The sequence below is a fragment of the uncultured Maricaulis sp. genome (assembly GCF_963975345.1).
Lineage (GTDB): Bacteria > Pseudomonadota > Alphaproteobacteria > Caulobacterales > Maricaulaceae > Maricaulis.
This window is the reverse complement of record NZ_CAXBGE010000008.1, coordinates 115,343-173,013: the sequence shown is the minus strand read 5'-3', so window position 1 is coordinate 173,013 and position 57,671 is coordinate 115,343. Positions and strand designations below refer to the sequence as shown.

General features: G+C 61.6%; 49 protein-coding genes (2 of these 49 running past the window's edge). 22 read left to right on the top strand and 27 right to left on the bottom strand.

Translation table 11 applies throughout. The annotated features are described in order from the left end of the window. The 3 genes from rnr to AAC029_RS10490 all read right to left on the bottom strand — a co-directional run. Positions 1–767, bottom strand: the 5' end (the start) of a protein-coding gene (gene rnr, locus AAC029_RS10500) for a ribonuclease R (RefSeq protein WP_339747275.1). The gene continues 1,492 nt to the left of window position 1, outside the view; the window shows 767 of its 2,259 coding nt (coding positions 1–767); it begins with the start codon at positions 765–767; its stop codon lies beyond the left edge, outside the window. Between the two features lie 5 nt (positions 768–772). After that, the gene (gene topA, locus AAC029_RS10495; protein WP_339747273.1) at positions 773–3,469 is read right to left on the bottom strand and encodes a type I DNA topoisomerase; all 2,697 of its coding nucleotides are present in this window, start codon (positions 3,467–3,469) and stop codon (positions 773–775) included. Between the two features lie 119 nt (positions 3,470–3,588). Beyond that, on the bottom strand, positions 3,589–4,881 hold the full coding sequence (locus tag AAC029_RS10490) for a D-alanyl-D-alanine carboxypeptidase (protein WP_339747271.1): 1,293 nt from the start codon (positions 4,879–4,881) through the stop codon (positions 3,589–3,591). A gap of 163 nt (positions 4,882–5,044) precedes the next feature. Here AAC029_RS10490 and phaP point away from each other — a divergent pair, with 163 nt between their 5' ends. From phaP to clpA, 3 genes are all read left to right on the top strand, one after another. Next, entirely contained in the window at positions 5,045–5,788 is a 744-nt protein-coding gene (gene phaP / locus AAC029_RS10485) for a TIGR01841 family phasin (RefSeq protein ID WP_339747269.1), read from the top strand. Between the two features lie 217 nt (positions 5,789–6,005). Further along, positions 6,006–6,335 (top strand): ATP-dependent Clp protease adapter ClpS, encoded by a 330-nt coding sequence (clpS, locus tag AAC029_RS10480; RefSeq protein WP_339747267.1) that lies wholly within the window; start codon positions 6,006–6,008, stop codon positions 6,333–6,335. 4 nt (positions 6,336–6,339) lie between these two features. Further along, positions 6,340–8,655: an ATP-dependent Clp protease ATP-binding subunit ClpA gene (clpA, locus tag AAC029_RS10475; protein ID WP_339747265.1), complete on the top strand. Its 2,316-nt coding sequence runs from the start codon at positions 6,340–6,342 to the stop codon at positions 8,653–8,655. Between the two features lie 82 nt (positions 8,656–8,737). Here the strand turns inward: clpA and AAC029_RS10470 are convergent, their stop codons facing one another. Then, positions 8,738–9,841: an AraC family transcriptional regulator gene (locus AAC029_RS10470; RefSeq protein WP_339747263.1), complete on the bottom strand. Its 1,104-nt coding sequence runs from the start codon at positions 9,839–9,841 to the stop codon at positions 8,738–8,740. A gap of 210 nt (positions 9,842–10,051) precedes the next feature. Here AAC029_RS10470 and AAC029_RS10465 point away from each other — a divergent pair, with 210 nt between their 5' ends. The 3 genes from AAC029_RS10465 (at position 10,052) to recQ (ending at position 13,395) form a co-directional block, all read left to right on the top strand. Further along, positions 10,052–10,873: a DUF2306 domain-containing protein gene (locus tag AAC029_RS10465; protein ID WP_339747261.1), complete on the top strand. Its 822-nt coding sequence runs from the start codon at positions 10,052–10,054 to the stop codon at positions 10,871–10,873. Between the two features lie 104 nt (positions 10,874–10,977). Further along, positions 10,978–11,499, top strand: a complete 522-nt coding sequence (locus AAC029_RS10460) for a transposase (protein ID WP_339747259.1) — start codon at positions 10,978–10,980, stop codon at positions 11,497–11,499. A 72-nt stretch (positions 11,500–11,571) separates the two neighbouring features. Next, positions 11,572–13,395 carry a DNA helicase RecQ gene (gene recQ / locus AAC029_RS10455; RefSeq protein ID WP_339747257.1) on the top strand — a complete coding sequence of 608 codons (1,824 nt, stop codon included), beginning with the start codon at positions 11,572–11,574 and terminating at the stop codon, positions 13,393–13,395. Positions 13,396–13,416: 21 nt separating this feature from the next. On the opposite strand, the gene AAC029_RS10450 is transcribed toward recQ, so the two are convergent. From AAC029_RS10450 to AAC029_RS10415, 8 genes are all read right to left on the bottom strand, one after another. Further along, entirely contained in the window at positions 13,417–13,641 is a 225-nt protein-coding gene (locus tag AAC029_RS10450; RefSeq protein WP_339747255.1) for a hypothetical protein, read from the bottom strand. Between the two features lie 84 nt (positions 13,642–13,725). Beyond that, on the bottom strand, positions 13,726–14,157 hold the full coding sequence (locus tag AAC029_RS10445) for an HIT family protein (protein ID WP_339747253.1): 432 nt from the start codon (positions 14,155–14,157) through the stop codon (positions 13,726–13,728). A gap of 55 nt (positions 14,158–14,212) precedes the next feature. Beyond that, a complete protein-coding gene (locus tag AAC029_RS10440; protein ID WP_339747251.1) occupies positions 14,213–14,638 on the bottom strand; it encodes a type II toxin-antitoxin system VapC family toxin in 426 nt (141 codons plus the stop codon). Further along, complete coding sequence (locus AAC029_RS10435; RefSeq protein ID WP_339747249.1) at positions 14,631–15,029, bottom strand: hypothetical protein; 399 nt, start codon at positions 15,027–15,029, stop codon at positions 14,631–14,633. Before AAC029_RS10435 ends, AAC029_RS10440 begins: the two co-directional genes overlap by 8 nt. Before the next feature lie 253 nt (positions 15,030–15,282). Next, on the bottom strand, positions 15,283–15,711 hold the full coding sequence (locus AAC029_RS10430; RefSeq protein ID WP_339747247.1) for a hypothetical protein: 429 nt from the start codon (positions 15,709–15,711) through the stop codon (positions 15,283–15,285). Continuing rightward, positions 15,711–16,892: a GNAT family N-acetyltransferase gene (locus tag AAC029_RS10425; RefSeq protein ID WP_339747245.1), complete on the bottom strand. Its 1,182-nt coding sequence runs from the start codon at positions 16,890–16,892 to the stop codon at positions 15,711–15,713. The genes AAC029_RS10430 and AAC029_RS10425 overlap by 1 nt, the downstream gene beginning before the upstream one ends. Before the next feature lie 3 nt (positions 16,893–16,895). Next, positions 16,896–18,257 (bottom strand): M48 family metalloprotease, encoded by a 1,362-nt coding sequence (locus AAC029_RS10420; RefSeq protein ID WP_339747243.1) that lies wholly within the window; start codon positions 18,255–18,257, stop codon positions 16,896–16,898. A 114-nt stretch (positions 18,258–18,371) separates the two neighbouring features. Further along, positions 18,372–21,128, bottom strand: a complete 2,757-nt coding sequence (locus AAC029_RS10415) for a ribonuclease E/G (protein WP_339747241.1) — start codon at positions 21,126–21,128, stop codon at positions 18,372–18,374. Positions 21,129–21,614: 486 nt separating this feature from the next. On the opposite strand from AAC029_RS10415, the gene AAC029_RS10410 reads away from it, so the two are divergent. From AAC029_RS10410 to prfB, 3 genes are all read left to right on the top strand, one after another. Further along, positions 21,615–22,826 carry an N-acetylmuramoyl-L-alanine amidase gene (locus tag AAC029_RS10410; RefSeq protein WP_339747239.1) on the top strand — a complete coding sequence of 404 codons (1,212 nt, stop codon included), beginning with the start codon at positions 21,615–21,617 and terminating at the stop codon, positions 22,824–22,826. Between the two features lie 92 nt (positions 22,827–22,918). Further along, positions 22,919–25,411 carry a penicillin-binding protein 1A gene (locus AAC029_RS10405; protein ID WP_339747237.1) on the top strand — a complete coding sequence of 831 codons (2,493 nt, stop codon included), beginning with the start codon at positions 22,919–22,921 and terminating at the stop codon, positions 25,409–25,411. A 100-nt stretch (positions 25,412–25,511) separates the two neighbouring features. After that, a protein-coding gene (gene prfB, locus AAC029_RS10400) for a peptide chain release factor 2 (protein WP_339747235.1) occupies positions 25,512–26,640 on the top strand; the annotation gives its coding sequence in 2 pieces (ribosomal slippage) (positions 25,512–25,580 and positions 25,582–26,640; 1,128 coding nt in all). Between the two features lie 101 nt (positions 26,641–26,741). On the opposite strand, the gene AAC029_RS10395 is transcribed toward prfB, so the two are convergent. The 4 genes from AAC029_RS10395 to AAC029_RS10380 all read right to left on the bottom strand — a co-directional run bounded on the left by AAC029_RS10395 (position 26,742) and on the right by AAC029_RS10380 (position 29,902). After that, positions 26,742–27,206 (bottom strand): polymer-forming cytoskeletal protein, encoded by a 465-nt coding sequence (locus tag AAC029_RS10395; protein WP_339747233.1) that lies wholly within the window; start codon positions 27,204–27,206, stop codon positions 26,742–26,744. Between the two features lie 61 nt (positions 27,207–27,267). Continuing rightward, positions 27,268–28,503, bottom strand: a complete 1,236-nt coding sequence (locus AAC029_RS10390) for a peptidoglycan DD-metalloendopeptidase family protein (RefSeq protein WP_339747230.1) — start codon at positions 28,501–28,503, stop codon at positions 27,268–27,270. A gap of 83 nt (positions 28,504–28,586) precedes the next feature. After that, on the bottom strand, positions 28,587–29,402 hold the full coding sequence (locus AAC029_RS10385) for a ferritin-like domain-containing protein (protein ID WP_339747227.1): 816 nt from the start codon (positions 29,400–29,402) through the stop codon (positions 28,587–28,589). A 26-nt stretch (positions 29,403–29,428) separates the two neighbouring features. Continuing rightward, complete coding sequence (locus AAC029_RS10380) at positions 29,429–29,902, bottom strand: peroxiredoxin (RefSeq protein WP_339747225.1); 474 nt, start codon at positions 29,900–29,902, stop codon at positions 29,429–29,431. 102 nt (positions 29,903–30,004) lie between these two features. Between AAC029_RS10380 and AAC029_RS10375 the strand changes: the two genes are divergently transcribed. Then, entirely contained in the window at positions 30,005–33,556 is a 3,552-nt protein-coding gene (locus tag AAC029_RS10375) for an AsmA-like C-terminal region-containing protein (RefSeq protein ID WP_339747222.1), read from the top strand. Here the strand turns inward: AAC029_RS10375 and tyrS are convergent. Next, entirely contained in the window at positions 33,553–34,806 is a 1,254-nt protein-coding gene (gene tyrS, locus AAC029_RS10370) for a tyrosine--tRNA ligase (RefSeq protein WP_339747219.1), read from the bottom strand. The two genes, AAC029_RS10375 and tyrS, sit on opposite strands and share 4 nt — an antisense overlap. A 63-nt stretch (positions 34,807–34,869) precedes the next feature. Between tyrS and AAC029_RS10365 the strand changes: the two genes are divergently transcribed. Next, a complete protein-coding gene (locus AAC029_RS10365; RefSeq protein WP_339747216.1) occupies positions 34,870–35,979 on the top strand; it encodes an anhydro-N-acetylmuramic acid kinase in 1,110 nt (369 codons plus the stop codon). 77 nt (positions 35,980–36,056) lie between these two features. On the opposite strand, the gene AAC029_RS10360 is transcribed toward AAC029_RS10365, so the two are convergent. Beyond that, complete coding sequence (locus tag AAC029_RS10360; protein WP_339747213.1) at positions 36,057–36,740, bottom strand: alpha/beta hydrolase; 684 nt, start codon at positions 36,738–36,740, stop codon at positions 36,057–36,059. A gap of 208 nt (positions 36,741–36,948) precedes the next feature. Between AAC029_RS10360 and AAC029_RS10355 the strand changes: the two genes are divergently transcribed. The 10 genes from AAC029_RS10355 (at position 36,949) to AAC029_RS10310 (ending at position 45,277) form a co-directional block, all read left to right on the top strand. Continuing rightward, positions 36,949–37,431 (top strand): Rrf2 family transcriptional regulator, encoded by a 483-nt coding sequence (locus tag AAC029_RS10355; RefSeq protein WP_339747210.1) that lies wholly within the window; start codon positions 36,949–36,951, stop codon positions 37,429–37,431. Between the two features lie 4 nt (positions 37,432–37,435). Continuing rightward, on the top strand, positions 37,436–38,587 hold the full coding sequence (locus tag AAC029_RS10350) for a cysteine desulfurase family protein (protein WP_339747207.1): 1,152 nt from the start codon (positions 37,436–37,438) through the stop codon (positions 38,585–38,587). Between the two features lie 14 nt (positions 38,588–38,601). Continuing rightward, positions 38,602–40,077 (top strand): Fe-S cluster assembly protein SufB, encoded by a 1,476-nt coding sequence (sufB, locus tag AAC029_RS10345; RefSeq protein ID WP_339747204.1) that lies wholly within the window; start codon positions 38,602–38,604, stop codon positions 40,075–40,077. Then, entirely contained in the window at positions 40,074–40,751 is a 678-nt protein-coding gene (locus AAC029_RS10340; protein ID WP_339747201.1) for a hypothetical protein, read from the top strand. Before sufB ends, AAC029_RS10340 begins: the two co-directional genes overlap by 4 nt. 64 nt (positions 40,752–40,815) lie before the next feature. After that, positions 40,816–41,580 (top strand): Fe-S cluster assembly ATPase SufC, encoded by a 765-nt coding sequence (sufC, locus tag AAC029_RS10335; protein WP_339747198.1) that lies wholly within the window; start codon positions 40,816–40,818, stop codon positions 41,578–41,580. 2 nt (positions 41,581–41,582) lie between these two features. After that, complete coding sequence (locus tag AAC029_RS10330; protein WP_339747195.1) at positions 41,583–42,611, top strand: SufD family Fe-S cluster assembly protein; 1,029 nt, start codon at positions 41,583–41,585, stop codon at positions 42,609–42,611. Continuing rightward, the gene (locus AAC029_RS10325) at positions 42,608–43,867 is read left to right on the top strand and encodes a cysteine desulfurase (protein WP_339747192.1); all 1,260 of its coding nucleotides are present in this window, start codon (positions 42,608–42,610) and stop codon (positions 43,865–43,867) included. Before AAC029_RS10330 ends, AAC029_RS10325 begins: the two co-directional genes overlap by 4 nt. Before the next feature lie 8 nt (positions 43,868–43,875). Then, complete coding sequence (locus tag AAC029_RS10320; protein WP_339747189.1) at positions 43,876–44,307, top strand: SUF system Fe-S cluster assembly protein; 432 nt, start codon at positions 43,876–43,878, stop codon at positions 44,305–44,307. A gap of 17 nt (positions 44,308–44,324) precedes the next feature. Beyond that, a complete protein-coding gene (locus AAC029_RS10315; protein ID WP_339747187.1) occupies positions 44,325–44,684 on the top strand; it encodes an iron-sulfur cluster assembly accessory protein in 360 nt (119 codons plus the stop codon). Positions 44,685–44,689: 5 nt separating this feature from the next. Further along, the gene (locus AAC029_RS10310) at positions 44,690–45,277 is read left to right on the top strand and encodes a glutathione S-transferase N-terminal domain-containing protein (RefSeq protein WP_339747184.1); all 588 of its coding nucleotides are present in this window, start codon (positions 44,690–44,692) and stop codon (positions 45,275–45,277) included. 58 nt (positions 45,278–45,335) lie between these two features. Here the strand turns inward: AAC029_RS10310 and AAC029_RS10305 are convergent, their stop codons facing one another. The 4 genes from AAC029_RS10305 to AAC029_RS10290 form a co-directional block, all read right to left on the bottom strand. Then, positions 45,336–46,331 (bottom strand): GGDEF domain-containing protein, encoded by a 996-nt coding sequence (locus tag AAC029_RS10305; protein ID WP_339747182.1) that lies wholly within the window; start codon positions 46,329–46,331, stop codon positions 45,336–45,338. 228 nt (positions 46,332–46,559) lie between these two features. Then, positions 46,560–48,128 (bottom strand): DEAD/DEAH box helicase, encoded by a 1,569-nt coding sequence (locus tag AAC029_RS10300; protein WP_339747180.1) that lies wholly within the window; start codon positions 48,126–48,128, stop codon positions 46,560–46,562. Between the two features lie 131 nt (positions 48,129–48,259). Then, complete coding sequence (locus AAC029_RS10295; RefSeq protein WP_339747177.1) at positions 48,260–49,531, bottom strand: amidohydrolase family protein; 1,272 nt, start codon at positions 49,529–49,531, stop codon at positions 48,260–48,262. After that, on the bottom strand, positions 49,531–50,964 hold the full coding sequence (locus tag AAC029_RS10290) for an amidohydrolase (protein ID WP_339747174.1): 1,434 nt from the start codon (positions 50,962–50,964) through the stop codon (positions 49,531–49,533). Before AAC029_RS10290 ends, AAC029_RS10295 begins: the two co-directional genes overlap by 1 nt. A 167-nt stretch (positions 50,965–51,131) precedes the next feature. Here AAC029_RS10290 and AAC029_RS10285 point away from each other — a divergent pair, with 167 nt between their 5' ends. Beyond that, complete coding sequence (locus AAC029_RS10285; protein WP_339747171.1) at positions 51,132–52,247, top strand: class I SAM-dependent RNA methyltransferase; 1,116 nt, start codon at positions 51,132–51,134, stop codon at positions 52,245–52,247. Between the two features lie 3 nt (positions 52,248–52,250). On the opposite strand, the gene AAC029_RS10280 is transcribed toward AAC029_RS10285, so the two are convergent. The 5 genes from AAC029_RS10280 to AAC029_RS10260 all read right to left on the bottom strand — a co-directional run. Beyond that, on the bottom strand, positions 52,251–53,888 hold the full coding sequence (locus AAC029_RS10280) for an ABC transporter ATP-binding protein (RefSeq protein WP_339747168.1): 1,638 nt from the start codon (positions 53,886–53,888) through the stop codon (positions 52,251–52,253). Between the two features lie 71 nt (positions 53,889–53,959). Beyond that, entirely contained in the window at positions 53,960–55,132 is a 1,173-nt protein-coding gene (locus AAC029_RS10275) for a porin (protein WP_339747165.1), read from the bottom strand. Positions 55,133–55,150: 18 nt separating this feature from the next. Further along, positions 55,151–56,035 (bottom strand): hypothetical protein, encoded by an 885-nt coding sequence (locus AAC029_RS10270; protein WP_339747163.1) that lies wholly within the window; start codon positions 56,033–56,035, stop codon positions 55,151–55,153. Continuing rightward, positions 56,032–57,117, bottom strand: a complete 1,086-nt coding sequence (locus AAC029_RS10265; RefSeq protein ID WP_339747160.1) for a DUF1611 domain-containing protein — start codon at positions 57,115–57,117, stop codon at positions 56,032–56,034. Before AAC029_RS10265 ends, AAC029_RS10270 begins: the two co-directional genes overlap by 4 nt. Before the next feature lie 454 nt (positions 57,118–57,571). Then, positions 57,572–57,671: the 3' end of an NAD(P)/FAD-dependent oxidoreductase gene (locus AAC029_RS10260; RefSeq protein ID WP_339747157.1), read on the bottom strand. 1,250 nt of this gene lie beyond the right edge of the window; the window shows 100 of its 1,350 coding nt (coding positions 1,251–1,350); the start codon falls outside the window, past its right edge; the stop codon is at positions 57,572–57,574.

The following is a 57,671-nucleotide window of genomic DNA, read 5'->3' as shown; positions in this document are numbered from 1 at the left end:
TGCAGCTTTGCCGACTTCATGGTCTCGGCTTCGCGCATTTCCTTGTCGGTGAAACCCATCGGCACGCCATGGGAATGCAGCGCAATGACGCTGCCGGCACCGGGCGAGTCGACATCGCCGAGGACTTCGAGAATCGTGGCGGTCTTCAACCCGTTTCGGCGTTCCTTGGCGAGCTCGCACACGACCAGGTCGCCATCATTGGCCTTGTCGGATTCGCCCTTGGCCGGCACGAGTTCATGACGTGAGCGGCGATCCACCGGGATCAGGCGGTAGGGGCCCTTGGCCGGCTTGCGCAGGACGCAGAGAATCTTCTGGACCGAATGTCCCAGCTTGCGGATCAGGCGCGCTTCGTAGCCGCCCTCACCATCGGCAGTCAGTCGTACCAGAGCCTTCTCGCCAACGCCGAGCGCGGCCTCACCGCGGCCGCCAGCGCCTTGGCCGGGCGCAAGCCGGATCAGCGGTACCTTGCCCTCGGTGCGGGCCGGTTGGGCCAGTAATTCACCGTCAATATCGCGGCCGGTGATCTCGACCACGCACACAGCCGGCAATTCGCCGGCCAGGGCGTAATTGCGCTGATCGTCGCGCCGGATCACGCCTTCGGCTTCGAGGGCTCCGAGCGCCTGTCTGAGCTGGTTTTTCTGCTCGCCGGTCTTGAGGCCGAGGGCGCGGGCAATGCCGCGCTTGTCGAAACTTCCGGCGCCAAGCTTGATGGCCTCAATCAGGGTTTCTCGGCTGAAGCCGGAAGGGGTCTCTTCGTTGTCGCTCACCGCGATTAATCCGCCTTTCCGGCAGCTGGTTTCTTCGCCGCCGGCTTTTTCGCGGCGGGCTTTTTGGCAGCAGGCTTCTTGGCCGCAGCTTTCTTTGCCGGCGCCTTCTTCGCGGTGCCATCAGCATCGGCCGCAGCGGCCTTGGTCGGCGCTTTCTTCTTGGCCGGAGCCTTCTTTTTCGCGGCCGTTTTTTTGGCTGCCGGCTTCTTCTTCGGCTTGCCGCCCTTGGCGGCGCGGGCCTCGACCCATTCCATGGCCTGCTCGACCGTCACCGTTTCCGGATCGGTGCCCTTGGGCAGGGTCGCATTGATCTTCTCATACTTCACATAGGGACCGAAACGTCCGCTCATGATGCGCAAGGGCTTGCCGTCATGCTCGCCGAGATCTTTCAGCGTCGTGGCGGAATTCTGACGTCCGCCGCCGGCCTTCTTGTCGGCCAAAACGGCGACAGCCCGGTTGAGCCCGATATCGAACACGTCCTCGACATTGGGGATGTTGGCGTAGGTCTTGCCATGGTGAACATAGGGACCATAGCGGCCGATATTTGAGGTGATCAGCTCGCCATCTTCCGGGTGAGCGCCAATCGTGCGCGGCAGGGCGATCAGCTTGATCGCCTGTTCGTCGGTCAATGTCTGTGGATCCCAGCCCTTGGGGATGGAGGCGCGCTTTGGTTTGGCGTCTTCGTCCTCGCCGGGAATTTCGAGATACCAGCCAAAACGGCCATTCTTCAACATGATGATCGAGCCGGTGACCGGATCGGTGGTAATTTCGCGATCACTATCGCCGGCGCCTTCATCGTTCGGGCTCATTTGGCGCGTGAATTTGCAATCGGGATGGTTCGAACAACCCAAGAAGGCGCCGAATTTGCCAAGCCTCAGGCTCAGCGTGCCCTCCTTGCAGGACGGGCAGAGGCGCGGATCGCTGCCGTCTTCCTTTTCCGGGAATATATGCGGTGCCAGCGCGTCGTTCAGCGCGTCGAGTACCGCAGTGATGCGCAATTCGCCGATCTCGTCGATGGCGGCGCGAAAATCTGTCCAGAAATCGCGTAGCAATTGCTTCCAGTCGAGTTCGCCGGCGGAAACCTTGTCGAGCTGGGTTTCCAGCGCGGCGGTGAAATCATACTCGACATAGCGCGCGAAGAAGTTCTCGAGGAAGGCGGTGACGACCCGGCCCTTGTCCTCGGGATAGAAACGGTTCTTCTCAAGGCGGACATATTCGCGCGCCGACAGGACCTGCAGTGTCGAGGCATAGGTCGATGGACGGCCAATGCCGAGCTCTTCCATGCGCTTGACCAGGGAAGCCTCGGTGAAGCGCGGTGGTGGCTGGGTGAAATGCTGGTCGGCATGGGTCTTGGCGATGCCGACATCGCGGCCGGCGACGACTTTGGGCAGACGCGCTTCAGTCTCGTCTTCCTCGTCATCCGTGCCTTCCTGGTAAAGGGCCAGGAAACCGTCAAACAACAGCACCGAACCGACAGCGCGCAGGGCGGTCTTGCGGTCAGTGCTCGAGATATCAACTGTTGTCCGCTCAAAACGGGCGCTTTCCATCTGGCTTGCCATGGCACGGCGCCAGATCAGCTGGTAGAGGCGCGCCATATCGCCGTCGAGATGAAGCGATTCCGGCAGGCGCGAGAAACTGGTCGGCCGGATGGCTTCGTGAGCCTCTTGGGCATTCTTGGCCTTGGTGACGTAGACGCGCGGCGCTGACGGCACATAGAGCGCGCCATGTTCGCGTGAGATTACATCGCGGGCCTGATTGATGGCGCTGCCATCGATCGAGACGCCGTCGGTCCGCATATAGGTAATGAGACCGGTGGTCTCTCCGCCCAGATTGACACCTTCATACAGTTTCTGCGCCGTCTGCATCGTGCGGGTCGCGGAAAAGCCCAGCTTGCGTGCGGCTTCCTGCTGCAGTGTCGAGGTGGTGAAAGGCGGTGGCGGATTGCGCCGCGTCGGCTTGGCTTCGACGGCACTGATGGTGAAGCTGGCGGCGTCAATCGCTGCAACGGCCGCATTGGCCATGGCGCGGTCCTTGAGCGACATTTTCTGCAGCTTCTTGCCGTCATGGGTGACGAGGCGGGCGCGGAAGGTGTCGCTGCCCGAAGCGATATCGGCATCGACCGACCAGTATTCCTCGGAGCGGAATTTCTCGATTTCCAGTTCGCGGTCGCAGATCAGACGCAAGGAGACGGACTGGACACGGCCGGCGGAACGCGAGCCCGGCAATTTGCGCCACAGCACCGGCGAAAGGGTGAAGCCGACCAGATAATCCAGCGCCCGGCGGGCCAAATAGGCGTTGACCAATTCCATATCGACGGCGCGCGGATGCTTCATCGCGTCGAGCACGGCCTGTTTGGTGATCGCGTTGAACGCGACACGCTCGATCTTCACATCCTTGAGAACCTTGCGCTTGGTCAGCGCTTCGAGCAAATGCCAGGAAATCGCCTCGCCTTCGCGATCCGGGTCAGTCGCGAGGATCAGACGGTCGGAGTCCTTGAGCGCGTCGGCAATGGCCTTGACGCGCTTGGCGGAGGCAGGATCGATTTCCCACATCATCGCGAAATCTTCGTCCGGTTTGACCGATCCATCCTTGGCCGGCAGATCGCGCACATGGCCGAAACTGGCCAGCACGATAAAGTCCGAGCCGAGATACTTATTGATGGTCTTGGCTTTGGCAGGGGATTCTACGACGACAACATTCATCGGGTTCATTTCCGGGGCGGGATGAGGGTGACCAGGCTGAGGTCAAGGCGCCGGAAAGTGTGCGAGCGGGCAGGCTAAGTCAACCGACAGGCGGCTTTTGGCCTGTAATGGCGATGAAGTTAGCGGCCGGGTGCGACTGTATAACAAGGCTCGTTGCGGGCTCCGAGCTCGGCGCAGGCATTGGCGGCCTCGTCGGCCGTTAGCGATTCGAAGCGGGCGCGCCACAGGCGATTGCCATTGATATCAACCGACCGGGCGGCCGGCTGGGCCAGTCTTAATATAGAAGAGGCCGGTGTAACGCGGTCGAGGCGGTCGCGCGCTGCCGCCGCCGAATTATAGGCGCCGACCTGAACCGACCAGGCACCACGCAGCAGCGTCGTCCCGGTGGGGTTCGTGGGCTCGGCAGCCGGCTGTGCGGTCAGTTCCGAGCTCTCATCGGCCAGAATGATGCGCAGGGGCGGTGCGGCTTGCGCTGATCCCATCTCAATCGGCGAATCGAGATTGAGGGCGGCGACGTCTTGGGCGATCAGCTCTTGCTGCCGGATAGGATTGATGCGCGGCGAGGAGAGGGCAGCGAACAGGCGCCGGTCGTCGCGTTGTTCCAGCGAGGAAAACGCAGCATCGAGCAATTCTTCGGCATGGGCGTCGCGGGAGGCAGCGGTCGGGCCGCCCATGATTACAGCGACCAGACGGTGTTCGCCGCGTGTCGCCGAGACCACGACATTGAAGCCGGACGCGCGGATATAGCCGGTCTTGAGCCCATCAACGCCATCGACTCGGCCAACCAGCGTGTTGTGATTGCGGTAGGTGCGGCCATCCCAGACAAAGCGTGTCTCATCGAAATAATGGAAAAAGCTCGGAAAATCCCGTTGCAGCGCGATGGCGAGCCGCGCCATGTCTCGCGCCGTCGTTGTCTGGCGGGAGTCCGGCAGGCCTGAGGCATTGCGGAATGTCGTGCCCGGCATGCCCAGCTCGCGCGCCTTGGTCGTCATGATGGTCGCGAAGGCGGTTTCTGTGCCGCCGAGCCGTTCGCCGACCGCGACGGCCACATCATTGGCGCTGCGGATCACCAGGGCACGGATCGCATCCTCAACCGAAATTGTCGAGCCGATGGGCAGGTCGAGCCGCGAGGGCGCGGCATTGGCGGCATGGGCCGAGACGCGGATCTGGTCGTTAAGCTCAAGCTCGCCTGTCTCGATCGCATTGAACAGCAGATAGAGCGTCATCATCTTGGTCAGCGAGGCGGGATAGCGCGTTGCTTCCGACTGGCGCGAATGCAGGACGACGCCGGTATTCTGGTCGACGACGAAGGCGGCATAGCGCGACGTGTCCGCCCGCGCCGGCGAGAGCGGAGCCAGCCAGCTGAGTACGAGCAGGAGGACGGCGGCGAAATGGAGAGGGCGCGTGATCATGCCCCCAGTCTCCCTCGCACGGAGTTTCCACTCGGTTAAGCCTGGTTTGTGGTTCGGAAAATAAAATGCTGCACTGCACAAAATACCGCTTGACCCTGCAAGGGTAGGGGATTAGATATGTTGCGACTGCGAAGAGCCAATGCAGCAATTCAAGAAGCGAGCCATGACCGACACTCATAATAAATCCGCTGAAACCCCTGTAATCGCTGCCGAAGCGAAAGCACCGGTGGTTGAAGCAGCCGCGCCGAAAGCCGCCAAGCCGGCTGTTGTCGCGAAACCTGCTTCTCCTGCGAAGCCCCTGCCCACCAAGCCAGCGGCACGCACCAAGCCTGCTGCCAAGACGCAGGCCGCAAAAACCAAAACCGTTGCCAGCAAGCCTGTTGCAGCGAAAACGCCAAAACTGGCCGTCAGCAAGCCCGCTGCACCGGCCAAACCGAAACCGGCCCTCAGCAAATCCGCCAAGACGGCCCAGACAAAAACGAGCAAGATCATGAACAACACCATCGAAACAATGACCGCCGCCACCAATGACAGCTTCAAAGACGGCATGGAAAAGACCCTGTCCGCCGTCAACGAAGCGACCGCGTTTCACAAGGATACGGTCGAAGCTGTGATCGCTTCCGCCACCGTGACCGGCAAAGGCCTTGAGACGGCCGGCACCAATGCCGCCGCCTACGCCAAGTCGGCGATGGAAGAGGGCGTTGCCGCTACGAAGGCCCTGTCTTCGGCCAAATCGATGCAGGAAATCTTCGAGATCCAGTCCAACTACGCCAAATCGGCGATGGGCAGCTATCTTGCTGAACTGAACAAGACGACTGAATTGTTTTCCGGCCTGGTCAAGGACGGCGCGAAGCCACTGAACACCCGCTTCGCCGCTGTTGCCGAGCTGGCCCAGTCGCAGCGCTAAACGCCGCAGACTGACAAGTTTCTCCCTGCCTGGGCCCGGTGTTTCACACCGGGCCCTTTCTTTTTGGGCTCAGGCTACCCAGATCCGTTGGGTCGAAAAGAGAATCGCAGACACACTCAAATGCCGGTTTGCTGAGGGCAAACTCTTCCCTCTGGCCACGACAAGGCCTATCCTTGGCCCGAAATAACCCTAATTGTCTTTCAAATATGATTTTAATATGACCGAACGAAAACAAGATGATGCAGGGAATGAGGAGGAGCATGGGCTCGCTCTCAAGACGCGACCGGCAACCAAGAAACCTTCGCTTTACCGTGTTCTGCTACTCAATGATGACTATACGCCAATGGAGTTTGTCGTAGAGGTCCTAGTTCGGATCTTTCGCAAATCCCCCGAGGATGCAGCGACGATCATGCTGCATGTCCACCAAACCGGTGTCGGAATGTGCGGCGTGTACACGTATGAGGTTGCCGAAACAAAGGTAGCCCAGGTCATGGACGCCGCACGACGGGCTCAACATCCGCTCCAGTGCACGATGGAAAAGGAATAGCGTGGTGCCCTCTTTCTCAGCCGATCTGGAAGACAGTCTTCACCGGGCCTTGGGTTATGCCAATGAGCGCGGTCATGAATTTGCGACGCTTGAGCATCTGCTGCTTTCCCTCGTGGACGATGGCGACGCCAATGCGGTGATGAAGGCGTGTGACGTCGATCTCGACGAATTGCGCTCCACCCTGGTGGAATATGTCGATAACGAACTGTCCGAACTCGTGGTCGATGACGAGGAAGACGCCAAGCCGACTGCGGGCTTCCAGCGCGTTATCCAGCGCGCCGTGATCCATGTCCAAAACGCCGGTCGCGAAGAAGTCACCGGGGCGAATGTCCTGGTCGCCCTGTTCGCCGAGCGCGAAAGCCATGCCGCCTATTTCCTCGCCGAGCGTGATATGACGCGCTACGACGCGGTCAATTTCATCTCGCACGGCATCGGTCGCAAGCCCGGCGCTGCCGACCAGAAAGTCGTGCGCGGCGTCGAGGAGCCCGAGGAAGCGCGCAAGGATGGCGATGCGCTGACCGCCTATTGCGTCAATCTCAATGAGAAGGCGAAAGCCGGCAAGGTCGATCCCCTGATCGGCCGTGACGCCGAGGTCGAACGCTGCATCCAGGTGCTCGCCCGCCGCCGTAAGAACAACCCGCTCCTGGTTGGCGATCCCGGCGTTGGCAAGACCGCCATCGCCGAAGGTATCGCCCGCAAGATCGTCGAAAAAGAAGTGCCCGACGTCCTGGCCAATGCGACGATTTATTCGCTCGATATGGGCTCGCTACTGGCGGGCACCCGCTATCGTGGCGATTTCGAGGAACGCATCAAGCAGGTCGTCAAGGAATTGGAAGAAACCGAGGATTCGGTGCTCTTCATCGACGAAATTCACACCGTGATCGGTGCCGGGGCCACCTCCGGCGGCGCGATGGATGCGTCCAACCTCCTGAAGCCGGCCCTGCAATCGGGCGGTCTGCGCTGCATGGGCTCGACCACCTACAAGGAATATCGTCAGCATTTCGAAAAAGACCGGGCTCTGGCCCGCCGCTTCCAGAAGATCGACGTGCCCGAGCCGTCTGTGCCGGATACGATCAAGATCCTGCAGGGGCTGAAATCCTATTTCGAGGATTTCCACGATGTCCGCTTCACCAATGAAGCGCTGAAAACCGCTGTCGAATTGTCGGCGCGCTATATGGGCGACCGCAAATTGCCCGACAAGGCGATCGACGTCATCGACGAGGCCGGGGCGCAAATGCGTCTGATGCCAGCCTCGAAGCGCAAGAAGACCATCGGCGTCAAGGAAGTTGAAGGCGTGGTCGCTGTGATGGCCCGCATTCCGCCGAAATCCGTCTCCAAGGACGACACCCAGGTGCTCAAGAGCCTGCCCGTCGATCTGGGCCGGGTCGTGTTCGGCCAGCAGGATGCGATTGACCGTCTCTCGACGGCGATCAAGCTGTCCCGCGCCGGTCTGCGCGAGCCCAACAAGCCGATTGGCTCCTATCTCTTCTCCGGTCCAACCGGGGTCGGCAAGACCGAAGTGACCAAACAGCTGGCCGATATTCTTGGCGTCGAGCTGTTGCGCTTCGACATGTCGGAATACATGGAGCGCCACGCCGTTTCGCGCCTGATCGGTGCGCCTCCGGGCTATGTCGGTTTCGACCAAGGCGGCATGCTCACCGATGGCGTCGACCAGCATCCGCATTGCGTGCTGCTGCTCGACGAAATCGAGAAGGCCCACCCGGATCTGTTCAATATCCTGCTGCAGGTGATGGATAACGGCACGCTGACCGACAGCAATGGCAAGAAGGTCGATTTCCGCAATGTCATCCTGGTGATGACGACCAATGCGGGCGCCTCTGACGCCGCCAAGGAAGCGATCGGCTTCGGGCGTGGCAAGAAGGATGACGAGGCCGACAAGGCTGTCGAACGCCTGTTCACGCCGGAATTCCGCAACCGTCTCGACGCGATCATTCCCTTCGCGCCGCTCGGGCCGGAATCGATCAGCCGCGTCGTCGAGAAATTCGTGCTGCAGCTGGAAGCCCAGCTCACCGATCGCGGCGTGACCTTCGAACTGACCCCCGATGCGACAGCTTGGCTCGCCGAGCGCGGTTATGACAGCCGCTTTGGTGCTCGGCCGCTGGGCCGGATCATCCAGGAGCATATCAAGAAGCCCCTGGCCGACGAGATCCTGTTCGGTGAGCTCAAAAAGGGTGGACTGGTCAAGGTCGATACCGACCCGGCCGACGACACCCGCCTCGACTTCCACATCACTCCGGGCGACCGCTTGCTGCCACGCAATGCCAAGGCCGGGAAAAAGGGCAAGAAGGTCGAAGTCTAGGCTTCCACTTCACGCTCCAGACAACAAGAGAACGGCGCTCCGATGGGGCGCCGTTTTTCGTTGCAGGAAATTTGAGTTGAGCTCAACCGAAATTGATCAGGTCGCCCGGAACGTTGTGCGTTCCGCCTGACCGGTCCCGGCGATACTCGCGCGGTGTCATTTGCTCGCTGTCCTTGAAGGCCCGGTTGAACGGGCCCAGCGAGGCAAAGCCGCTTTCGAGCGCGATGTCGAGAATCGGTTGCTCGATCCGGTCCGGATCTGCCAACAGCCGGGCGGCGTGAGATACGCGGTAGCTATTGACCAGCTGGTTGAAATTGGCACGTCCGAGCGGCCCGGTAATGGCCCGGCTGATCTTGTATTCCGGTTCGCCGAGCCGTTTTGCCAGTTCGGCGACCTTCAACTCGGGATCGAGATAGACCCGGTCCTCCTGCAGCGTTCGCTCGATCAGGCGGCCGAGCCTCGTCTCCTCGGCGGTCGGCTCTGGACGCGGCATTCTTGCCGCCCGAACGGCCCAGACGGATGCCGGGGCGGGCAATGGAAACCGGTGCCGGTAAATAATGGTCGCGCTGCCAAGCGCCAGAATGGTCAGGGCGGCCAACAGCGGGATCAAAACCGCAACCGGCCCCTCGATATTATCCGCCCACAACAGGCTGGCAGCCAGGCAGCTGACATAGACACCGGCATAGGCGAGACGCAGATTGCGTTCGCGGATGGGCTGGTCAGCGCGCCAACCGTTCAGCGCTTCCCAGAAGGCCAGCACCAGAACTGTGGAGCTGGTGAGCGACTGCGCCGTGCCCAGGCTCTCCCGCAGTGCGTGTAACCCCGCATCGCCCAGCACGGCGGCACTGTCTCCCGCCATCAATAGGCGGTCGAACAGCGATGGCAGGATGATGATGGAGACCAGAAGGAGGTGGGGCCAGCGGATCGCGGCCCCGCTCCGGAAAACCGCGCGCGAGACAAGCCAAGCCGCACCGCAGCCGCCGGCGGCAAACACAGACAGGACGGCAATGGCCAGCTGGTTGTCGGGGCTGATCAGGCCGCGCAGCGCCATGCCGCCCACCGCCAGGCAGAGAAAACTCCAGGCCCAATCCAGCGTCGTCCGCGTCTCGCGTTGCAGGGTTATGCCGATCCAGATGGCGGCAATCGCGACGATCAGGACGCGCACTGTCAGCGTGAAATCATCCATGCTCAGTCCCTCTAAACTTCGCCCCTTGCAAAAAAGACACCGGCTGGCGGCGCCGATCAAGCATCTTACACGTTCTGAATTGAGAAATACCGGTCGATTTCCAAATCGGCGGGACGGCTGGGCGACCGGGCGGCAAGGCTGGTGGGCGAGACTCAATTGCAGCCGCGCCGCCTGGCCGTCGCCGGGCGCCAAGTTTGAGGAAATACGCGTATGAGTGACACCAAAACGCCGCTTGCGCCGCAGCCCCGCGCTGCGCAGTTGGCCTTGAAATCATCGGGAATTCTCTGGTTTTTGGTCGCCCTGACCGGCCAATGGCTGTTTGTGGCGTATATCGCTGTTGCCTACGGGGTGACGACCGCCGCGGGCGATTATGCCGCCTGGGACGATACCGGGTTGATCATGGGATTCAGCGCGGGCGACGCATTCGGCAATTTCATGTTCGCCGCCCACGTCCTTCTCGCCGCCGTGGTGACGGTGGGCGGGAGTTTTCAACTCATCCCGGCCATACGCCGCCACGTGCCCGTTTTGCACCGCTGGAATGGCCGCATCTTCATGACCATTTCGGTGTTCATGGCCGTGGGTGGATTGTGGATGGTCTGGGGCCGCGGCGCCCGTCTCAGCGAGATCGGCTCGATCGGCCTGAGCATTGACGGCATCCTGATCCTCGTCGCCTCGGCCATCGCGCTGAATTTCGCGATGAAGCGTCAGATCGACCGGCATCGCCGCTGGGCCATGCGGCTCTATATCCTCGTTAACGCCGTCTGGTTCTACCGGCTCGGCTTCATGGCCTGGATCATCGTGATGCAAGGCCCCGTTGGTGTCGGCGAGAATCTCGACGGCCCCTTCGACATCTCCATCTCCTTCCTCTGCTACCTGCTGCCGCTCGCCGTGCTGGAGATTTACATGCGCACCTGCGACAGCCGAAAAGCGGGTGCCAAATGGATGGTGACCGGCCTCATGCTTCTCAGCACCGTCGTGACGGCGATCGGCATATTTGGCGCCTGGATGTTCATGTGGAGCCCGCATATGTGATGAGTGGGGACACACTATAGTGTGTCCCCATCAGCGCCCTCCGGTCGAACGCTGGTTCACATCATATAAGTTGTGTTTTGCATAATTACTCGTAAAATGGAGCGATGCCCAGAGCGCCTCGCACCATCTATCCTGGCTGCGCTCATCACATTATTCAGCGCGGCAATCGGCGGCAGAGAACCTTCTTTGATCCCGCCGACTACCGCAGCTATATCGAGCTGGCGCGCGAGGCATTCGACGAGTTTGGGATCGTGTGTTGGGCTTGGTGCCTGATGCCCAATCACGTCCACTTGGTCCTGGTTCCGTCCGATACGGACGGCTTGACCAAAGCCGTCGCGCGGACGCATCAGCGTTATACGGCCCGGGTCAATGCCCGCGAAGGCTGGCAAGGCTATCTCTGGCAAGGCCGATTCAAATCAACGCCGATGGATGATGAACACCTCTATGTCGCGGCGCGTTATATCGAGCTCAATCCCGTCCGATCCGGCCTTGTCAGCCGTGCCGAGGACTGGCCCTGGTCGAGCGCAAGGGCCCATCTCGCTGGCCGGGACGATCGCTTGACCTGCGTTTCGGCGATGTTGTCGCGAACGCGAAGCTGGGCGGCCTACCTGCGCGGCGATGAATGAACGGGAGGCAGTGCAAGGGGACACACTATAGTGTGTCCCCATCTTCGCCATCGCTGGAATTTCGCCATCTCCATGACCCCATCCCCGCAATCCATTCTCCATTCCGTGTTCGGCTTTCCCGAATTCCGGCCGGGCCAGCTACCGATCGTCGAGCGCTTGCTCGCCGGGACGCACACCCTGTGCGTGATGCCGACCGGGGCGGGTAAATCGCTGTGCTATCAGGTGCCGGCTTTGATGCTGGAGCGGCCTTCGATCATTGTCTCGCCGCTTGTGGCGCTGATGGATGACCAGATCGCCGGGCTGGCGGCCAATGGCGTGACGGCGGCGGCGATCCATTCCGGGCGTAGCCGTGAGGATAATGTCGCGGCCTGGCGGGCATTTCAGGCGGGCGAGGCGAAGCTTCTGTATCTCTCGCCGGAACGGCTGATGACGGGCCGGATGCTCGATGCGCTCAAGCCAGTCAATCCCGGCCTGTTTGTGGTCGATGAGGCGCATTGCATTTCCAAATGGGGCGCCAGCTTCCGGCCGGAATATGAGCAACTCTCCCAGCTCAAGCACCATTTCCCCAAGGCGACGCTGGCGGCCTTCACCGCCACCGCGGACAGCGCGACGCGCACCGATATCGCGGAGAAGCTGTTTGGCGGTCAGGGCGATACCGTGGTGCGCGGCTTTGATCGCCCCAATCTCAACCTCGCCGTTCTGCCCAAGAACCAGTGGAAACCGCAATTGCTCGGCTTTCTCGCCGAGCGGCGAGAACAATCGGGTATCGTCTATTGCCTGTCGCGCAAGCTGACCGAGGAAGTCGCCGCGATGCTGCAGGGCGAGGGCTATCGCGCTCTGTCCTACCATGCCGGCATGCCACCGGAGCAGCGGCGTGAGAACCAGGAGATATTCATGGCCGAGGACGCCGTGATCATGGTCGCGACAATCGCTTTCGGCATGGGAATCGACAAGCCCGATATCCGCTATGTCTTCCACCTCAATATGCCCGGCTCGATGGAGGCCTATTACCAGGAGATCGGCCGCGCTGGCCGCGATGGTGCGCCGGCCGATGCGATGATGCTCTATGGTCTCGGAGACGCCAGCCTGCGCCGGCGTTTCATCGATGGAGATGGCGAGGATGATGGTCATAAGCGGCGCGAGCATCAGCGTCTTGATGCGCTGCTCTCCTATTGTGAAGCGACCCAGTGCCGGCGCATCACCCTGTTGTCCTATTTCGGCGAGCCGGGCTCACAGGCTTGCGGCAATTGCGATATCTGCCTCGACCCTCCGGTCTTGCTGGACGGGACGCGCGAGGCGCAAATGCTGTTCTCCGCCATTGTCCGCACTGGCCAGGTGTTTGGCGCTGGTCACATCATCGATGTGCTCAGGGGCGGCGATACCGACCGGGTCCGCGCGCGCGGCCATGATGCTCTGCCCACCTATGGCGTCGGCAAGGAGCGGCCCAAACCCTTCTGGCAAGGCGTGATCCGTCAGGCGGTGGCGGGTGGCTATCTTGTGGTCGATATCGACCAGTATGGCGGCCTCAAGCTGACGCCGCGCGGCGAGGCCGTGCTCAAGGGCAGCGAGACGTTCGAGCTGCGCGAATTCATTCCCGGCAAGGGTGAAAAGAAGCCGCGCCGCAGCGCCGCCAGCAAGGCCGCCGAGGCCGATGTCGATGCCGGTTTACTGGCCGCGCTCAAGGGCTTACGCCGTGAGATCGCCGCCGAACGTAATGTTCCCGCCTATATCATCTTCGCCGATGCGACGCTGATCGATATGTGCCATCTCAAGCCGGGTAATCTCGAGCAGATGGCCGCCGTTACCGGTGTCGGACCGAAGAAATTGAGCGAGTTTGGCGAGGCCTTTTTGGCCGCGATCCGGGAGCATGGGGCGGTGTATGGGGACACACTATAGTGTGTCCCCGCGGCGCTCGTCCTAATGCCAGAATTGCCACCAGGGTGTTTCTTCGCGGGCAATGCCGAGCCATTCGCGGATCGTCTCGATCACCGGTTCGAGTTTTTCCCAGACCGGCAGATGGTCCTGGATCCAGACATCAAACTCCGGCGAAAAGACCGACGCCAGGATGAGGATGAGGACGATCGTCACCACGATCGTCAAGACCGGTTTCACGATATCTGCGAGGAATTGAAGCATGGTCATTCCCGTCTTCAGCTGCCGCAGTATTCCTGATTTGAGCTTCGCACGCCATGCCTGTTTGTGCTCTGACGGCTGGGCCGGAATCGCCTAGTCCAGAAACGAGGCAATCTTCTTCGCCTGGGCCGTCAACGCGTCCATATCGGCCTTGCCGCCAGCATGCATGCCGAGTTGTGCGCCGTCGCTGCGCGGGATGATGTGGAAATGGACATGGAACACGGTCTGGCCCGCTGGCGCCCCATTGAGTTGGGCAATCATAATCCCGTCCGGTGCCAGCGCCGCCTTCACGGCCTTGCCGATCCGCTTGACGCGCAGCATCGCCGCCGCAAGGCCGTCATCGGACATCTCCAGCGCATTGCGCGCCGCTTCCTTGGGAACCACCAGAACATGGCCGGGTGCCTGCGGGAAGATGTCCATGAAAGCCAGAACGCTCTCATCCTCATAGACTTTCACACAGGGCAATTCGCCGCGCAGGATTTTCGCGAAAATATTGTCCGGATCATAGGGGCCGTCGAGGCTCATGGCGTGTCTCCGTGTTGGGACGAAATCTAGGGGAGGCGGCGGTGGAAGGCCAGCCTCAGCATGCCATCGCGCTGACATGCCCGCGTGCCGCATAGCCGAGAATTTCCCGGTCGCGCGTGAGAATGGTCAGGCCGTGCTGACGCGCCGTGGCGATAATCATCCGGTCGGCCGGGTCCGCCGGGGGTTGGCCCGGCAATCCGGTCGAGTTGATCAGGAGGTCGGGTCTCAGAGGCGCGATCGTAATCTGGGGCAGGCTGGTCAGGGCCTCAAACCATGCGCCCACTGGCATGGAGAGCGAGAGCCGGTCACGCGCAACCAGAGTCGCCACCTCCCAGGCCGAGATGGTGGAGATCCACACTGAACCCGGCCTGGCTTCTGCCGCTTTCAGGCAGTCGAGCGCCTCAGTGCTGATCGGGTCGCCATTACTGATCCAGATCACGGCACAGGTATCGAGAAGTAGGGCCGGGTTTGCTTCACTCATGATCGGCAGCCCAGCATTCACCGGTCGGGGCGCTCAAAGCCGTCCCGTCTACAAATTTGAACACTCCGCGAAACTGACCATAAAGACTCGCCGCCCCGGCGGCGCGATAGGGCGTTCGGGCTGGCTCGGAGAGGGAGGTCGGCGTGGCGGTGCCTCGGCGCTCGAACACCAGACGCTCACCAGCCATGTCCACTTGCGCCGAACGATAGCCGGCATTCAACCAGGCATAGGTAGCAACACTGTTGCTTGGATTATTGCTCCACCATGCCCGGTGACGGCGCGCCGAAGGGGGTAGTGTGGCGCCTATGATTCGTTCAATGTCGCAGAAACGAAGCTCGATATGGTTGAGGGTTTGAGCTTGCAGGTGATGTTCGAGTGGAGTGTACTTCATCGGCTCGACCTTTGTAGATTTTGAATAGGTACTATGTATAACTACTACCTATTTTGAGTCAAGCGGATCGGGTTTGACGGGCGTTTCTTGATCGATCCCGACCAGGCTTTCATCGCCGAGAAGCGCTAGATCGGAAGCGCCGCGGGCGGAGAGAGTTGGTCGACCCTCTATACCCGAGGCTGGGTAGACGCGCGGAACTGAGGGATGGGATCGTGGGGATCGTGGGGGGCGTGGCAGGCGATCAGGTGCCAGACTAGCGAATCGGCGGGTAACCCAATTCCTCGGCCGTGAACGGCTCGGAGCGAGGCGATTCATAATGGTCGCAAGCGCCGCAATAACGGGGTTGGCTGAAGACTTGCGAAAATTGCCCTGACAGCACCAGTCGCAGCGCGCTCAATAATGGCCGTGTCTTGACGGTCGTCTCGCCACCGCAGTGGGGGCAGGGGTAAAGCGGCTCATTGGCGACGGTTTGGGCTAGCGCGATGATCGCTCTCGCCTCGGCTTCGTGTGCCGGCGGCACCAGGATGCGAGGCCGGGTGGTTCCCTGATCGACGCCCGGATAGGCGCTGTCGAAATTACTGCTGACGATGGTCGCTGGAATGCCGGCGGCATGCAGGGCGTTTGCCACAACAATGGCGTGGCCGTGAGAATGGACTGCAAGGGGTGTGGTTGGTGCGCTCATCAATCAGAGATATTATAGGGACTCTTTTCATCAAGCAATGCGATGTCGGCGAGCATGGCCGGGCGTTCGTGCTCAAGATAGTCGGCGATAGCGTGGCGAAAGCCTTCATGGGCGATCCAGTGGGCGGAATAAACCGGTTGCGGGCGATAGCCCCGTGCCAGCTTGTGTTCCCCTTGGGCACCCGCTTCAACGCGATCGAGCTTGAGCGCGATCGCGACATCGATCGCCTGGTGATAGCAGAGTTCGAAATGCAGGTGAGGGTGGTCCTCCAGCAAGCCCCAATATCGGCCATAGAGGGCATGAGAGCCGAGGAAATTGAGCGCGGCGGCGATGTAGCGGCCGTCCCGCTTCGCGAGCACCAGCAGAACCTGGTCGGCCATGCGCTGATGGATCAGCTCGAAGAAGACGCGATTGAGATAGGGGCGGCCCCATTTGCGCGCTCCGGTGTCCTGATAACAGGCGAAGAAGGCGTCCCAATGTTCAACCCGCAGGTCGGCGCCGGTGAGGTGTTCAATCTCCAGCCCGGCTTGGGCTGAGGCCCGTTCCTTGCGCAGGGCCTTGCGTTTGCGCGAGGACAGATCGGCGAGGAAGTCGTCATAACTTCCATAGCCGCGATTATGCCAGACGAATTGGCGATCGATGCGCTGTAACAGTTCGGCTTCTCCCAGATCGGCCCATTCGCCGGGCGTCGGGAAATTTACATGCCAGCTTGAGACGCCCCATTGGCGTGCCGCCTCGATCATGCCGCCGATCAAGGCGCGGCGGACCGGCGCGTCGGGGGCGAGAATGCGGCGTCCTGTCACCGGGGTGAAGGGCACGGCCGTGAGAAGTTTGGGATAATAGCGCCCGCCCGCGCGTTCGAAACCCTCCGCCCAGCCATGGTCGAAGACATATTCGCCCTGGCTATGGAATTTGAGATAGAGGGGCAAGGCGCCGCGGAGCCCGCCCGCCTCATCGCGCGCCGTGAGGTGATGGGGCATCCAGCCGGTCTCGCCGCCGACGCAGCCACTTTCCTCCAGCGCCTGTAGGAAATTCCAACTCAAAAATGGGTCAGACTCTGCGCCGTCAGGATTGGCGATGGCATCCCACTCGCTCTGAGCAATTTGCGTCAGGCCCTCGACCGCCGCCAGTGTGAGTGAGGGCGCTGCATCGCCGGAGCTTTCCGGTTCGGTGCCGTCCATGATTCAGTGCGAAGTGAGGCGTCGCTGGCGTCGCTGTTGAGCGGCCAGTGGTGCGGCAACGCTTTCAATCTCGGTCGCCCGCATCCAGGCTGGAGTGCCCTGGTCCAGCGAGGCGCGCGCCCGCCCAGCGAACATCATCGCCCGATTGCCGTCGCCGACCGCGTAGGCTTGTTCCGCCACGGCGAGTTGGGCCAGGGCGGTATCGCCTTCGCGTTCATGCACGATCGAGAGTTGATACCAAGCGAAGGAATTGTCCGGCTCGATATCGAGCGCGACCTTGAGATTATCCTTGGCCTGCTCGAGCAGGCTGTCATCGTCGGCGGCGATCTGGGCGATGGCCAGATTGAGCCGCAAGAGCGGCGCCGTCGGTTCCAGTTCGACCGAGCGGGCATGATAGGGGATGGATTCCCGGATATGACCGGTCTCAAACAGCATCTGGCCGTAGAGTTCCTGGAAATATGGATTGTTGGGTTCTTCCGCGATCAGGCTCTCGATTTCCACCCGGGCATCGTCCAGACGCGCAACGCGGAAGTAAGCAACAGCGCGGGCATAACGGGCAGGCAATGACTGGTCAGTGAGTGGATAACGGTAGAGTACGAATTCAGGTTCAGTCAGGAAGCCGTAGATCTTACCCTGCAGACGCTGCAGCTCGGCAATCTCCTCCGGCGAGTCGTCGACATTCGCATGTGCGGCGGAGTCGGCATTATCACGCAGAATCGAAATGCGTTCCGATGAGAGTGGGTGCGAGCGGAAATACGGGAAGCGGCGCGCGTTCGACATCACTTCCTGGTAACGAAAGCGCTCGAAAAACTCGACCAGACCTTCCGCTGACTGCCCGCTGGTCTCCAGATATTGTAGCGCTGCCTGATCGGCGGAGGCTTCCTGGGCGCGGCTATAAGTCATGAAGGAGAGGGCGCCGAATTGCTGGCTAGACGCCATCAGCGCCCCGGCTGCTCCGCCTTCGCCGGCAAAGGCGGCGAGCAGGCCAAGTCCGAGCGAAACGAAGACTGGCACTTGTGCCGCGCTGATCCCGTCATTGACCCGCGCCAGATGCGCACCGGCGATATGACCCGTCTCGTGCGCGATTACGCCTTTGAGTTGGTTGGGCGTTTCAGCTTCGACAATCGTGCCGGTGTGCAAAAAGATATTCTGCCCGCCCGACACGAAGGCGTTAATCGAGGGATCGGCGATGATGTAGAGATGCACATCGGCGGGCACCAGTCCGGCTGCGGTGAGCAGCGGGTCGGCATATTCGCGTAACATGTGTTCGATCTCGGTGTCGCGGATCAGCGACTGGGCCGAGGCCGGCGCGATCAGGGCGACGGATGCCAAGCAGGCCGTAACGATGGATCTCAGAGGTCGCATTTAGCTTCCACTCCTCAGCCCCCGCTTCGGGATGATGCCACCCCGGATCGGAGCTGCACCCAATCATAGAGCCGGGTGGGCCGGACGTTCAAGACGCCCGGCCCAGCGGCCATATTATTTGCCGAACAGCCCGGTCCGGTTCCACCAGCCGCGCTTGCTTGGCTTGGCAGGCTCGGCATCAGCCGTCGTGGCGGCAGCCGGAGCTGGTTCAGTGGCGGGCGCTGCAGCCGGTTCAGCGGCAGCTTTCGCCGGTGCTGCCCGTTTGCGTTTCGGCGCAGGCTTTTCAGCTGCAACGTCCGGCGTCGGGGCCACGATTGGAGTTTCGGCTTCGACTTCGGCCTTTTTACGGCGCGTTCGTGGCTTTGGCTTCGCAGCTTCGGTCTCCGCTGCGGCAACAGGCGTTGCGGCCTCAGCACTGGCTTCAGCCGTCTTGCGCGGACGCCGGGTCCGGCGCTTGGGCGCCTCATCGGCTGTGGCTTCGAGACCGGGAATGGCTGCCTCGGTCGTGGCAGGCGCATCAACGGCACTACTGGCCGTTTCGGCAGGTTGAGTCGCGTCGCCCGCTGTCTTGCGACGGCGAGGGGCCCGCTTGCGCACAGGCTTTTCGGCGCTGTCCGCTTCGCCAGCAGCAGCTGCTGGCGCAGGGGCATCGGTGCCGGCTTCGATTGGCGTGGCGTCACCCGCAACGCCAGAGTCGGCTGAGGCGGGCTGGTTTTCGCCATCCTGGCCCTCGGCCGTCTGGCCTTCGGTGCGGCGACGCGAACGTCCACCACGACGGCCGCGACGGCGGCGGCGGCGCGGTGAATCGCCGTCCTCACCGGTTGTGGCGTCGGGTGTGGCTTCACCACTGTCGGACTCGTCCGAGCCCGTGTCGTCAGTCTCGGCCGCAGGGTCGAGTGCTTCCGTCGTGGCGATGCTTTCTCCTGTGCCCTCCTCGGAGGAACCCTTGCGGCGGCGCCGGCGGCGGCGACGGCGGGTGCCATCTTCAGATGTCTCGCCATCTGCGCTCGCATCGGCGGCGTCCCGGGCAGGGGCCGGCTCACGGTTTGAGCGGGATCTGGACCGACCGCGATCGGCCTTCTCTTCTTCGACGGTCTCTAGCTCGTCGTCTTCATCGTCCATGACGAGCTCGTCGGCGTGATCCTCAGGATCAACCACCGCAACTTGCCGCGGAATCACGAACTCTTCGCCCGGCGCGCGCAATTCGAGCGCTTCGATCACGAATTCCGGCGCGATGATCTCATCGTCAGAGGCGACTGAAATATTCATCTGGAAGCGCTGCTCGATCACCAAGAGATGGTCGCGCTTTTCGTTGAGCATGTAGATGGCGATCGCCGTCGGTAGCGAAATACGAACCCGTTTGGCGCGGCCGCGCATGCCCTCTTTTTCAAGCCCACGCAGGGCGACGAGTGCGCTCGATTCCACCGAACGGATATGACCGCTGCCCTTACAATGCGGACAAATCTCGGTGGAGCCTTCGATCAGGCTGGTGCGGCGGCGTTGACGGGAGATCTCCATCAGGCCGAATTGGGAGATGCGGCCCATCTGCAGGCGAGCCCGGTCGCGCTTGAGCGCGTCCTTCATCACCTTCTCGACGGCGCGAACGTTCTTCGACTCATCCATGTCGATGAAGTCGATCACGATCAGGCCGGCCAGGTCGCGCAGTCGCATCTGGCGGGCCGCTTCATGGGCGGCTTCGATATTGGTCTTGACGGCGGTCGTCTCGATATTGCGTTCTCGCGTCGAGCGGCCGGAATTGACGTCGATCGAGACCAGAGCTTCGGTCGGGTTGATGACGATATAGCCACCCGATTTAAGCGCTGCGATAGGCGAATAGATCGCCTCAAGCTGGGGCTCGACCTGGTGCTGCAGGAAGAGGGGCACAATCTCGTTGTAGTGCTGAACCTTCTTGGCGTGACTCGGCATCAGCATGCGCATGAAGGCCTTGGCTTCCTTATAGGCGGCCTCGCCCTCGACCAGTACCCCGTCGATATCCTTGTCATAAAGGTCGCGAATCGCGCGTTTGACGAGATTGCCTTCCTCATAGATCAGCGCCGGAGCGACGGATTTCAGCGTCAGCTCGCGGATATTCTCCCACAAGCGCAACAGATAATCGGCATCGCGGCGAATTTCGATCTTGGTCCGCGAGGCACCGGCGGTGCGGATGATCAGGCCAATGCCCTTGGGCAGGTCGAGTTCACTGACGACGGACTTCAGGCGCTTGCGATCGGCCACATTGGCAATCTTGCGTGAAATGCCACCACCGCGCGGCGTATTCGGCATCAGCACGCAATAACGACCGGCCAGCGACAGATAGGTCGTTAGCGCTGCGCCCTTATTGCCGCGTTCTTCCTTGGCCACTTGGACCAGCAGGATCTGGCGTCGTTTGACGACTTCCTGGATTTTGTATTTGCGATAGAGCTGCCGGCTGCGACGGGCGGCTTTCTCTTCCTCGACTTCGTCGTCGTCGCCATCCTCGTCGCCGAAACGCTCGGCGGGCTCGATTGGCTCGCCGGATTCGTCGACCTCCAAAGGCTCGGCTTCGCTAACCGGTTCCGGTTCGGCTTCAGCCTCGGCATGGACGGCGGTCGCTTCCTCGGCGGCGAGTGCAGCGCGATCCTCATAGGGGATCTGATAATAGTCGGGATGGATCTCGTTGAAGGCGAGGAATCCATGGCGATTGCCGCCGTATTCGACGAAGGCGGCCTGGAGTGAGGGCTCTACCCGCGTGACTTTTGCGAGATAGATATTGCCGCGAATCGGTCGGCGTGCGGCAGCCTCAAAATCGAAGTCCTCAACTTTGGTTCCATCGACTACGACGACGCGGGTCTCTTCCGGGTGACCTGCATCGATCAACATTTTCTTTGACATAAAAGGTGTCTCCTGCGCGCACATCCTGACCGCGGGCTTCCGGAAGGAAGGGCGCAGAGATCAGGAGCGGCGGGGGCGCGAACGGTGAGCTTTGGCCTGTCAGCAAAGATGTCAGCATCAGGCTAGCCTCACGAGTCGGCTGTTTCCAAAAACGCGCCCTGGCCATGGGGGTCCATGCGGGCGGGGCGCGGCGGTCGGGGCCACGGGTAATCAGATATCTGTCCCGCAGCGAAAGAATGAGCGTGTCGGCACGTCCGGATCGGACGCGGCCTCTTCGCGCCTGGCAAAGCATCGCAACTCCGGTTGAAGTCGAACATCTGCCAAGGCCGTTTCAACATGCAACATTCGGATCGCGATGGAAAGCTTTTGTGACGGTCGCAAAAATAACTGGGGAATGCGCGGTTCCATCAACCAAACGTCAAGCTCCATGAACTATTGTACGTCAAAAGCCGTGGACAGAATCACGGCATGTGCGATGGTGTGGCTATGCAAGTTCAACGGTTTATTTCGGCAATTGTGGGCGTAATTCTGCTCTCATCGGGCGCGTTCGCGGACCAGCAGGTCCGCGATGTTCGCTTTGGTGTCGAGGGTGGGCGCACGCGGATTGTGATCGAAACTTCCGAACCGGCAGATTTTCGCGCCTTCACCCTTGAGGGCCCGTCTGATCGCCTGGTGGTTGATCTGCCGGCATCGGCTTGGGCTGTCAGAGGCTTGGAAGCCGGCGAGGGGCTTGGTTATGGCCTGATCGACGCGTTTCGTTTCTTCAACAATTCCGCCACCACATCGCGCGTCGTGTTTGAACTGGAAGACCCGGCGATCATCGTGTCGCAATTCGTGCTCGACCCGGCCAGCGCCGGTGGAAATTACCGCCTCGTCGTAGATCTCGACCCCGCCAATCCCGCCGCATTCAGTTCGGCATCAGGTTTTGAGCGTACGGGTGGGCTTGAATCCCTGATCGCCGAGCGCGTTGAGGCGGTCTACACGCCGCCCGCCCGTGATCGTCGTGTGATCGTGATTGATGCGGGTCATGGTGGCCATGATCCGGGCGCTTCGGGCCGTAACGGGACGAATGAACGCGATGTGACCCTTGAGGCTGCGCGCGAGCTGCGCCGGCAATTGGAAAACACCGGTCGTTATGACGTGGTGCTGACCCGCGATACCGATGTCTTCCTGACTTTGCAGCAGCGCGTCCAGGTCGCCGCCGATGTGCGGGCCGACCTTTTCCTGTCGATCCATGCCGATTCGGTGCCGACCAATCCGAACGCCCAGGGTGCGGCGGTTTATACGCTCAACGACCGGGCTGAGAATCGGGCCCGCGACCGGGCGATGCAGGGTGCTGACCGTTCGCGCCAAGCCGATGTCAATAATATCCTGGTCTCGCTGGAATTGCGCGAGAAGCGCAACCAGTCCTCCGCCTTTGCCGATGTCCTGCTGCAGCATCTCAGCGCCAGCGGTCGGTTGCTGACCAACCCGCACCGTCAGGAAAATTTCTATGTTTTGCTCGACAGCCGGGTTCCGGCCGTCTTGCTGGAAATGGGCTTTCTGAGCAATTCCACCGACGAGGCCAATTTGAATTCCGCGGCCGCGCGGCGGCGCCAGATGGCAGCGGTGCAGCAGGGAGTCGATGCCTATTTCGCCGGGCGCGGCGATGATGGCGAAGCGGAGCAGCAGCGCTTCGCTGGAATTCCCGCCCGTTGAGAGCTTTCCACAGCATTCAGCTACGGCCATAATGCCGCCGTGGTGTCGTGGTCTTGCGGCAGGACCGGTGGGGCTTGGGTCCAGAGGGCGTAATGAAGATTTTCACTTTGCGTAATGTCTTGCGGGCCGCCTTGTGGGGCAGTATCGCGGCTGCAGTCTTGGCCGTGGCCGGTTTCATCACCGTCGCGATCTACGTCGTCCGCGTCACCGACGATCTGCCCGATTACCAGCAATTGGCCGAATACGAGCCAGCGATCATGAGCCGCGTTCACGCTGGCGATGGCCTGCTGATTGCGGAATATGCCCGCGAGCACCGCGTGTTTGTGCCAATCGGCAATATTCCGCAAAACGTTGTCCACGCCTTCATTTCGGCCGAGGACAAAAATTTCTACGATCATGGCGGGTTGGATTTTCGCGGCATATTGCGCGCGATGTTCGCCAATATTGGTCACGTCATGCGCGGTGAAAACCTTGAAGGCGCCTCGACGATCACCCAGCAGGTAGCCAAGAATTTCCTGCTCTCGAGTGAGCAGCGTCTTGAGCGCAAAGTCCAGGAAATGGTGCTGACGCGCCGCATTGAGCGCGCCTTCACCAAGGACCAGATCCTTGAGCTCTACCTGAATGAAATCTACTTCGGCCGCCGCTCCTATGGCATTGCCGCCGCCGCGTTGAATTATTTCGGCAAATCAATCGATGAGCTGTCGCTGGAAGAAACCGCTTATCTGGCCGCCGTCGTGAACGGGCCGGCCCTGTTCCATCCCGAGCGCCATCCCGAGGCTGCCGTCAACCGGCGCAATTGGGTGCTCTCGCGCATGGCCGCCAATGGCTATGTCACCGAGGCTGAAGCCAGTGAAGCGGCTGCCCGGCCACTCACGACCGCAGATCGGCTGTCCGGCGCCACCTATACGGCGGCAGAGTATTTCGTTGAGAATGTCCGGCGCGAAGTCTTCTCGATGTATGGCGATGAAGAGCTCTACAGCGGCGGCCTGTCGATCCGCACAACACTGGATACGACGATGCAGCTCGCGGCACGTCGGGCCTTGCGCAACGGGCTGGAAGCCTATGACCGCCGTCATGGCTATCATGGTGCGCTGACCCAGATTGAGACCGGCGATGGCTGGGCCGAGCGCTTGGCCGCAGTCGATGTCCCGCGTGACATGGATGAGGGCTGGGTGCCCGCCACAGTGCTGGCGAGTGATAACGACCAGGCCCGTATTGGCTTGCTCAATGGCGAAGAGGGCGTCATCCCCTTGTCCGAACTGACCTGGGCACGACAGACCCTGACCGATGGCGCCATGGGCCCGACGATCAGCCGCGCCAGCGCGGTGCTCAGCCCCGGCGATGTCATTATCGTGCAGGCCTTGCCCGACACAGACGGGCAGTTCGCGCTGCGTCAGGTGCCGGCGATCAATGGCGGCATCCTTGCCATGGACCCGCATACCGGCCGCGTACTGGCGATGGTTGGCGGATATAGTTTCCAGATGAGCCAGTTCAATCGGGCGACCCAGGCGCGGCGCCAGCCAGGCTCATCCTTCAAGCCCTTCGTCTATGCGGCGGCGCTTGATAATGGCTACACGCCCGCCAGCCTGATCCTGGACGCGCCTTTCGTAGCGTCGGGCGGGCCGGAAGAGCGGTTTTACATGCCGCAGAACTATTCCGAGCGCTATTATGGCATGTCCACGCTGCGGCTCGGCCTCGAATTGTCGCGTAATGTCATGACCGTGCGGCTCGCCCAGGAAATGGGCATGGGTCCGATTGTCGATTACGGCGTTCGCTTCGGGATATATGACGAGCTTGAGCCGGTGTTGGCGATGGCGCTCGGCTCCGGCGAAACGACGCTCTACCGCCTGGTCTCGGCCTATTCCACGCTGGTCAATGGCGGACGCCGGGTTGAACCGACGCTGCTCGACCGGGTTCAGGACCGATTTGGTCACACCATTTTCGCGCATGAACAGCTTGATTGCGAACTCTGCGACACGACCGACTGGCATACGGGCCTGCCCGAACCGGTCTTCCCGGAAACGGGTGTCGAAGTCCTCAGCCCGGTGACGGCTTATCAGGTCGTGCACCTGCTTGAGGGCGTAGTTGAGCGCGGAACCGGCCGGGCGCTGCGCTCGCTCGGACGGCCGCTTGGCGGCAAGACCGGCACTACGAATGATTTCCGTGACGCTTGGTTTGTCGGCTTTGGTCCCGATCTCGTTGTTGGTGCCTATGTTGGCTTCGACACGCCCTATCAACTTGGATCGGGCGAATCCGGTGGCCGGGTTGCTGCGCCGATCGTACGTGACTTCCTCGCTGAGGCGCTCGAGAGTTATCCGGTCGCGCCCTTCCGCGTGCCGCCCGGCGTTCGCCTGGTCCCCATTGATCATACAACGGGCCAGCCGGGGATCCTTGGGCAGTCTGGCGTGATCCTGGAAGCTTTCCGCCCCGGCACCGAACCGACTCGGCAATCGCGAGAGGATGAAAGCGGCCTCAGTTTCGCGCGCAATTCGGTCAGCGATGATCCGATGTCCCAGCTCGACGCCGCGACCGAAGACGATTCTGGTGAGGATGACGAGGAAGACGATCTGGGCGGACTTTACTGAGCCTGTGCATAGGGCGTTCTGCACAGTTTGGCTTGCCGGACCGGCTTACGCCCTTTAACTCCATGCTTTGCCCCGTCGTTTCAGGAAGGCCCTTTGCCTCATGCGCACTGACATCCAGAACCTGTCCGATGAAATCCAGCAGGCCGTAGGCCTGCTGAGGAGGCGTCTTTGACTGGGATACATCTCAAAAGCGCCTGGATGAGCTGAACGCCCGTTCCGAACACCCCGATTTCTGGAATAATCCCGTCAAGGCCCAGGAGTTGATGCGCGAGCGCACTCGGCTTGAGAATGCGATCAACACGATCATCGCGGCCGAACGGGAACTCTCCGACGGCGTTGAGATGATCGAGCTAGCCGAGATGGAAGATGATGCCGAGATGGTCGAGGAGGCCGTCGCAGGCCTGAACAGTCTCGCCGAACGCATGCGCCGCGCGCAATTGGAAACGCTGCTCTCTGGCGAGGCCGACGCCAATGACGCCTTCGTCGAAATCCATTCCGGTGCCGGTGGCACGGAAAGCCAGGATTGGGCCGCCATGCTGGCGCGGATGTATGCGCGCTGGGCCAATGCGCATGGCTACAAGGTTGAGATCATGGAAGAACAGGCCGGCGAAGAGGCTGGCCTGAAATCAACAACGATCCTCGTACAGGGCGTGAATGCGTATGGCTGGCTGAAGACGGAAACCGGCGTGCACCGTTTGGTGCGGATATCGCCATTCGATTCCAGCGCCCGCCGCCACACCAGTTTTTCCTCGGTCGGTGTCTATCCGCAGATCGATGACGCGATTGAAGTCGATATCGATGAATCCAAGGTGCGCACTGACACTTATCGTGCCTCTGGCGCGGGCGGTCAGCACATCAACAAGACAGATTCTGCCGTGCGCCTGACCTATGACATGCCCGGTGAGGACAAGCCCGTCGTGGTCCAGTGCCAGAATGACCGGTCCCAGCACAAGAACCGGTCGCGCGCTTGGGACATGCTGCGGGCCCGGGTCTATGAGATCGAACTGCAGCGGCGCGAGGCAGAGGCCCAGGCGCTCGCCGACAGCAAGAGCGAGATTGGCTGGGGCCATCAGATCCGCTCCTACGTGTTGCAGCCCTATCAGATGGTCAAGGATCTACGCACCAACGTCGAGACTTCTGATACCGGTGGGGTGCTCGATGGCGATCTCGACCAGTTCATGGCCGCCGCGCTTGCCGCGCGCGTCGGCGGTGACGAGACCGACGACTGATACCGTTCAGGCACGCGCAACGCGACGGCCTCGACTACAAGACAAAGAAAAGCCGGCGCGCCCAAGGCGTACCGGCTTTTTTGTTGGCAATTGTCGCTCGGCTAGAGGCTGGGTTTGCTCGCAGCCAAGGGTGGCTCGATTGAGCTGACCGAGGCGGGCTTGTTGGCCGGCGGTGCCGGTGGGCGATTGTCCATTTTCGGGGCGCTTGAAGCCGTTGAAGCGGAAGTCCCGCTCTTTTCGGCCAGCGGATCGGTGGAGTGGCGGCAATGGCCATCGAAAAAGGCGCCGCTCTCGACCGACAGGGCCGCGTGGACGATATCGCCTTCGATGCGGGCGGTCGCAGCCAGTTGGACTTGACGGGCGCGGACGCTGCCGGAGACTTTGCCGCGGATGACGACGGTTTCAGCATAAACTTCGCCGGTCACAACGGCGTCTTCGCCAATGATCAGGGATCCGGCGCGAATATCACCTTCAACGGTGCCGTCGAGCTGAACTTCGCCTTCGGAAACGATCGATCCGGTGAGTACAAGATCACCCGAGAGGATGGATGGGGCTCTGGATTTCATGGCAGTCCTCTTGGTCGGCGCGCTCGATTGTGACATCGAATCGGATGGTGAAAGGTCTTTATTACCCTTGTTGAACATATTGTCCGGCCCTCAATAGGCGGTCAGGATCGATCGCTGATCCTTCATACCAGATTTCATAATGCACATGTGTGCCCGTACTGCGCCCCGTTGTGCCCATTTCGCCGACTTGTTGTCCACGTTCGACAGTATCACCACGTCTCACAACGATGGCATTCATATGACCATAACGTGTCATGAAGCCATAACCGTGATCAATCTCGACCGTGCGACCAAACCCGTTCCGCCAGCCTGCGTAAACAACCCGGCCCGGTCCGGTCGCGACAATGGGCGCGCCACGATAGGCCGCGAAATCGACGCCGCGGTGTCCTGTTGGCCGCCGGGTGAACGGATCGAGGCGTACGCCGAAGCGGCTGGTGCGACGATAGGGAACAGACACCGGAATACCGAGCGGTCCGGTCTCGATGAAGCGTTCCAGTTCTTCCACTTCAAGCATGCGCGCGGCAACCCGGCTGATGCGTGAGGAAAATTCGGGTTCAACATGAGAGCCGTTCGAGAATAATTGCGTGTCGCTGATCGGAATGAAAGGGCCGCCTTGTTCTTCGCCATTATGGCCATTGGCGACGACATGATCGATATCCAGTCCGGTCAACCGCAGCACCGCCCGCAGGTTCTCCAGCCGTGCTTCGGTAACGTCTTCAGCCTCGGCCAGCACATTGTCCTGCTCGCCCATCAGATAGGAAATCTGGTCTTCTGGAGAATCAGACATCGCCGCGACATTGATCAAAGGATCACGCGCCATGCGCGGGGTCGGGTCGGCCGGCGTCGCCGCCATCAGGACGCGGTCATTATCGAGAGCCGGCGAGGGGGTCATCTCATTGCCGCTCAGCTGTTCAGCAAATTCAACCAACTGGCTGAGAGTCTCGTGGCGCATCTGGAATTCGTAGGCGGCGCGATCGAACTCTTCCATCCGCGATTCCATAAATGAATAGGCGGTGGCCTCACTGGCCTGCGCTTCGGCAACCATACGGTTGAGATTGATCCGCTCGCGCTGGATCTCGGCGTCCTTGGCCGCGAGGGCCTGGCCGTGAAAAGCGACGGAGACAGTGGAGTAGCAGAGCCAGCACGCCAGAACCGCAGCGCTCAGAAGCGCGCTGATCTGAACAGCGGTGGAAATCGCGAAATAGCGAACCTGACCATCGCTGCGATGGTAGATCTGCCGGTCCGGAAACCAACGTTGAGCTGTGCCCCACACAGCGAGTTTGAGTCTTGATAACATGCGTTACTTTGCCCAGACTTCCGCTTGCCCCGGTGCCCAAGTCGGGCATGTGACACAAAAGATCGTCAGTTTTCAACTCCTGTTTATGCAAGTGGTGCGCCGGTCGCAGCCAGCGGCAGATAATATTCCGACGGAAACGCCGCGCGGTCGCGGGCTTCAATGTTGAATGGTGGTTTTAAACTACCCCGATAATACTGTTGTACAAGGCGATGATAGCGGTCTGCGGGGGCATCGCCAGCGATGGAACAGACATGTTGGAACCAGCGCATTCCGGTGGCGACATGGCCGATCTCATCGCTGTAAATTACTTTGAGAATCCCGGCACTGATGGTGTCCCCGGCAGAATTCAACCGGTCGATCATGCCGGGCGTGACGTCAAGGCCGCGCGCTTCGAGCACCAGTGGCGCAATTGCCAGGCGCGCAGCCAGGTCGTGCCCCGTTGCCCGGGCGGCGTCCCAAAGCCCGTCATGTGCAGGCAGATCGCCATAGGCGGTTCCGAGGTCTTCCAGCCGATCGGCGATCAGGACGAAATGCCGCGCCTCGTCGTCCCCGACAGCGATCCAATCGGTGAGAAAAGCCGTTCGCTCCGCCTCGCCAAGCGACGGGTCGCCGCCAAACCGCACGGCCATGTCGATGGCCAGATCAATCGCATTGAACTCGATATGCGCGATGGCGTGCAGCAGAGCGGTACGGCCTTCCACCGAACTCAGGCGTCGGCGGGCCGTCCGACCCGGCGCGACCAGCTGTGGCCGGGCAGGTCGGGCCGGCGCCGCCGGTAAATCTGCCGTCGGCCAAGGGTGCGGCCAGCCCGGCGTGCCAGCTTGGGCGCTGCGATAAAGCGCGCGCGCCGCCGCAGCCTTTGCGCGGGGTTCGGCGGTTTGCAGGACTGCAATCGCCATTTGGCGTAAATCGCCGGGCGGATGGTTCACTTTGCCAGGCCCTGTGTGGCGGCGAGGACTTCATCGACATGCCCTTTGACCTTCACCTTGTGCCATATCCGGTTGAGGCGACCATCGGGTCCAATCAGGAAGGTCGAGCGGTCAATCCCCATATATTCCCGGCCGTAGAGTTTTTTCAGCACCCATGAGCCATAGGCTTCAACCGTGCTACCATCCTCGTCGGAGGCGAGCGTGACGGTTAATTCATGCTTGGCCTTGAATTTGTCATGCTTTTTTACGTTATCCTTGGACACGCCGATGATCGTCGCGCCGGCTTGACCGAACTCGGCGCTTGCCTTGGAGAATTCAATGGCCTGTGTTGTGCAGCCCGGGGTGTCATCCTTGGGATAGAAATAGAGAATAACCGTTTTGCCGCGTAACTCGCCCAGATCAATTTCGCCGCCGCCATCGGTGGCGAGCCGGAAATGTGGAGCCAGGTCGCCTGTCTTGAGATCGCTCATCTGTCCCTTTCTGCCGCCCCTTGGACGGTCGATTTCGCTGTCTCCCAGTGTGCGCGTCCTGCCGTCCGCGTCCAGTCGCGTCGCTGCGGGAGGACGGGGCTGATGCTTCGCAAGTCGCTGCGCCTTGGCGTGATCTATGCCCTGGAAGCTGTGGCGGTCCTGCTGGCCCTCGCCATTTTTGCCGTGGGGGCTCTGCTCGTGCGGCTCTCCAACGGCCCGATCGAGCTCGACTTCCTGCGCGGTGACGCACAAAGCATGCTGGCCCAGGCCTTCGAGGGCGATCTGGTGGCGCTTGGCGCGCTGGAGGCCCGCTTCGATCCGGCAAGCCGGGCGCTCGTGATTCTGGCACGCGATGTCACAATCGCCGAGAGCCAAGGCGACGTGATCGCTCGCGCACCCCTGCTTGAGGCCGGCTTTGCCGTTCAGGGCCTGCTGCTTGGCCGGATTGAGCCGGTCTCGGTCAACATCACTGGCGGCTCGATTTCCATCGTCCGTCGCGCCGATGGCGCTGTTGGTATTGGACTGGGCAGCGTCGAACGGGTGTCCGAGACGGCGCGGCGCCCGGCACGCGGCGGCGATGACAGTGCCTCCCTGTTCCAGCTGCTGCAGGATCCGGCCAATTCGCAAGGCTTGCTTGGCTCGCTGCGTCAGGCCGATATCCAGGGCGCGTCGGTGCGTATCGTTGATGCCATCACCGGTATTGATTGGTTCGTCGATTCCGCCAGCATGGCGCTTGATCGCGACGACAGCCGCATTCGCGCCGAGTTGACCGGCCAGTTGGCGACACCGTCCGGCTTTGCGCCGCTCGAAGTGCGCATCCAGGCTGGTGCGGCGCTCAATACCCTGTTGCTCGAAGCGCATGTGTCAGATCTGTCGCCCGCTGCGATCGCGCCGGGGGTCGGGCCGCTGTCGGCTCTGCGCATCCTCGACGCGCCGGTCAGTCTCAATTTACTCTTGAATGCCTCGCGCGAGGCGGGCATTCGCGGCGCTTCGATCAATCTCGATATCGGCTCTGGCCATATCCTGCGCGACGGTGAATCGACGGTGTTCGAGGGTGGCGCGCTGCACCTGAATTTCGATCCTGACGCCGGCGAACTGACCCTGTCGGAAGGTGCGGTCAGCTCTGAAGTATTCACAGCCGAACTCACCGGCCGCATTTATGAATTGAGTGATTATTCAGGCGCCCTGCCGATGCGCTGGCGGTACCAGCTCAGCGCCGGGCCGGGGCATGTCGACCTGGGCGGTGTCTTCGAGCGGCCGCCGATCTGGACCGCGCTCGAGCTGGCTGGTGCCGTCGATCTGAACCAGGCTCAAATCGTGCTGGAACAGCTTGATGTCGATCTCGGTCCAATCCAGGCCCACCTGGCGGGACAGGCATCCCTGTCGGAGGTCGAGGATGGGCGCTGGTTGCCCAATCTGCGGCTGAGCGGTCCAATCGAGGGCGATGTCCAGCCAGAAATCGTTCTGGCCTATTGGCCCGTCCTGTTGGCCGATTCGGCACGGGTCTGGATCCGCGAAGGCATTCTGGGCGGGCGCTATTTCAACGCCCGGCTCGATCTCGATCTCGACGCGGCCTCGGTTGCCGCCGGTGCCTTGGCCGACGACCGGCTGACCCTGGGTTTCGACTTTGAGAATGCCGTGGTGCGTTACGTCCCGGAAATGACCCAGATCGATCACGGACGCGGTCATGCGGTGTTACGCGGCAATGCGTTCGAAGTTGCTATGACGAGCGGACGGATCGGTGAGATCGAGCTCTCGCACGGTGTCGTCGATATCCCGCGCCTGAACCCCAAGGGAGCCTCGGCCCGTTTCGCTGGCGTCGCGCGCGGCAGCGCCGCTGCAATTCTCGCGCTGATCGACGAACCGCCGCTCTTCCTGACCTCCAATTTCGGCGTCAGCGCCGATATCGTTGACGGTGACGCTGAGGTCACCTTCGAATTCGAGCGGCCAATGGTCGACGAAGTCGACCCTGCCGACATTCCCTTTGTCATCAATGGCACGGTCGAGAACGCAATCGTGCAGGTGCCCGGTACCGAATGGAGCCTTACCGGTGGCCGGGTGCGAATACATGCCGATCCTGCCGGATTGACGGCGCAGTGCGATGGGCTGTTGCTGGAAGCTCCGGTCAGTTTCGCTTGGCACGAGGATTTCCGCGCCCAAGGTGATGAGCCGGCCACCACGTTCGATTTGACCGCCAATGTCGATGCTCGCGCCTTCGATCGGCTCGGCATTCCGGCGCGACGCTATCTCGATGGCGAGATCGCCTTGCGGGCGCGCGCGACGGGTCAAGGGATGGGCGTCAATGAGGTTCGTGTCGATGCGGATCTGCTCAATGCGAGCCTGGAGGTACCCGGTGGAGTCTGGGCCAAGGCGGCCGGTGCGCCGGGGCAGGCCGGTTTCACGCTCTCAATACAGGAGGCGGGTGGTTTCGCACTTGAAGACTTTCGTGCCGAGGCGGAAGGACTGGCCATTGCCGGTTCCGCGGAATTATCGCCACAAGGGCGCTTGGTGACGGCGAATATTGCACAGCTTCAGATCGACACCTTGGTCGATCTGGCCGGTACGCTGGCGGGACCGGAACAGCAGGGCGAAGCGTTCACGGCGCATTTGGCCGGGCGTTATCTCAATATCGGCGAGTTTATGCCGCACCTGCGTCAGTTGGGGCAGGGCGGCGACATGATTCCGCTCTCGGCGACGCTCGATGTCGGGCGGCTCATCGTTTCGGACCGCACTCAACTCGATGATTTCAGCCTGATCTGGCGCAGCGAAGCAGCCGGCATCCGGGCCTTCTCGCTGGCGGGAACCGCCAGCGATGGCCCCCTTCATGCCAGTTTTGGTGCCCCGCAGGACGGCGCGACGCGGGAATTGCGGCTTGAGGCGCAGTCGGCCGGGCGCTTGGCCGCGATCCTCGGTGTTGAAGGCTATGCCAGCGGCGGGCGCGTCTCGGTGTTGGGTGAAGCGCCGCCGCTGGGAATAAATGGCCCGCTGACCGCGCGTGTGGAAATTCGGGAAATGACCCTCGTCCAGGTTCCTATTCTGGCCCGAATTCTGGCGGCCGGGTCCTTCGAGGGTTTGTCGGCCCTGCTCAATGGCGAGGGAATTGAATTCGATGCGGTTGATGCCAGCGTGATGTTCGAGAACGGATTGCTGACGATCGAAGACGCGCGCGCCCGCGGCAGTGCGCTGGGCGTCACCGCCAGCGGTACGGTGGATTTCGCCAATCAGAGTGCGGCGATCGACGGCAATCTCGCCCCGTCCTACGTCCTCAATTCCTTCCTTGGCGATTTGCCGCTGATTGGTGACATGCTGGTTTCGCGGCCGGGTGAGGGCATTATCGGGATCGTCTATTCCGTTGAGGGCCCGTTCGATAGTCTGACCGTTTTCGCCAATCCGCTCTCAGTGCTGGCACCGGGCTTTCTGCGCCGGATATTCGAGGGCACTGCCGCAGATCGCGCGGCGCGGGATCGGGCCGATGCGCGGGCGGATAGTGCGGCGAGCGACGCAATTCCAGGCATTCTGCCGGATGAAGTGTTGCGCGAACTCGCACCGGCGGAGCCGGCTGGGCCTGAGGCCAATCCGTCCGAGCCGGATACGCCGACGCCGGACGATGCCGGGCCCGGTGAGGCTGCAACGGAGCAGCCCGGGCCGCGCTAGCCCTGGACCGGTTTGGCGAGGGCGTGACGCTTCTTGCCGATTGACAGCTTGATCGCCCCATCCTGCACCATGTCCGCGCTGGCCATCGCCATCGGATCGGTCAGTGTCTCGCCATTGACCTTCGCAGCGCCGGCCTTGATGTGACGGCGGACTTCGCCGTTTGATGCGGCCAAGCCGCACTCGACGAACAGTCCAACCAGTGACACGGCACCACCGTCCAGGTCGGTAAACTCGACTGTCGGCAGGCCTGCCCCTGCACCACCTTCAGCGAAGGTTTGCTGCGCCGTCTGCTCGGCCTCGCGCGCCGCCTGCGCGCCGTGCAACAAGGTGGTGGCTTCATTGGCGAGCCGGACTTTCGCCGTGTTGATATCGGCACCCTCGAGGGCTTCGAGGGCGGCGATTTCAGCCAGAGGCAGATCAGTGAACAGGCGCAGGAATCTGCCGACATCGGCATCCTCGGTATTGCGCCAGAACTGCCAGTATTCATAGCCGCTGAGCTGGTCGGCATTGAGCCAGACGGCGCCCTCGGCGGTCTTGCCCATCTTGGTGCCCGATGAGGTCGTGATCAGTGGCGTGGTGAAGCCGAACACTTCGGCCTGATCGACGCGGCGGCACAGCTCGACACCATTGACGATATTGCCCCATTGATCGGCCCCGCCGAGCTGCAGCGTGCAGCCATGGCGGCGCAGGAGTTCGAGAAAATCGACCGCTTGCAGCAGCATGTAGTTGAATTCCAGGAAGGTCAGCGGCTGTTCGCGGTCCAGCCGCAGCTTGACCGAGTCGAAGGTCAGCATGCGGTTGATGGTGAAATGCGGCCCGAACAGGCGCAGAAACTCGACATAGCCATAGGCCGAGAGCCAGTCATCATTGTCGACGACGATGGCATCGGTTGGTCCGTTGCCGATTTTCACCAGCGCGTTGAAGGCGGTCAGGATCGAGGTCTTGTTGGCCTGGATCTGTTCGTGGGTGAGCATGGAGCGGGTTTTGTCCTTGCCGGACGGGTCGCCAATCTTGGTCGTGCCACCGCCCATCAGGATGATCGGCTTGTGGCCGGCTTGCTGCATCCGCCGCAACATCATGATCTGAACCAGTGAGCCGACATGCAGGCTCGCGCCGGTCGCGTCGAAACCGATATAGCCGGTCACGATCCCCGCCTGTGCAGCCTCATCAAGCCCGTCCAGATTGGTGGACTGGAAATGGTAGCCGCGTTCAACCAGCGTGTTGACCAGATCGGATTTGTATTCGCTCATGACGTCTCTCCTGATACATGGGTTTCTAGGTCGACAATCGATGCGAGAAAAGAGGGCGCGCGCATGAATTACGTGATCGGATTGATGAGCGGTACCTCGCTGGATGGCGTCGATGCGGCTTTGATCCGGACCGATGGCGAACGGATCTCCGAATTTGGGGTTGGTGAGACCCGTCCATACAGCGCGCAGGAGCGCGCGGTGCTGCAAGCGGCGGTCGATGCGGCCTTGGCGTGGGATTTCCAGGGCGAGGCGCCGGATTTCTCGGGCGCCGAAGCGGTGCTGACAACCAGCCATGCCGAGCTTGTCGAGGTGGTAATCGCCAGTTCCGGCTTGCAACGACGACAGATCAGCTTGGTCGGCTTTCACGGTCAAACCGTGCTCCACCGCGCCCCGGCAGGCCGGCGGCATGGCCGCACGCTGCAGCTGGGCGATGGCGCCGCGCTGGCCGAACGACTGGGCATTGATGTTGTCTATGATTTTCGCAGCGCCGATATTGAAGCGGGCGGGCAGGGTGCGCCTCTGGCCCCGCTGTATCACGCCGCACTGGTCGCGCAGGGCGCTCTGGACCTGCCGCTGGCCGTGGTCAATCTCGGCGGCGTCGCCAATGTCACCTGGCTCGCGCCCGACAGTGACCCGGTCGCCTTCGATACCGGACCGGCCAACGGCCTGATCGATGCCTGGTGTCAGCAGCGGCTGGGCACCAGTCATGACCGCAATGGCGAGTTGGCGGCGCGCGGCAAGATCGATGCGCCGGCATTGAAAGCTTTGATGAAACACCCGTTTTTCGCCAAAGCACCCCCGAAATCCCTCGACCGTTGGGACTTCTCACTCGATGCTGTGCAGCATCTCAGCGATGCTGATGGGGCCGCGACTTTGACGGCGTTTACGGCCCGCACGGTGGCGGCGGCGATCGATCAGCTCGGCCAACCTGGACGTATCCTCGCGACCGGCGGCGGACGGCATAATCCGGTCCTGATGCGGACAATGGGGGCCGCGATGGGCGTTCGTCCCGAACCGGTCGAGGCGGTTGGCTGGCGCGGCGATCTGCTGGAAGCCGAGGCTTTCGCCTGGCTGGCCGCCCGGGTGACCGCCGGGCTTCCCACCAGCATCCCGTCGACGACCGGTGTGTCGCGTCCGACCTGTGGTGGTCGTCTCGCTCACGCCAAAGCCTGATATCCGGACGGGTGACATGAAAACGCCGCCGGCTGCGAGGCCGGCGGCGCTTTTATTGGATGCGTCCGTCGAAGCGTTTAACGCTTGCCGGTGATCTGGCGTTCGGAGCGTTCCTTTTCGACCAGCGGGATGCGCTCGTCGAGATAGGTATTCATCCGCCGCTCGAGTTCCGGCAGGTGTTCAGTGAACAGGTGATTGGCGTCGGGGATGATATCGCGTTTGATCTCGATCCCTTTTTGCACACGCACTTTCGACATCACCCGCTCGACATCGTCGACCGGCACGATCTTGTCAGCGCCGCCATGGACGATGATGCCCGAGGCCGGGCAGGGAGCCAGGAAGGTGAAGTCATACATATTGGTCGGCGGTGCCACCGAGACGAAACCGGCAATTTCTGGTCGCCGCATCAAAAGCTGCATACCAACCCAGGCGCCGAAGGAATGGCCCGCGACCCAGCAATAGCGCGCTGTCGCATTATAGCCCTGGACCCAGTCGAGCACGGTGGCGGCATCGGACAATTCGCCCAAGCCCTGGTCATAGCTGCCCTGGCTGCGGCCAACGCCGCGGAAATTGAAGCGCAGGGTCGCGAAATTTCGCTTGCGGAATGAATCATACATCATCTCCACCAGCGGGTTCTCCATATGCCCGCCGCCGAGCGGATGAGCGTGGAGAATCAGCGCGACAGGCGCCGTTGGGTCTTCGCTCGGGCTGTAACGCCCTTCAAGCCGACCGGCTGGGCCGGGAATGATTACGTCAGGCATTCAGTCTCGCCTTCCTGGGTGCTGCCACCGATTTCGTGTGACCATGCGGCAAATCGCGCCTTGTAACGGCGCGTAACCGGGGTCATATAGTTGACTAACCTACTCGGATATTGGACTCGCATGCCCAGCATTGAGCGCGCGTCCCTCCGAAGGGCCGGGTCTTAGCATGATCACTATGCGAGATGCGAGTGTTTAAGGAGGCAAACGCATGAAGCTGAGCACCAAGGGGCGTTACGCCGTGATGGCGATGGCCGACCTTGCCGCCGCGAGCGGCGACGGTCCGGTGACATTGGCGGATATCGCCTCACGCCAGTCGATCTCATTGTCCTACCTGGAACAATTGTTTGCGAAGCTGCGTCGGGCCGAGGTGGTTTCCAGTGTGCGCGGGCCGGGCGGGGGCTATCGCCTCAGTCGCGCGGCTTCCGAAATCCGCATTTCCGATATCATTTCCGCCGTTGACGAACCTTTGCGCGCGACCCGCTGTTCCAACGCCAAGGGCTGCCTGGCCGATGGCCGCCGCTGTGTCACCCATGATTTGTGGGATGAGCTGGGCCGGCATATTTTCCTGTTTTTGAGCTCTGTTTCGCTGGAAGACGTGACCGAGCGGCGGCTTCAGGGCTCGGCCAGTGGCGCGACGGGACGGTTTGAACGGGCCATCAGCCTCGGCCTCAACCACCAGGCGGCCGAATAGCATCATGCGGCTCTATCTCGATCATAACGCCACAACGACGGTGAGGCCGCAGGTGATTGCGGCGATGGCTGATGCGATGACCCGCACCGCCAATCCGTCCTCCGTGCACCGCGATGGCCAGCAGGCAGCGCGCGCCGTCGAGGATGTGCGCCGCGTGGTGGGCCGTTTGTTGTGCGCCCGGGCGGAGGATGTGATCTTCACCTCCGGCGGCACCGAAGCGACCAATCTGGCGCTGCACTCGGCGATTGATGCTGGCAACGCCAGACGGCTGATCGTCTCGGCGCTCGAGCATGAGGCGATCGCTTCGACGGCGCGCGCCTCCGGTCTGCCAGTCGAAATCCTGCCGGTGACGCCCACCGGGACTGCCGACCTGGCTTGGCTGGAGCAGCGCCTGGCAAAGTGGGACGCCGAGCAGGATGGTCGCCCCGTGTTGGCCCTGATGCTGGCCAATAACGAGATCGGCACAATTCAGCCGGTCGAGGCCGCGGCGGCGATGATCCATGAACATGACGGGTTGATGATCGTCGATGCCATCCAGGCCGTCGGCAAGATCGCCGTCGATTTTGCGGCGCTCGGCGCGGATTACATGGCGATTTCGGCCCATAAATTCGGTGGCCCACAGGGCGTTGGCGCTCTGATCGCCGCCTGCAATGCGCCGCTCTCGCGCCATCATCATGGCGGTGGCCAGGAGAAGGGCCGTCGCGGCGGGACGCTGAATGTTGCCGGCATTGCCGGGCTTGGCCAAGCGCTGGAGCTGGCTGTCGCCGACCTTGATCAATTCGCGGCTTTGGCCGATTGGCGCGATGCCCTGCAAGCGCGCCTGAAAACGGCCGCTCCCGAAATCGAGATCCTCGGCGAAGGTGCTCCGCGCCTGCCCAATACACTCTCCATCGCGCATCCGTCCTGGAAGGGCGAGACGCAGGTGATGGCGATGGATCTGGCGAATATCTCGATCAGCGCCGGTTCGGCCTGTTCCTCCGGCAAGACGCGCGGCTCCAAGGCGGGCCTGGCGCTCGGCCTCAAGACCGGCCCCGCCGAGGGCCTGATCCGGATCAGCTTCGGCTGGCCCTCGAATGAAGACGATATCGATGCGTTTGCGTGCGCCTGGACGGCTGCGCACACCCGCATCGCCCCGAAAACACCGGTGAACGCCTGAAGGCGATAGGAATTATGGCAGCGATCAAACAAACCATCGACGATGTCCGCGAGCTGGAATCCGGCAAGTACAAGTATGGCTTCACGACCGATGTCGAACAGGACATCGCGCCGAAGGGGCTGAATACCGACATCATCCGCTATATCTCTGCTTCCAAGGACGAGCCGCAATGGATGCTCGACTGGCGCCTCGCGGCCTATGAGCGCTGGCAGGAGATGAAAAATCCGGAATGGGCCAATGTCCGTTTCCCGGAGATCGATTATCAGAATATCCGCTATTATGCCGGTGCCAAGGGCGGCGTGAAATACGAGTCAATCGATGACGTGCCCGAGGAAATCCTCGCCGACTTCGCCAAGCTGGGCATTCCGCTGCGCGAGCAGGAAGTTTTGCTCGGCGTCAAGGGTTCAGAAAACAAGGTCGCGGTTGATGCCGTGTTCGACAGCGTCTCCGTTGTGACCACCTTCAAGAAGGAGTTGGCCAAGGCAGGCGTCATCTTCTGCCCGATCTCCGAAGCCCTGCGTGATCATCCCGAACTGGTGCGCAAATATCTTGGTACGGTGGTTCCCGCGTCTGACAATTTCTTCGCGACGCTTAATTCAGCCGTCTTCTCCGACGGGTCCTTCGTCTATGTGCCGCCCGGCGTGCGCTGCCCGATGGAGCTCTCGACCTATTTCCGGATGAATGCCGAAGGCACCGGCCAGTTCGAGCGCACGCTGATCATCGCCGACAAAGGCTCCTATGTCTCTTATCTGGAAGGCTGCACCGCGCCGATGCGCGACGAGAACCAGCTCCACGCTGCCGTGGTCGAACTGGTCGCGCTCGATGATGCCGAGATCAAATACTCGACCGTTCAGAACTGGTGGCCCGGTGATGCTGACGGCAAGGGCGGGGTGTATAATTTCGTCACCAAGCGCGGCGATTGCCGCGGCAAGAATGCCAAGATCTCCTGGACCCAGGTCGAGACCGGATCGGCGATCACCTGGAAATATCCGTCCTGCATCCTGCGCGGCGAGAATTCGCGTGGTGAGTTTTATTCGATCGCGGTGACCAATGGTCATCAACAGGCCGATACCGGCACCAAGATGATCCATCTCGGCAAGGGCTCGACCAGCCGCATCATTTCCAAGGGGATTTCGGCGGGCAAGTCCGACCAGACCTATCGTGGCCTGGTCTCGGTCCATGCCAAAGCGGAAGGTGCGCGCAATTTCACCCAGTGCGACAGTCTGCTGATCGGCGATACCTGCGGCGCTCACACTGTGCCCTATATCGAGTGCAAGACGCCCAAAGCCATTCTTGAGCACGAGGCGACGACGACGCGCCTGTCGGAAGATCAACTCTTCTACGCCCGCCAGCGCGGCCTCTCCGAGGAGCAGGCGACCGCTCTGCTGGTCAATGGTTTCGTGCGCGACGTGTTGCAGCAATTGCCAATGGAATTTGCCGTTGAGGCGCAAAAACTTCTCGCGGTCAGCCTTGAGGGGAGTGTGGGATGAGCTTGAAAAACCGCATTTTGCTGGCGCTTGGTTGCTGTGCCCTGATTGGCGGCGCGGGCTGTGCGCAGGATTTTGAACAGCCGGACTTTGCCCATGATGAGGGTCAGCCCTGGTGTGATGAGTTGGCGGCCGGCAATGGTGCCACCGACTGCGCCCTGCTGTTCGACGAGGATCACCTATTGTTCTTCGACTATGCCTCGACATCGCGCGGCACGCGCCTGACCGTCAATCTCAACACCCTCGAAGGCCAGGAAGTTCAAAGCTTTGGCCCGATCACCATCGAGGACGCCATGGCCAGTCCGGCCCTGCGCGACATCAATGGCGATGACCGTGAAGAGCTCTTCATTCCGCTGCTGACCGGCAATGTGAATACGCTCTGGTCGGTCTGGCAGCAGGACGATGAAGGCCTGTTCCAGCGGGTTGGCGAACTGTCAGGCTTTGGCGTTGATGCGTTTGACGTCCGCGACGGGCTGGTGATCACCCGATCGCGCGGCGACGCGGCGACCTCTTATGAAACGGCCAGCCGGCTAACCGTCGACGGGCTCGGGACGGTCTATGAGTTGCTGATCGATCATGCCGCCCATGACTGCCGCCTGCTGGACCAAAGCGGGATGGCGGCGATGCGGCTGTCGGCGACCGCCGTAGTCGCGGCCTGCAAGGCGCAGGATTGGTAGCCTCGAATTCTATTTGAACCTCGGCGAGTTGCGCCGACAAATCTGATGACCGTAAGAGAGTGAAATGCTTAAAATCAATAATTTACATTGCAAAGTTGAAGACCAAGATGAGGTCGAAAAATTTATCCTCAATGGTGTCTCGCTTGAGGTTCCGGCCGGGGAAGTGCATGCGATCATGGGCCCCAACGGCTCCGGGAAGTCGACGCTTTCCTACGCCGTCACCGGCCGCGATGGCTATGATGTGACCGAGGGCTCGATCGAGTTCAATGGTGAGGAGATTGGCGCTCTGGCACCGGAGGAACGCGCTGCGCGCGGGCTGTATCTCTCCTTCCAGTATCCGGTTGAAATCCCCGGCGTGCCGACGCTGATCTTCCTCAAGGAAGCGCTCAACGCCCAGCGCGCCGCACGCGGTGAGGCCGAGGTTACGGCGCCGGCATTTATCAAGCTGGCGCGCGAGAAAGCCAAGCAGCTTTCGATCTCGATGGACATGCTCAAACGCCCGGTCAATGTCGGCTTTTCCGGCGGCGAGAAGAAGCGGCTGGAAATCCTGCAGGCGCTGATCCTGGAGCCGAAATTCCTGATCCTCGACGAGACCGATAGCGGGCTCGATATTGATGCGCTCAAAGTGGTCGCCGACGGCGTCAACACGCTGCGCTCACCGGAGCGGGGCATGCTGGTCATCACCCACTATCAGCGCCTGCTCGATTACATCAAACCCGATGTCGTCCACATCCTGGCCGCTGGCCGCATCGTCAAATCCGGTGGTCCCGAGCTCGCGCATGAGCTGGAGGCCGAAGGCTATGACAAATATATCGGAGAGGCGGCCTGAGCATGGGAGTGATCAAACCTATCGCGGCTGAAACCGCCCTGATCGATACGCTCGAGGGCGCGACCGGTTGGCTGGGCCAATTGCGTGAGGCAACCCGCATTCAGGGCCTGCCGACGCGGCGCCATGAAATGTGGAAATGGTCAGATCTGCGCCGCGCCGCCGGTGAGATCACCACGGCTGGCTCGATCACCCTCACAGGTGCCGCCAGCGGCGCGTTGGAGCCCGCTGACGGCGAAACTGTCGAGCTGGGCATACATGCCAGCGCCGGCGCCAGCGCCGCAGTCCTGGGCCTGACCGTGAAATCCGGACGTTCCGTAACCCTGGTCGAGCGCTATAGCAGCGCTGCCGGTTCGCTGGGCAATTTCCATCTCGATATCGCCATCGAGAGCGGTGGGCGGCTTGAGCGGATCTGCGTCCATGACGAGGCGGAGGAGGGCGTGTTGATCGCCTCCTCGAGCATCGATCTGGCGACAGATGCCAAACTGACCCAGATCGCGCTCGCATTCGGCGGCAAGCTGATGCGCAATGAGACACATGTGATGCATGCCGGCGAACACAGCGAAGCGAGCCTGCACGGCGTCTATCTGCTCGATGAGGGCCGTCATTTCGATTACACGACCTCGGTCCATCATACCGGCCCCGGCGGCACGACGCGCCAGCTGGTGAAGGGCGCCGTCGCGGCCCATGCCCGCGGGGTTTTCCAGGGCAAGTTCAAGGTTGACCGTTTGGCCCAGCACACCGACGCAAAGATGACCCATCGCGCCCTTATGCTCGATGACCGCGCCGAAATTGACGCCAAGCCGGAACTTGAAATCTATGCCGATGATGTCCAGTGCGCCCACGGCAATGCGATCGGTGCGCTCGACGAGACGGCGCTGTTCTACATGCGCCAACGCGGCATTCCATTGGTCCAGGCGCGGGCATTGCTGATCGAGAGCTATTTGGCCGAACCGCTGGATTTCGTCTCGGGTGAGGCTTTGCGCGACGAGTTGCGGGCGCGGCTGCAACAGCGATTGAGAGCGATCTCATGACCGCTCAATCCAGGGTCAATTTGGCCAAATCCGTCACGGCGCCGCTCAACATTCCGGCGATCCGCCATGAATTCCCGATCCTGCAGCGCGAGATCAATGGCCAGCCTCTGGTCTATCTCGACAATGCCGCCTCGGCGCAAAAGCCGGAATTCGTGATCGAAAGCGTCGCCGGGGTCTATCGGGCCTACTATGCCAATGTGCATCGCGGCCTCCACACCCTGGCCAATGAATCGACCGAGGCGTTTGAACTGGCGCGCGATGATGTGCGCCGTTTTATCAATGCGACACGCGCCGAAGAGATCGTTTTCACGCGCGGATCGACCGAGGCGATCAACCTGCTCGCCCACTCTTTCGGCCAAAGCCTCAAGGCCGATGACGAGATCATCGTCAGCCGGATGGAGCATCACTCCAATATCGTGCCGTGGAGAATGCTGGCAGATGCCAAGGGTTTGACCCTGAAATGGGCCGATGTAACCCCTGCCGGCGAACTGGATTATCCACAGCTGGCAGACTTGGTTAATCCAAGGACGAAGCTGATCGCGATCAGTCATATGTCCAACGTGCTCGGCACCATCAATAATGCACAGCGCATCATGGAAATCGCTCGGGCCGCCGGTGTGCCGGTGCTGTTCGATGGGTCACAATCGGCGGTACACATCCCCGTCGACATGCAGGCGCTGGGCTGTGATTTCTTCGTCTTCACCGGTCACAAGCTGTACGGCCCATCCGGCATTGGCGTGCTCTACGCCAAGGGCGACTGGCTTGATCGTCTGCCGCCTTTCATGGGCGGCGGCGAGATGATCGCCGATGTCTATGAGGACCGGCTGACCTTCGCCGATCCGCCACACAAATTTGAAGCCGGCACGCCACCAATCGCCGATGCAATCGGGCTGGGCGCTGCGATCCGCTGGCTGGAACGCCATGACCGCGCAGCCATTATGGAGCATGAACGCGCCCTGATGGACCGGGCTGTCGCCGGCATGGCGCAAATCGAGGGTGTGCGCATTATCGGCACCGCCCAGGACAAGGGCGCGATTATCAGTTTTGCCATGGATGGTGCACACCCACACGATCTCGCGCAAATCCTCGACAAATATGGCGTGGCTATCCGTGCGGGGCATCATTGTGCCCAGCCTTTGATGCGTCATATGGGCGTCAATGCGACGGCGCGTGCCAGTTTTGCCATCTACAACACCACCGACGAGGCCGATGCGTTTGTCGACGCATTGAAAAAGGCCCGCGAGTTTCTCATCTAGGTAGGATCATGACCGATAGCACAACCCGAGACGTCATCGACCTGTCCGGACCGTCCACGCGGACGCCGGACGCAGAGTTATCAGCGGTTCCGGTTGCCGACGCACCGAAACCGGAGCCGATTCCGGTTGAGGAATTGGCCCAGATCACCGATGAGGTCATCGTCCAGCTCAAAACCGTGTATGATCCGGAAATTCCGGTCGACATCTACGAGCTTGGCCTGATCTACAAGGTCGATCTCGAAGACGACCGGACGCTGAAAGTCGTGATGTCGCTGACAGCGCCAGGCTGCCCGGTGGCGGGCGAAATGCCCGGCTGGGTCCAGGACGCGGTAGAGCGCGTCGAGGGCGTCAACAAGGCGACGGTTGAGCTGACCTTCGATCCACCCTGGACTCCGGACCGCATGTCCGACGAGGCCCGGCTTTCCCTGAACATGTTTTGACCAACGGAAAACCTATCATGGCACGACGCGAAAGACCCAAGGCCGTCACCCTGTCCGAGGCTGCTGCGACACGGGTCAAATCCATCATGGCCCGGCGCGGTGCCGGATTCTTGCGCGTTGGCGTCAAGAATGGCGGCTGCGCCGGCATGGAATATGTGATGGATTATGTCGAAGCGCCGGAAATGCTCGACGAGCGCGTCGAGGACAAGGGCGTTGAGATCGTACTTGAATCCAAGGCCTTGCTCTTCCTGCTCGGCACCGAGTTGGACTATGAAACGACGACGCTGCACTCCAAATTCGTCTTCCGCAACCCCAACCAGACCGATGCCTGCGGCTGTGGCGAGAGCGTCACCATCGTGCCGGTCCGCGAGATGTAAGCCTGATGCAGCTCTTCTATTCGCCGACCTCGCCCTATGCCCGCAAATGTCGCGTTCTGGTGCGCGAGCTCGGCCTGCTTGAGCTGGTTTCGGAAATTGATGCCAACCCCTTCGAAGACGGGGCAGGGCTGCTGCAGGCCAATCCGCTCGGCCGTGTGCCTTGCCTGGCGCTGGAGGATGGCCGCGCGCTGACCGAGAGCAGTCTGATTGCGGCCTGGCTCAATGACCAGGCCAAAACGCCTTGGGCCTCCAGCTGGGATGATCGCCGCATCGAGGCCTTGGGTTCAGGCTTGCTTGATCTCGCAGTGGCCCGCCGGGTCGAGATGGTGCGCGAGGCTGCGCTGTTCAGTGATTTCTGGATTGGCCGCCGTGAACGCGGAATCCTGCGCGCGCTCGATGAGCTGGAAGCGGAAGCCCCGGCGCTGACCTCGCCGCAAAGCCTTGGCGCGCTGACGGTCGCCATCGCGGTGGATTATCTTGATTTTCGTTTCCCGGAGAGTCTGTGGCGCCAGGGTCGGCCCGGTCTGGAGGGGCTGCACCGGGTCTGGGCCCAACGGGAGAGCTTCTCCCTCACGGCTCCGCCTGCCGGCTGACACAAAAAACGCCGCCCGGTTGAGGCGGCGTTTTCATTTCAGCTTGTCAGCGCCAAATTCAGGCGGCTGAGCGACCGCGCTCGCTGACGGCACCATCGGTCGTGGTGCGATTACGGCCCTCTGTCTTCGAGCGGTAGAGATGGGTATCGGCGCGTTCGATCAGGGATTCGATGGACTCATTGTCCTGGAAGGTCGCGACGCCAAGTGAGATCGTGATGTTTCCCAAATCCTCATTGGTGGATTTGCGCAATAATTTCTTTGATTCAACAGTGCGGCGGATTTTCTCAGCGATCTGCATCGCCTCTTCGGGGCTCGTGCCGGGCATGACAATGCCGAACTCCTCGCCGCCATAGCGCGCCACAACATGGGTTTCTGGAGCATGGCGTGTCAGGCATCCCGCGACGAAGCGGATGATCTGGTCACCGGTCTGATGGCCCCAAGTGTCATTGAAGCGTTTGAAGAAATCGATATCGCACAAGACCAGGCTCATCGGCGTGCCCTTGGTTTCGGACTCGCGGCGCGCCTTGCGCAGGCTCTCGTCGAAGCGTTTGCGGTTGGCGATTCCGGTGAGGGCGTCGGTCATCGCTTCTTCACGGACGCGTTCGAGATTGTCGCGCAACTTGGTGACTTCTTTCGACGTCGCCTGCAATTTGTTTTCGAGATCATGGCTGCGGCGCTGCATTTTCGCCGTCGCCGATACCAGAGATTCAACGAGTTTCTTGATGCCCGGGTCCGTGGCAGCTTCGCCGAGCTGCGAGGTCGCACCAGCCAGGGTTTCGCCATAGGCAGCGGTGTCGGCTTCAGCCGCTATCAGAGTGTCACGGACCGTGCCGAGTTCACGGCTCATCATGCCGCCACTTTCCAGAATGGCGTCCTGAATGGCGCTCCACTGGAAATACTGCTCGAACAGTTCGGAGCTGATTTCGGGTGTGAATGTGGTTTCGGACTGGATGTGGTGACGGACCGACTCGCACAATTCCGGATTGGTATCGCTGGCGAAGCAGACCCAGACGGCGTAGTTTTCCGGCGTCGGCGGAACATTGAATTGTTCCATGAGCTCAAGCGCTTTTCGCGCGAACTCCTGCCCTTCTTGTCCCAGCAACCGTCCGTTCACGAGAAACCCTTCCTTATCGAAGCCAACGAACGGGTCGGTGGCCTTTCAAGCAAGCTATCCGGGAAACGGAAAGAAGAGGTAAAAATTGCTCATAACGTATGAGTTTTTTTGATTGAGGGGGCAGGAAATAGCCCCCTCAATCAGCCGCAGTTTGGCCGGGCGGAGTGATCAGGCTCCGGTCAGCATGAATCCGGGGACGTGTTCGCCAAAGCCAACGACATCGCGATCATGGCCTTCGTCATGATTGCGGCGCGACCCGGATTTGCGTTCATTCGAACGCTCATTCGATCGTGCATTGCGCGCCGGCTTCGGCTGCGGAGCCTGAGCGGGTTCGCGGGTTTCTGGCGTGACGGGCATGGGCTTGGCAGCCGGCTTGGCGGCTGCAGGCTCGGGCGCCTTTTCGACCTTGGCCGGCTGAATAGCTGCGGTGACCGGTTCGGCGGCGGTTTCGGCGACAGATTCCGTTTTCGATTCGCGCGGCTTGCGGCTGGAACGGCGTCCGCGCGGCGTGCGCGGTGCGTTGGCCTCGGCCTCTGGAGCGGCGGGTTCGGGCTCTGCGGCCGTCACAGCAGATGGCGTTGGTGCAGGCGATGCGGCCACAGATGGCGGCGCGCCAGCGGCGGGCATGTCAGGAATGTCCTGCCGCGTCAGTTTGAGGATGGCGGCGAGATTCTTTTCGTCGCCCGGCGCCATGATGGTGATCGAAGTGCCGGTCTTGCCGGCGCGCCCGGTCCGACCGATGCGGTGGACATAATCATCGGCATGGTGCGGCATGTCGTAATTGAACACATGGCTCACATCAGGGATGTCGAGACCGCGTGCCGCGACGTCGCTGGCGACCAGGAAGCGGATGCTGTCATCCTTGAACCCGGCCAGGGTTGCGGTGCGCACGGATTGATCGAGATCACCATGGATCGGCGAGGCGGGGATACCGAATTTCGTCAGCTCGCGCGCCACCATGTCCACATCGCGTTTGCGATTGCAGAAGATGATGCCGTTCTTGACGCCGTCGCGTGACATCGCTTCGCGCAGGGCGGTCCGCTTGGTCTTGGGCTGGGCGTCGCGGACGCGGACGAGATATTGTTCGATATTGGCGCCCGCTGTGGCTGGGCGTCCGACCTCGACCCGGACGGGGTCGTTGAGGAAGCGGTCGATCAGGCTTTTGATTTCGTTCGGCATGGTGGCCGAGAAGAACAGGGTCTGCCGGCGCGGCGGCGTCAGCGAGAAAATCTTTTCCAGATCGGGAATGAAGCCCATGTCGAGCATGCGGTCGGCTTCATCGACGACCAGGATCTGGACGCCATTGAGCAGGAGTTTGCCGCGGCCGAAATGATCGAGCAGCCGGCCCGGGGTCGCGATCAGCACATCGGCTCCGCGATCAAGAATGGCCTGTTGGGGTCCAAACGCGACGCCGCCGATCAGCAGGGCCATGGAGAGCCTTTGCCCCTTGGCATAGGATTCGAAATTTTCAGCGCACTGGGCGGCGAGTTCACGGGTCGGTGCAATGATCAGCGAGCGTGGCATGCGGGCCTTGGCCCGGCCGCGCGAGAGCAGTTCGATCAGGGGCAGCACAAAGGCCGCTGTCTTGCCGGTGCCGGTCTGGGCAATGCCCAGCACGTCGCGTCCGGTCAATGCGGGCATGATGGCGCCGGCCTGGATCGGTGTGGGCTCTGTATAGCCCGCTGCAGTGATGGCAGTGAGCAGTTTCGGGCTTAACCCGAGGTCTTCGAACGTCATGGCGTCCTTTTAAATCTGAAGCAGCAATAGGCTGGGAGCAAAATGACGTGGCCGCGCCGAAACGGCGCGGCCACGAATGAGGTGCAAAATACGTCTCCTGCGCGTTCTGTCAACGTACAGGCGGCTTTTCGTCAACGACGATAGGCGAAAGGCCTCTCGTCCGTGATATCCATGTAACGGTCGCGCAGCCGGGTTTCGCGCGATGTCATGTCGGTCGGTTCACCATTGATCAACATCGCCACCGGCGCGCTCATCACTTCCAGCGGATCGCCGTCCCACACCACAACATCTCCGGTATAGCCCGCAGCCAGGGCGCCGAAACGGTCCCCGACGCCATAGATTTGAGCCGGTGTCAGCGTGATCGAGCGGAAGGCTGCATCCCACGGCACCCCATGGGCGACGGCATTGCCGGCGTGCTGGGTCAACAGGCGGGCGTTGAAATACCCATCGGCGGTTTGGGTGGTGTAAGCGACGGTGACGCCAGCGCGCTGGAGCCGTTGGGCGGCCTCCAGCGTCGATGCAATCGCATCGAAGGAGCTGGGCAGGTTGCGAAGTGGATCCATCAGCACCGGCACGCCGGCGGTGGCCAGTTCGTCGGCTACCATCCAGGCTTCAGCACCGCCGAGGATAATCAGCTGCATTGGCGCATTTTCGCGCTGGAACCGCAAGGCCCGGCGGATATCAGCCGCCCGATCGAGGTCCATCACCAGCGGGATACGCCCGCGCACCACCGGCACGAGTGCCGCAGCGTCATAGCGATTGAGGGCATCGCCCTCATGATCGCCGCTGAAGCGGCCGGGATAGCCCCGGGCATCAGCAAAGGCTGCAGCCAGATAGGTCCAGGCTGCCGAGCGGGACCCGCCGGCTGTTGCTGCACCGGACTGGCTGAGATCGGCGAACACAAAACTGTCTTCTTCAAACAGCGAGGTGCTGGACCCGGTCGTGTCGATCAACGCGCCCTGGCCGGCAAAGATATTCCAGCCGGTGGAGGGATAGAGCGCCGCACGGGTGATGCCGCCGATCCGGTTCGACGCGATATGCGTGCCGGCCGGATTGAAGCTGTCGGCGACGTCGAGTGCGACCGAATAGGGCGAGTCATCGGCGCTGTCATCGGTGGTCGAATCTTCCAACGCGACCTCGATCAGGCCCAACTGGGTGACGGGCGCGAAAATGCCCGGCGTGATCCAGCCGCCTTGGGCGTCGATCACGGTCGTGCCGACCGGAATGGTGACGTCATTGCCGACGGCAACAATCGAGCCGTCACGCAGCAGGACGGTACCATCCTCAATGATGCCGGCGTCGGTATTGGTGACGACGCGGCCATTGGTGACGGCGTAGGACTGGGCGAGGCCTGGCGCGGCCAGGGCCATGCTGAGCGCAATGGCAGATATGAAGCGGTTCATTATTCGTCTCCCTCACCAGGTTGGCCGAGCATGAAGTCACGAACGGGCTGCATGTCCTCGTCGCGGCGATCATAGGTCAAGGCACCGTCGATCCAGACCCGATCGGCGCGTGAGTAGGTGCTGAACGGATCGGCAGACCACAGCACGATGTCTGCGCGCTTGCCGACTTCCAGCGACCCTGTCTGATCGAGAATGCCCAGCGCTGTGGCCGGGTTGGAGGTCAACCAGCGCCAAGCGTCGGCTTCGGAAATATCGATCCCGGCCCGGCGGCCATCGGCCAGCGCCTTGGCAACTTCCTGGTTGAGACGCTGAATGCCCATTTCGCTGTCGGAATGGATCATGGCGCAGGCACCGCCTGCATGGATCATTGGCAGGTTTTCGCGGATGGAATCATACGCTTCCATCTTGAACCCGCCCCAATCGGCCCACACCGCAGCACAGGTGCCTTCGGCGGCAAGCAGGTCGGGGATCTTATAGGCTTCCACCGCGTGGTGGAAAGCGGCGACGTGATAGCCGAACTCATGCGACAGGTCGATGATCTGCGCCATCTGGTCGGCGCGATAGCAATGCATCTCGACGAGAATTTCACCATTCAGCACGCCCATCAGCGTATCGAGACCAAGGTCGCGGGTTGGCGGCGTCGCGTCTTCGCCGGCCTCGGCACTATCCCAGTATTCCTGCCAGCTGCGGCGATATTCGGTGGCACGCTGCCAGGCGGCGCGATAGCCGGCCATATTGCCCATATCGGTCGCCGGCGATTGGTTGCGACTGCCATAGACGCGTGACGGATTTTCGCCACACGCCATTTTCAGCGTGTAGGGCGCGCCGGGAAATTTCATTTCCTGGACCGTGCGCGCGGCGACATTGCGCAGCGTGATACCACGGCCACCGAACAGATTGCCTGAGCCTGGCAGGACGCTGATCGTTGTCACACCGCCGGCGAGGGCGGCTTCAAAACCGACATCCTGGGGCCAGACGGAATGTTCGGCCCAGACCTGCGGCGTCACCGGCGAGGTCATCTCATTGCCATCATTATTGGCATCGACACCTGGTGACGGGTAATCGCCGAGGTGGGAGTGGATATCGATGATCCCAGGGGTGACATAGCGACCCGTCGCATCGATCACCGTCGCGCCGTCGGGCGCCACCAGGCCGGTGCCAACAGCCGAGATGCGGCCATTCTCGACCAGCACATCGCCGTTTTCGATCTGACCGCCGACACCGTCGATCACGGTGGCGTGCTGGATCAGCGTCACGCCGCTCGCGCGCGGCACATAGGTTGAGGGATAGGGATCAAGGCTATAGCGGACGACTGCGTCGCTATCGCCGCTTGCGCTTTGCGTGCTGTCCCCGGAGGTGTCCGGAGCGCTGCACGCGGCCAGCGCCAAGACGGCGGCGAGCGCCGTCGCTGGCATCCATGCTTTCAATGTCATCGTGATTGCTTCCCCAATTACACCCGTTGAATCACACACCGGGCAAAGTTGAGGGAATAGAGCGCGTTTGCGCCGGGCGCGTCAAATTAACGATATTGTAATGCGGCGATTGAGCGCGACAGCACAGCGGCGTCGATCCACCTCGCATTCTCCGATAAACCTGCCTCATGACCCAGCCCGCCCCCTTCGACATCTTTCTCGTTACCGCGCCGGGCCTTGAAGCCATGCTGTGCGCGGAGCTGGTGGAGAAGGGCTTTCCCGAGCCGCACGCCGAATCCGGCGGCGTCACCATCAAGGGCGGCTGGAGCGATGTCTGGCGTGCCAATCTGGAGATCCGCGGTGCCAGCCGCGTGCTGGCGCGGATCGGCGCCTTTCATGCCGTGCACTTGTCCCAGCTCGACAAGCTGGCGCGCCGTTTCCCTTGGGGCGAGGTATTGCGCCCGGACGTGCCGGTGCGCGTCGATGCCAGCTCGAAGCGTTCGAAAATCTATCACGCCGGCGCCGCCGCCCAGCGCATCGAGACCGCGATCCGAGAAGAGCTCGGCGCGCCAATCACAAGCGACGCCGCCGTGCAGGTCAGGGCGAGGCTGGAGGATAATCTGTGCACGCTGAGCATCGACACTTCCGGTGAGCTTCTGCACAAGCGCGGCTACAAGCAGGCCGTCGCCAAGGCGCCGATGCGCGAAACTCTCGCCGCGCTCTTCTTGCGCGAGTGTGGATATGACGGGTCTGAGCCGGTGCTCGACCCGATGTGTGGCTCGGGCACCTTCATCATCGAAGCCGCCGAGATTGCTGCCGGCCTGGCGCCCGGCCGCACCCGCGAATTCGCGTTCGAGCAGCTGGTTGGATTCGACCAAGCGGCCTGGGACAAGATGCGAGCCCCACGCGAACCGCGGACAACCGATCTGCGCTTTTACGGCTCCGACCGCGATGCCGGCGCCATCCGCGTCGCCCGCGACAATGCCGAACGCGCCGGCATTGCGTCCCTCACGCAGTTTCAGCAATGCCCCGTCTCCGAGCTGGAGGCGCCCGACTGTGAGCCCGGCCTGGTCATCATCAATCCGCCCTACGGCACCCGCATCGGCAACAAGACCGCCCTGCAAGGACTTTATCGCGGTCTCGGTAAAACCTTGATGACGCGGTTTGCCGGCTGGCGGGTTGGGCTCGTCACCACCGAGGTCGATCTCGCCCGGGCGACGCGCCTGCCATTTGGCGCACCGGGGCCCTATGTCGATCATGGCGGGTTGAAAGTAAGGTTGTTTGCGACCGGGGTGTTGGCGTAGGGGCTAGGCTGGTTCGTCCAGAGTCCACCGGCCATTACATTTATCGATCCAGTGGCGTGAGTGGGTCGCCGCGATAATCGTTCCGGGAAAGTTTGCGAACACAGAATCGAGGACCTCCAGCCCGGCGGCGTCGAGATTGGTCTCAATTTCGTCGAGCAGGAGTATGGCCGGTTGGCGTGCCAGGGCGCGTAACAGGATGATCCGTTTTTTCTGACCCAGGGAGACACCTTCCCCCCTTGGGCCAATGCGGGTGTCTCCGCCCTGATTGAGTTCGTCGATCAATTGACGATAGCCATACGTGGCCAGCTGGGTTTCCAGATCGTCGGCACGGCGGTGTCGGATATTGGCATTGACACTGCCGCGCATCAGCGGTGCATCCAGGCTGGCCAGCGCCACGATGCGCCGCAGCGAGCGCATCGATCGTTTCGCCGTGGACTGGTGATCGATGGAGATATATCCGGCCGTTGGCTCTTCCAGACCGGCGATCAGGCCGAGAAGACGGCTCTTGCCCGAACCATTTCGACCGGTCAGAGCGATGCGGGCGCCGGCGGCGGCCTTGAACCCCAGTGGATTGAACACCCCCGCCAATTCCAGCCCGCGCAGCCGGATGTCGCCGCCGCGCTTGCGCAGGGCCCGGGCATCGCTGCGCTCGTCAAGCGTGTTCAGGGCGAGGAAAGCGGCAATCCGGTCACGTGATATCGTCGCCAGCGCATGATATTCCAGCACCCGCCCGAGCTCGCGAATGCGCGGCGTCAACAATCCACCAATGATCACGGTCGTGGCAGCGGAATGCAGCGCGACACTTCCGGTCAATTTCCAGTCGAGCAAGACCAGCAGCGGGATGCTCGAGGCCGCCGCTTCGGCAATCGCCCGCAGCGCGCCGGCCCAGCGGGTGCGATCGACCATGGTGGTGGTCAGAGCGCTGCTGCGTTTGTCGATCCGTGTGATCTCCCTGTCAGATGTGCTGTAAGCTTGGACGCTGGACAAGGCCTCGGTGCGATCGACGATGAAGCGGGCCAGGCGGCCGCGTTGCTTGCGGGCCAGGTTTCCAGCATCGCGCAGCCGGCTCAAAAGTAAGATCTGGATCAAAATACCGACGAGAATGACGAGCCCGAGCAGGGTGCCCAAATGCCAGCTTTGCAGGGCAATAACCGTCACGGCAGTGATCAACAGCGGTGCGCCGACCAGGATGCTGACGCTGCCGCGCGCATACCAGGTTTTCAGTGCCGTCAGGTCACCGATGAAACGCAGCAGGACATCACGCGGGACCGGCCGGCTGCCGCGGGTTGGCAGTTTGAGTAAATGGGTGGCCATGGCGAGCCGCGTGGCGTGGGCCACTTCCTGACCCAGCCGTTCGCCATCCAGCCGCTCGCGAAACCGCAGCCAGACGCTGACAATGACGGCCAAAACCACCAAGGTCAGCGTCAGGGGCTCCCAGCGTTCCGGATGACTGAGCAGACGCGTCAGACCCAGCGCCACGCCGGCCAGGGCGATGGCCTGACCGATCGCGATCAACACGACCACCATTAAATGGTGCCGGGCCCGGACTGGCAGACTCCGGAAGGAAAACAGTCCCGGTGTTGTCCCCGTCATGTCCAAACCGTCGTCTGCGAGTCCGGTTGGGTTCAATGTGTCTGTCATCTCTCCGTCGCCCACCGCTATTGCATCATCCGCAGTGACAGACCCGGCCGGCTCCGTCCACCGGGTTCAGCTCAGTAGCTGAGCTGGAATCGCGCCATGGCCGCATCGACGCGTTCGGACAAACCATTGGCGCCGGGTGAGGTTTCGGCCCGGACAAGATTCCCCATGACGCGCAGATTACGCGTAGGATACCAGTTGACGCCGACGGTCCAGTTGGTTTCCTCGCCGCCGGCCACAAGTCCGTCCGACAAATTCAGCGTGCTATAGCGCGCCGCCAGCTCAACCGCCCCGAACGCATTGCGCGGATGAATGGCACCATATGTTCCGCTGGATACGTTATAGCGCTGGCGCTCGCCGGTCATCACCCAGGCGGCCTCGAGCGTGAGCCCGTTAAACACCGGATCGCCCAGGGCGGGCGCATCATTGGTCCGGTAGATATATTGGGCCCGCAGCATCCAGGAATCCTCGATGAGCATCGCTTCAAGATTATAATTGGTGTAGCCGGCAACGCCCGCCATTTGGTGCGTGTTGAGAAGTTTTGTCCGGATCAGGCTGATTTCCTGGCGGGTTCCGACCTTCGATGGCTCGCCGGTCGTCAGGGTACGGCCTTCCACCGCTGCGGCCAGGTGGATCGCGTGGCGGCGCACATTCACCGGCGCGAAGACCACACGTCCGACCACGCTGGTGCCGTCATCTGTATTGGTCAGCGGGTCCGTCGCGATCGGGTTTTCAAATGCGCCGAGCGAAAAAGACCAATGGTCAGTGTGATAATTGGCCATTGCACCGAGCAGGAAATTGGGTGACAGGCCGGCAATCAATGAGCGCTCCATGAGTTTCAGATTATTGGAACTCATCATGTTCTCGCCATTGAATGGCGCCACGACATTGCCGGCTGTGATCGTGGTATTGTCCAGCCCGCGATAGGAAATCCAGAGATTTTTGATGCCGGGACTGGCCGCCCCGACATCGGCGTCGACCTTGAAGCGCCAATCATCGAAAAATTCAAAAGTGGCATCAAGCCGCAGGCGGCGCAGATCGGTGCCGGCCCCCTGGAACACCGTCTGGTCTGCATCGACCGAGACTGTGTCGAGATGCAGGCGGCCGCCAAGGGTGATGCTGACCGGTCCGGATTCCCAGCTCAGTCCGTTGTGGTCGGCCTCAAGCTGAAGCGCTTGGGCGGCACTGGCGAAGGCAAGGGCGGAGCCGATCGAAAGGGCGACGGCCCGAAAAGCATAGAGGGACAAGACGAGTTTCCTTTTTTATCAAGTTTTTGGGTTGGGTTGGTGCTGTTTGTGGATCAGGTCCAGGATGCGCCCGGCAAAGCCGTGACGCCGGAAATTGGTATCGAAATTATGATCGGCCTTCTTCACTGTCACCAGGGTGGCTGCGGGCTCAAGACAGCGCTCTTCAGCCGAGGCATTGATCGCCTCTACCCAGGCGCTCGCCCGCGCCAACCGGTTGCGGCCCTGGCGCGCATCGAGCCGGGGATCTGTATTGAGCGTGCCATTCCTGCGAATATCGGATGTGCCGACAATGACCGAAATCGGCGTTCGCAGGAGGCGGTCCAGGCCTGGTGCGCCCGGCATGCCGTTGGCCTGGGGAGCGAGCCCGTAGGGAAAGGGCTCGTTGCTGTCAGGAAAGGTAAACCAGCCCGGTGCGATCAGGATCAATTGCCGGACCGCGACATCCTGGGTCAGCACGAACCGGTGGGCAAATTGCCCGCCGCCGGAATACCCGCACAGGATTGGTGACTGCGTCGGAATGCCGAACCGAAGCGATGCGTCGGCGAGCACGAGTTTCAAGGCTTGAGACGCGTCGCGGCCTGCCGCGTTGGCCTGTGCCAATTGATAGCCCGAATATTCGGTTTTCGAGAAATGCGGTGCAATGACGCAATACCCGGACGGCCCCGCCGCCCGGGCCATGTGGAAAGCATGTGCCGCGGAATTTCGGGTGATGCCGTGAATCGAAATGATCGTGCCACGAAGGGGAATCTCGGCAGCGGGGCGGGAAAAGAAATACGGCACATGCGGTGCCATCTCGGTGCGCACACTCGAAACGCAGGCCGTTTTCACAGGCCGCCCGGTGAATTGTGTGACCGGCGCCGAGCCGCTGTCTGAAACCGGGTTCATCAGGGCGGCCGGGCTCATCGGCCCGCCTCTGCCGCCAGGATTTCCGGCAGTGTCTGCAGGGCGAGGGGCAGAACATGATCGCCGGCCAGGATTTCCGCGAGGGTGAGGACAGGAAGGCCGCACGCTTGTTCGGCCTCGACCCGGGAGAGTTCCGAGGCGGTCACCAGGCCGGAGACGAATGAGGGTGTGAATCCGATCTCGCTGAGCCGTGCGACACCATAAGCGGCAGCCATGGCATCGCCGGCGGCGAAGACCATCGCATCGACCGTCTGACGGAAGGCCTCGGATTTCAGCAGAAGCTCGGTCTCGGTCTGAAGTAATCCATCGGCGACCTCGGCGATAATGACATCGTGCGAAGTCGAGGCCAATGCGATCAAATCCTGAATGATCGTCGTCAACTCGGGCAGACCCAGGCCGCAGGTCGAGACGTAGCCGGCATTGGTGAAATCATAGACATGGTCGGCGCCGGCATCCAGAAACTGCCACAAATCTCCGCCGGAACCGGTCCCGGTCAGCTTGATCGCCGCGACTCTCAGCCCAGCCTTCTTGAGGCTGTGCACCATCGCGCTCGCCGTCGTCGTCTTGCCGGAATTCATTCCGGCACCTGTCACGGCAATTACACTGGGCGAAAACGCCTGCGACTGAAGCGGAATCGGCGTGCGGAAACGGTTCAGATTCCAGGTCTCGCCGCCGGCATCGCAGAGCAGGCCGATCGGTTCGATCCGGGTCGGTTGGCGCGTTCGTGAGTGTCGGGATCTCACCGTGCCGGCTACGCCGCCGGCGGCCGCGAGATCGCAGGGTTTCAGCGAGTCGGGAACAACCGCATCGAATTGGTCGACGGCATAACGATTGCCATAGGCTATAACGATTTCGTCACCGGGATAGAGATGCGCCCTGCGCCCCGTTGCCAGCTCCAAGCGTTGATGATGGCCGAGGCGCACCACGCGGGCCAGGCAGAGATCGCCCGCGGCGGGCGTGATGTCGGACCGGATATATCCGTCACTGCGCCGGGTACACAGGCGCGTGGAAAAGGCCCATTTGGCCTGACCAAGACGGGCTGTGCCCGCTTTCTTTATCGACGACGCGTTGGCGTTTGACACTTCATTCTCCCGGAACAGTCGATCCGGGAGTCATGTTTTCGATCCCCCCGGACGTGTAAGAGAGCTGGGTGTAATCCTGTCCCGTTACCGTTACGTGCCAAGTGGTGGCCGAGTTTAAATAAAAGTTTCAGTATCATGACTGTCTTCGAATGATTGCTTGCGCCTTGATCCGCGGCGCGCAACACCGCGCCGTAGCTCAGTGTTTGCGGCGGGCGGAACATGGTCCTGTTTCTTTGAAACGGAGGCGGATCAAGACTTGGGAGATGCGGCGTCCCGCCGACCTTATTCGGCTGGCGGATGATCAACCTGCTTTCCAGGACCTCAGTCGCGGCCTCGGGAAAACGCAGATGCCCGGATCTGAGACGCCAATCTGGCACTCCCGCAACTGACTTGATGACAGGCGTGTGATTTTTGGGATTGGTCGTCAATAACCGTGGTTTTTTGTGCAGGCAATTCAGACCATCGAACCGATGTCCGAAGCATAGCTTGGATAGGCAAAAATCAGCCCCTTGATCTGGTTTGCGGTCAAGCCCGCCTTGATCGCCATGGCGAAG

What these genes read in the sequence shown, in the direction of transcription:
- topA (WP_339747273.1), bottom strand. Translation starts at nt 3,469, where the DNA reads ATGAATGTTGTCGTCGTAGAATCCCCTGCCAAAGCCAAGACCATCAAT.
- AAC029_RS10490 (WP_339747271.1), bottom strand. Translation starts at nt 4,881, where the DNA reads ATGATCACGCGCCCTCTCCATTTCGCCGCCGTCCTCCTGCTCGTACTC.
- phaP (WP_339747269.1), top strand. Translation starts at nt 5,045, where the DNA reads ATGACCGACACTCATAATAAATCCGCTGAAACCCCTGTAATCGCTGCC.
- clpS (WP_339747267.1), top strand. Translation starts at nt 6,006, where the DNA reads ATGACCGAACGAAAACAAGATGATGCAGGGAATGAGGAGGAGCATGGG.
- AAC029_RS10470 (WP_339747263.1), bottom strand. Translation starts at nt 9,841, where the DNA reads ATGGATGATTTCACGCTGACAGTGCGCGTCCTGATCGTCGCGATTGCC.
- AAC029_RS10465 (WP_339747261.1), top strand. Translation starts at nt 10,052, where the DNA reads ATGAGTGACACCAAAACGCCGCTTGCGCCGCAGCCCCGCGCTGCGCAG.
- AAC029_RS10460 (WP_339747259.1), top strand. Translation starts at nt 10,978, where the DNA reads ATGCCCAGAGCGCCTCGCACCATCTATCCTGGCTGCGCTCATCACATT.
- recQ (WP_339747257.1), top strand. Translation starts at nt 11,572, where the DNA reads ATGACCCCATCCCCGCAATCCATTCTCCATTCCGTGTTCGGCTTTCCC.
- AAC029_RS10450 (WP_339747255.1), bottom strand. Translation starts at nt 13,641, where the DNA reads ATGACCATGCTTCAATTCCTCGCAGATATCGTGAAACCGGTCTTGACG.
- AAC029_RS10445 (WP_339747253.1), bottom strand. Translation starts at nt 14,157, where the DNA reads ATGAGCCTCGACGGCCCCTATGATCCGGACAATATTTTCGCGAAAATC.
- AAC029_RS10440 (WP_339747251.1), bottom strand. Translation starts at nt 14,638, where the DNA reads ATGAGTGAAGCAAACCCGGCCCTACTTCTCGATACCTGTGCCGTGATC.
- AAC029_RS10435 (WP_339747249.1), bottom strand. Translation starts at nt 15,029, where the DNA reads ATGAAGTACACTCCACTCGAACATCACCTGCAAGCTCAAACCCTCAAC.
- AAC029_RS10430 (WP_339747247.1), bottom strand. Translation starts at nt 15,711, where the DNA reads ATGAGCGCACCAACCACACCCCTTGCAGTCCATTCTCACGGCCACGCC.
- AAC029_RS10425 (WP_339747245.1), bottom strand. Translation starts at nt 16,892, where the DNA reads ATGGACGGCACCGAACCGGAAAGCTCCGGCGATGCAGCGCCCTCACTC.
- AAC029_RS10420 (WP_339747243.1), bottom strand. Translation starts at nt 18,257, where the DNA reads ATGCGACCTCTGAGATCCATCGTTACGGCCTGCTTGGCATCCGTCGCC.
- AAC029_RS10415 (WP_339747241.1), bottom strand. Translation starts at nt 21,128, where the DNA reads ATGTCAAAGAAAATGTTGATCGATGCAGGTCACCCGGAAGAGACCCGC.
- AAC029_RS10410 (WP_339747239.1), top strand. Translation starts at nt 21,615, where the DNA reads ATGCAAGTTCAACGGTTTATTTCGGCAATTGTGGGCGTAATTCTGCTC.
- AAC029_RS10405 (WP_339747237.1), top strand. Translation starts at nt 22,919, where the DNA reads ATGAAGATTTTCACTTTGCGTAATGTCTTGCGGGCCGCCTTGTGGGGC.
- AAC029_RS10395 (WP_339747233.1), bottom strand. Translation starts at nt 27,206, where the DNA reads ATGAAATCCAGAGCCCCATCCATCCTCTCGGGTGATCTTGTACTCACC.
- AAC029_RS10390 (WP_339747230.1), bottom strand. Translation starts at nt 28,503, where the DNA reads ATGTTATCAAGACTCAAACTCGCTGTGTGGGGCACAGCTCAACGTTGG.
- AAC029_RS10385 (WP_339747227.1), bottom strand. Translation starts at nt 29,402, where the DNA reads ATGGCGATTGCAGTCCTGCAAACCGCCGAACCCCGCGCAAAGGCTGCG.
- AAC029_RS10380 (WP_339747225.1), bottom strand. Translation starts at nt 29,902, where the DNA reads ATGAGCGATCTCAAGACAGGCGACCTGGCTCCACATTTCCGGCTCGCC.
- AAC029_RS10375 (WP_339747222.1), top strand. Translation starts at nt 30,005, where the DNA reads ATGCTTCGCAAGTCGCTGCGCCTTGGCGTGATCTATGCCCTGGAAGCT.
- tyrS (WP_339747219.1), bottom strand. Translation starts at nt 34,806, where the DNA reads ATGAGCGAATACAAATCCGATCTGGTCAACACGCTGGTTGAACGCGGC.
- AAC029_RS10365 (WP_339747216.1), top strand. Translation starts at nt 34,870, where the DNA reads ATGAATTACGTGATCGGATTGATGAGCGGTACCTCGCTGGATGGCGTC.
- AAC029_RS10360 (WP_339747213.1), bottom strand. Translation starts at nt 36,740, where the DNA reads ATGCCTGACGTAATCATTCCCGGCCCAGCCGGTCGGCTTGAAGGGCGT.
- AAC029_RS10355 (WP_339747210.1), top strand. Translation starts at nt 36,949, where the DNA reads ATGAAGCTGAGCACCAAGGGGCGTTACGCCGTGATGGCGATGGCCGAC.
- AAC029_RS10350 (WP_339747207.1), top strand. Translation starts at nt 37,436, where the DNA reads ATGCGGCTCTATCTCGATCATAACGCCACAACGACGGTGAGGCCGCAG.
- sufB (WP_339747204.1), top strand. Translation starts at nt 38,602, where the DNA reads ATGGCAGCGATCAAACAAACCATCGACGATGTCCGCGAGCTGGAATCC.
- AAC029_RS10340 (WP_339747201.1), top strand. Translation starts at nt 40,074, where the DNA reads ATGAGCTTGAAAAACCGCATTTTGCTGGCGCTTGGTTGCTGTGCCCTG.
- sufC (WP_339747198.1), top strand. Translation starts at nt 40,816, where the DNA reads ATGCTTAAAATCAATAATTTACATTGCAAAGTTGAAGACCAAGATGAG.
- AAC029_RS10330 (WP_339747195.1), top strand. Translation starts at nt 41,583, where the DNA reads ATGGGAGTGATCAAACCTATCGCGGCTGAAACCGCCCTGATCGATACG.
- AAC029_RS10325 (WP_339747192.1), top strand. Translation starts at nt 42,608, where the DNA reads ATGACCGCTCAATCCAGGGTCAATTTGGCCAAATCCGTCACGGCGCCG.
- AAC029_RS10320 (WP_339747189.1), top strand. Translation starts at nt 43,876, where the DNA reads ATGACCGATAGCACAACCCGAGACGTCATCGACCTGTCCGGACCGTCC.
- AAC029_RS10315 (WP_339747187.1), top strand. Translation starts at nt 44,325, where the DNA reads ATGGCACGACGCGAAAGACCCAAGGCCGTCACCCTGTCCGAGGCTGCT.
- AAC029_RS10310 (WP_339747184.1), top strand. Translation starts at nt 44,690, where the DNA reads ATGCAGCTCTTCTATTCGCCGACCTCGCCCTATGCCCGCAAATGTCGC.
- AAC029_RS10305 (WP_339747182.1), bottom strand. Translation starts at nt 46,331, where the DNA reads ATGGAACAATTCAATGTTCCGCCGACGCCGGAAAACTACGCCGTCTGG.
- AAC029_RS10300 (WP_339747180.1), bottom strand. Translation starts at nt 48,128, where the DNA reads ATGACGTTCGAAGACCTCGGGTTAAGCCCGAAACTGCTCACTGCCATC.
- AAC029_RS10295 (WP_339747177.1), bottom strand. Translation starts at nt 49,531, where the DNA reads ATGAACCGCTTCATATCTGCCATTGCGCTCAGCATGGCCCTGGCCGCG.
- AAC029_RS10290 (WP_339747174.1), bottom strand. Translation starts at nt 50,964, where the DNA reads ATGACATTGAAAGCATGGATGCCAGCGACGGCGCTCGCCGCCGTCTTG.
- AAC029_RS10285 (WP_339747171.1), top strand. Translation starts at nt 51,132, where the DNA reads ATGACCCAGCCCGCCCCCTTCGACATCTTTCTCGTTACCGCGCCGGGC.
- AAC029_RS10280 (WP_339747168.1), bottom strand. Translation starts at nt 53,888, where the DNA reads ATGACAGACACATTGAACCCAACCGGACTCGCAGACGACGGTTTGGAC.
- AAC029_RS10270 (WP_339747163.1), bottom strand. Translation starts at nt 56,035, where the DNA reads ATGAGCCCGGCCGCCCTGATGAACCCGGTTTCAGACAGCGGCTCGGCG.